Genomic DNA, 44,794 nt, shown 5'->3' on the forward strand with positions numbered 1-44,794 from the left:
AGTCTTCTTGAGCTTTACAATGAACATCACCCCCAAAGGGGATAATCTTGGAGGAGCCGGATGCGATGACCCGCACGTCCGGATCTGTGAGAGGCCCATGCAATTGTGCATGGGCCTACTCGATTTTTGGAGCATGGAGGAATGCGGTGTTTTCGCGGACGTAATGTTTTCATCCAACCGGTTAGGGGAGGCATAATCGTCTGTCCGGTGGGAGACCGGGCGGATCTGCGCCGAGATCCGGCGACGGAGAGACGGACAATGTCAAAATCGTTCAACGCCGGCAGGCAAGCTTAGACGGCGCAAGGAACGGGCGAACGGGCCGCTTTCGCATATCGGACACTATTCTGCAACGACCGGACGCGGATATTTTTATAAGATAGAGTCGTAAGTTGCGTGCTAACGACAAGGGGGATAACCAAATGAAAACGTATCGTCGAGTGGGTAGTGTTGCGGCGCTTCTGGCCGTTATTTTGGCGGGCTGTGCCGCCAAGGAATCAACGTCGGGCGGAGAGGCGGGGAAGGAACAGCCGAAACCTCCGGAACCGGTTACGTTGACGTTGTATATGCAATCGGCGTTTCCGATTCAGGATCTGATCGTGGATGCGGTCCAGAAAAAGTACCCGCATATTACACTCAAGCCGCTGCTGCGGCAAAAGGGCCAGCTTCCGGCCGACCTCGTGGCTGCGGGGGATTTTCCGGACCTGATCTACAACAGTACGCCCTGGTACGCTGAGTATATCAATCTGAACGTGCTGCAAGATCTGAATTCGCTGGTCAGCTCGAACGGATTTGATCTGAACAAGCTGGACCCGCTGGCGATCGAGGCGATCAAGCTGTGGGGGACGAAAGGCGAGCTGTACGCGATCCCGATCTACCGCAATTTTGCCGTCATGTATTACAACAAAGATTTGTTCGACAAATTCGGGGTAGCGTATCCGCAGGACGGCATGACCTGGAGTCAGGCGACGGAGCTGGCGCGAAAGCTGACCCGGACCGATGGCGGGGTGGAGTACAAAGGGCTGGATGCCAGCGACATCACGTCCGCCGTATCGCAACTGACCACGCCTTTCGTCCAGTCGTCGGGAAAAGCGAATCTGGAGGCGCGCGGGTTTGAGACAGCGCTTAACAATCTGCAGACGATCTATAGCATCCCGGGCAATAAGCGCGGCAACAACATGCAGGATTTCTACAAAGGAACGGTTGCAATGTCGACGTTCTGGAACGTGCTTGCGAATTTTGAGGAGCAGCACTTGAAAGGCGCGGCCCTGAATTGGGATATGGTCTCGATGCCGACCTACGACGAGGCGCCGGGCAAATCGTATCAGGTCGATTCGCACAATATGAGCATTTCGTCGCTGAGCAAGCATAAGGAAGCGGCGTTCCAGGTAATCGCTTACCTCACGTCCACCGAGATTCAGCAGGATATTGTCCGGGGCGGCTATGTGTCCGCTTTGGTCGATCCGGCCATGGAGAAAAACTTCGGTGCCAACCTGCAGTCGTTGAAGGGCAAAAACGTGCAGGCGATCTTTAAGCTGAAGTCGGCCCCGCTGTATCATGTATCGGTGTACGACTCACTCGTCCGCGCCGAGCTGACCAAAGCGATGAACGAGGTGCTCGGCGGCTCGAAGGACGTCAACACGGCACTGCGGGATGCGAACGACAGGGCAAACAAAGTGCTGGACGCCGAGCGGAAAAAGTAAGACGGGATAGTTGGTTTGCGGCTGGGGCTGGGAGGAAGGCGTGCTGTTCGCGGTGAAAATCCGTGAACCCGATGCGGTAGCTCCGCTTCGGCGGCGCGCCTCCGTCCCCGGCTTGTGATGACTGGTACTGAAAACGGGATCGCTCGGATGCGTTCCTGTTTTCAGTACCGGTTTTAGTTTCAGGTCCAGTGCCGAGGCCCAGTGGTGGCAAAGCCGGAGCCAGAGAGCCGGAGCCAGAGCTAATTGTCTTCGGTAAGCATTCGATCGCCGGTAGTTGTTTCAGCGCGTCACCTTTCCGTAACCTGTATAGTTTGATAGAATGATAGAATCTGGTTTGTGGTACGGAAGGGGGACGTGCGATTGGCGTTTATTATTCTATATCTGGTAATCATTAATGTCGTCGGTTTTTTTATGTTTGGTTACGACAAGTCGATGGCGGTCCGGAAGCGCCGGCGTGTGCCGGAGAAGCGTTTATTTCTCGTTGCGGCAATTGGCGGGGCGGCTGGAGCGCTGATCGGGATGCGGGCGTTCCGGCACAAGACGAAGCATTTGTCGTTTACGATCGGAGTCCCCGCCCTAATCGCGGTGAATGTGGTCTGTGTAAGTTTAATTATTAAAATGTTCGGCTAACCCCAACGCAAAGCAGCGAAGACCAAGCAGACAACCGGCGCATGCTGTGTATGGATGTAGCAGCTAGCCGTTTTGCGCCGATTAATTGAATACCTGAAGGGGATAAGAGCTACCAGGACCTCTTATTTCCTCCTAATCTAACCACTTTATCGAAATAAGGGCTTTTGGAAGCTCTTATTTTTTCGTTTTGAGTCCAAAACCAAGATTCCCGCTTCAATAAGAGCTGCGGATCGCTCTTATTTCACTGAAAATGTACCTATCCGCCGAAATAAGAGTCTCAAACCGCTCCTAATTCTCCGCCACCTCGCCCAAAGCGCCAACCTGACCCGGTCCCCGTACGCAAACGCGGTCCAACCCGCCACCATACCGTGCCCACCCCATCGCCCAACGCGCCAACCTGCCCGTCCCCGGACGCAAATGCTTCCACCCCGCCACTATACCACGCCCGCCACCGTACGGCCGGCTTGGCTGGCCGCTGAAGACCGATTCGATGAACCGTACGAGCGTGACCGCTGAGGTTACTTCGGTTTTTTCAAGAGAGCCCGGGCGGTTGGTCCGGGCGTCCATCTAACATTTGCCAAATGTGTCATTCGGATTGCATTGAGAATGGTTTTCAGATAAGATCGATTTGTTGTATGGGCCGCCGAAGGGCGGCTGCTTATTCGGGCATTTATACCATCCATTCATTGGGTAACAGAAGAACCGGGTAACCTGAAACTATAGTAAGGAAGTGAGCGGATGAGTGCTGCGGGCGAGTATCGGGACGTATTCCTCCGTTACGTCAAGACGGAAGAACTGACCCTGGAGGGCGGACTATGGATCGAGCTGCCGGAGAGAAGGTATCCGAAGTTCGCTATGATTATGAAAGAAACCGTTACAGTTACGCTCGATCTGGAAGACGGACGGCGTACGGGACCTATACATGCGGGTGAGCTCGTCTACATTCCGCCTTATTGCCGGTGCACGATTCATAATGACGAGAGCCGTGCGGCCCGCGTGGCGATGATCCGGTTTCAGGTGGAGCGCCGGGGGCGAGCGGTGCCGGAAGGCTTGCAGCCTTATCCGCTGGCGGGGAAAGGCGACAGTTTGTCCGGGTTTCGCGTCCCGCAATCGGTAACCTGGATTCCGGACTTTACGAGCGGCGATCCGAACGCCGAGGTGGAGCCGGCCGTCTATTACCGGCTGCAATCGCATCTGTACGCCATCGCATCCGCCTTCGCCGCCTATGCGGGGGATGCCGAGAAACCGGGCGGCGCCGATGACGAACTGATCGATTACGTGGAGCGGACCAAGCAGCATATGCTGGATCGTTACTCCGAGCCTGCGGATATGGAGCAGCTTGCCCGGTTGTCCGGGGCCAGCTCCAGCCGGTTTTACGAGCTGTTCCGCAGGCAGACCGGGTTAAGTCCGCATAAATTTATTACGACCGTTCGCTTGAACGAATCGCTGCGGCTGCTGGCCAATTCCCGAATTCCGGTTATGGATGTGGCGCATTCCGTCGGATATGCGGACGAGCTTTATTTCAGCAGACTGTTCAAGAAGCATATGGGCATGTCCCCGACCGAATACGCGGCTTGCGCCCAGAAGCGGATCGTCATCCCGCCGGTTTTCGCCGGCGATATATCGGTGCTCGGCATTATGCCCGAGCTCGTGCTCGACCGCGGATGGTCCGAAGCGCCGGACACCGGTCCTTACATCGAGCAGATCCGAGCCAGCCACCCGGAGCTGATTCTGACTTCGCCGATCACGGAGGAGCTTCGCACCACGCTGTCTTCGATCGCACCCGTCATATCCCTCGCCTGGAAAGAAAATTCATGGAGAGACCGCCTGCTGCAAATAAGCGAAGTGCTCGACATTTCGACCGTGGCGAAGAGATGGCTTGCTTTTTATGACATCAAAGTGGAGAATGCGAGATTTCACGTCCGCCGCACGTTCGGGGAGACGCCTTATTTGCTGGCCAGCACGTTCGGGGTCCGGTTTCGCGTATACGGCAAACGAACGAGCAAAATCAAAGATTTGTTCTACGATGATTTGCAAGTGGCCGCTCCCGGCGCTGCCGGCGACATCGGGATGCTGGAGCCGGCGACCTTTGATGAAATCGCGAATATCGATGCCGACAACTTGCTGTTTCTCGCCCCGGAGTCGTGGCCGGCCGACCGGTGCGCCCAGTTGGAGGAGCGCTGGAGGAAGCTGAAGGGCAACCGTACGGATACCCGCTGCCTGATCGTCCGATGCAAGTCGCCCCTTATGTATAACGCCGCCACCTATGAAAGCATTATCGACCGGCTCGTGGGACAGTTCCTCCAATAATCGGACACAAATAGAAAAGTCCATGCGCAAATATAGAAAACTCCATTAAACTAACCGGGTTTTCGTGTAAAATAGGTGAAGTTGATAATGATTATCAATGTTAACTGCAGCGTTCCGAATCTCACGTTGCCTGATCCACACCCGGAAGTTTATCCGCGGTCCGGTCTATGGCGTGCAAGGCGTTCGGATCGGTGCACTTGTTGAATGGCGGCATCGCCGCTTCTATTTTTGAGAGCTATTGAGAATGATTATCTTTTCTAATGAAGGAAGTTAACGGGGCGTTATGAAAAAAAGATACTTGATTGCTGCTTTGGTGGTGCTCTCGATCGTCTCCCTGTTTATCGGGGTCAAAAACATTTCACCGCTCGATCTGTTCGATCTGAGCGACGATCAGGTTCATGTCCTGTGGATCAGCCGGTTTCCCCGCTTGATCAGCATCCTGATCGCCGGCGTGAGCATGAGCGTCGTCGGACTGATCATGCAGCAGCTGACGAGGAACAAGTTCGTATCTCCGACGACTGCAGGGACGATGGACTCGGCCAGGCTCGGGGTGCTGGTGTCGATGATTTTGTTCGGCGCCGCCGCGCCGCTCGTCAAGATGCTGGTCGCGTTCGTATTCGCGCTGGCGGGCACGCTGATGTTTATGAAAATTTTGGACAAAGTGAAATTCAAGGACGCGATCTTCATTCCGCTCGTCGGCTTGATGTTCGGGAACATTATCGGTTCCATTACAACGTTTTTCGCTTACAAGCACGACCTGATCCAGAACATCTCGTCATGGCTGCAAGGCAATTTCTCGCTCATTATGAAAGGCCGGTACGAAATGCTGTACGTCAGCCTGCCGCTGCTCGTCATCTCGTACTTGTACGCCAACCGGTTTACGATCGCCGGCATGGGCGAAGATTTCTCCCGCAACCTTGGGCTGAAGTACAAACAGGTTGTCAACATCGGACTGATCATCGTCGCGCTCGTATCGTCGGCGAACATTCTGACGGTAGGGATTATCCCGTTTCTCGGGCTGGTCGTGCCGAATATCGTAACGATGTACAATGGGGATCATTTGAAAAAAAATCTTCCTCACACCGCTTTGCTCGGAGCCGTCTTCGTTCTGGCATGCGACATCTTGGGCCGCGTTATTATATTTCCGTATGAAATCCCGATCGGGCTGACCGTCGGCGTCATCGGAAGCGGTATTTTTCTTTACTTGCTGTTGAGGAGAAAGGCATATGAGTCCTAAAGGTAAGCTCGGTATACTGGCGCTGGTCTCCGTCGCGCTGATCGTCGTCTTTCTCGTGATCCAGTCCGGAGGCAACTGGAGCTACATACTGCCGCGAAGAGGGATCAAGATCGCCGCTATCGTGCTGACGGCTGCGGCCATCGCTTTCTCGACGATCGTGTTCCAGACGATAACGAACAACCGGATCTTAACGCCGAGCATTATCGGCCAAGATTCGCTGTATTTGCTCATTCAGGTGTTCATCATTTTCGTATACGGCTCGACGAGCTTGTCGATCACGAACAAAAACATCAATTTCGTCATCTCGGTCGCTTTCATGGTCGGATTCGCCTTCCTGCTGTACTGGTTTTTGTTCAAGAAGGAAGGGCGGAACATTTACTACCTGCTGCTGGTGGGCATCATTATGGGTTCGTTTTTCGGCAGCATCACGACGTTCATGGAAGTGCTGATCGACCCGAATGAATTCATGATCGTTCAAGACAAAATGTTCGCCAGCTTCAACCGGATCAATACCGACTTGTTAACGATCTCGATTATCGCGATCGGATTGGTCGGCCTGTACTGCTGTAGAATGGCCAAATATTTGGACGTCCTGTCGCTCGGACGGGAGCATGCGGTCAATCTCGGAGTTCCGTATAACGCCATTGTGAAAAAGCTGCTGATCGTCGTAGCGGTCCTGATCTCGATCTCCACGGCGCTGGTCGGCCCGATCACATTCCTTGGCCTGCTCGTGGCGAACGTAGCTTACCAGATGCTGAAGACGTATGAGCACAAATATTTGATACCCGGATCGATCCTGATCAGCATCATCGCGCTGGTCGGCGGACAGCTCGTGGTGGAACGGGTGTTCACCTTCTCTACTACGATCAGCGTTATCATCAATTTCATCGGCGGAGTGTACTTCCTGTATTTGCTCCTAAAGGAGAGTAAATCGTGATAGAGGTCAGAAACGTTACCAAAACATATGGGGGCAAAGCGGTAGTCGAACGCGTCTCCGTGAACATCGAGAAAGGCAAAATCACTTCATTTATCGGTCCGAACGGAGCAGGCAAAAGCACTCTGCTCTCGATGGTCAGCCGATTGGCCGACAAGGACGAAGGGGAGGTGCTGATCGAAGGAGTCGAGCTCGGCAAGTGGAAGAGCAACGATTTGGCCAAAAAAATCTCGATCCTCAAACAGGCGAACCATATCAACGTCCTCTTGACCGTCAAGGATCTCGTCGGCTTCGGCAGATTTCCGTACTCGCAAGGCAGGCTGACGAAGGAAGACCGCGCTTACGTGGACGAAGCGATCGATTATATGGAGCTCGGGCCGATGCAGAACAAATTCCTCGATCAGCTGAGCGGAGGGCAAAAGCAGCGGGCGTTCATCGCGATGGTTATCGCCCAAAACACCGAATACGTGCTGCTCGACGAGCCGCTCAACAATCTGGATATGAAGCATTCCGTGCAAATTATGCAGGTGCTGAAGCGGATGGTCAGCGATCTGGACAAAACGATCGTGCTCGTCCTGCACGACATCAATTTCGCCTCGTGTTATTCGGATTACATTGTCGCACTCAAAAACGGCAAGGTGGTCAAGGAAGGGCCGACCGACGATATTATCAGCACGCCGGTTCTGCAGGATATATACGATCTGCATATCCCGATTCATCAGGTCGACGGCAACAAAATATGCGTCTACTTTAAATGAAGACATATGCGTACCATCCTAACGGTTATGTAGTAGAAACATGTTCCACATATAATAAACGATGAAAAGGTGGTTCCAAATGAAAAAGAATTTTATGATTTTGGCAACATTGTTGATTTTGGCCCTCGTAACGGCCGCATGCGGCGGTTCGGGCGACAAGACGAACGGCGCCGCGCCGTCCGCACCGTCGTCCACACCGGCTCCGGAGCAGACGGAGCTGACGATCAAGCACAAGCTGGGCGAATCGAAAGTGAAGAAAAACCCGCAAAAAATCGTTGTATTCGATTTCGGCATTCTCGATACGCTCGACAAGCTCGGCGTTGAAGTGACCGGTGTACCGCAAGCGAACATTCCGCCGTACCTGGCCAAATACAAAGATGCCAAGTACAAAAACGTGGGCAGCCTGGTAGAGCCTGACTTCGAGAAAATCAGCGCGATCAAACCGGATCTGATCATCATTTCCGGCAGACAGCAAACCGCCTACGAAGAGCTCAGCAAAATCGGCACGACGATTTTCCTTGGCGTAGACACAGCGAAATATATGGAGTCCTACACGGAAAACTCCAAAATCGTCGGACAAATTTTCGGCAAAGAACAGCAAGTGGAAGCCGAACTGAAAGCAGTCAGCGATTCGATCCAGAAGCTGAACCAAAAAGTGAAAGCGAACGGCAAAAACGCCTTGATCGTACTCGCCAACGAAGGCTCGATCAGCGCTTACGGCGCGGGTTCCCGCTTCGGTATCCTGCATGACGTCATCGGTTTCGAACCTGTGGACAAAAACATTGAAGTATCGACGCACGGCAAGCCTGTCTCGTTCGAATATATCGCAGAGAAAAACCCGGACTATCTGTTCGTCATCGACCGCGGAGCGGCTGTCGGCGGAGAACCGGCGGCGAAGAAAACGATCGAAAACGAGCTCGTCAAAAAGACCAAAGCGTTCCAAAACGGCAATATCGTGTACCTCGACCCGAATTACTGGTATTTGTCGGGCGGCGGGTTGATCTCGGTCGCCGAGATGGTGAAGGAAGTCGAAAAAGGCGTGAAGTAACCGGCATAATGGCGCAAGGAAGCGTATGAACGAACAGAGCTGTCCCGTTAGGTCTCATTTAAATGACCTGGGGTGACGGCTCTGTTTTTTGGCTGAACCGATAGGTAGTTAGGTAATGATTTGATACCTCTTTGCCGGATATGGATGTATAATAACGGTAGCGCTAATAGGTGAGGAGAGATCGGGTTGCAGTTTTTGAACGTATATGTCAAAAAGTATTGGAAGCTGTTTTGCGTAGCGGTCTTCTTTCTCACGATTGAAGCGCTGTGCGATCTCATGCTGCCTACGCTGATGGCGAGCATTATCGATGTCGGGGTAGCCGAGAGCCGGATGGATTACATCATGCGGATCGGAGGTCTGATGCTGCTTATTACGGCTGTCGGAGCGTTGTCCGCCAGTGCGCGCAATATCATCGCCAGCCGCGTCTCGCAGAAGTTCGGCACCGAGCTGAGGGCCGACTTGTTCCGCAAGATCCAGAGCTTGTCGTTTACAAGCATCGATCAATTTGAAAGGGCTTCCTTGGTTACCCGGCTGACGAACGACGTGACGCAAGTGCAAAACTTCGTGAACGGACTTATGCGTATTTTCGTAAAAGCCCCCTTGCTCTGCATCGGCAGTTTGATTATGGCCGTCCGGCTGAATCCGCACTTGTCGACCGTACTTGCCGTCGTCGTCCCTGTCGTCGCCCTGCTCGTCGTGTTGAACATGAAGATCGGCTTTCCGCGGTTTATGAAGGTGCAGAAGGCGCTGGACCGGGTAAACGGCGTCATTCGCGAATATTTGTCCGGCGTGCGGGTCGTGAAGGCGTTCAACCGGTTCGACTACGAAACGGACAAATTCGACAAGGCAAACGACGAATACAAAGACCGCTCGGTCCAAGTGATGCGAGCGATGTCCGTGTTTAACCCGGCCATAATGCTGACCGTCAACTTCGGGATCGTCGCCGTCATCTGGATCGGCGGTATCCGGGTCGACAGCGGGCAGATGCAGGTCGGGCACGTGCTGGCCTTTATTAACTATATGACCCAAATTTTAATGTCGCTGCTGATGATCTCGATGGTATTTAACATGTTCGTCCGCGCGCGGGCTTCGGCGGTGCGGATCGGGGAAGTGTTCGCCGAGATGAATACGATGACGTGGAAGGAACAGGCGATCCGGGACGTTCCGGCCGCGAGAGGAAGAGTCGATTTCGAAAACGTGACGTTTTCGTACGACGGCCCGTCGGGCGAGCCGGCGCTCCATCGCATCAGCTTCACCTGCTTGCCGGGGCAAACGGTAGGCATTATCGGATCGACCGGTTCGGGCAAGAGCAGTCTGATCGGACTGATCCCGCGTTTTTATGATGCCGATTCAGGTACGGTCAAAGTGAACGGAACAAACGTGCTGGAGGTCGATCCGAGCGCCCTTCGGGAGAGGATCGCGATCGTCCCGCAGAAATCGGTGCTGTTCTCCGGTACGGTGGCGGACAATATTAGGTGGGGCAAGGACGATGCAACCCGCGAAGAGATCGAGCGTGCGGCCAGGCTCGCCGAAGCGCACGAGTTTATCGCCGCGTTCCCCGAAGGCTACGACACCGTGCTCGGCCAGCGCGGAGTTAATTTGTCGGGCGGGCAGAAGCAGCGCGTCTCGATTGCGCGGGCGCTTATCCGAAGGCCGGATATATTGATTCTGGACGACTGCACCAGCGCGGTAGACGTTGCTACTGAAGCGAAGATCAAGCAATCGTTAAAACAGTACGCAAGCAACGTAACGTGCCTGCTCATCGCACAGCGGATTACGTCGGTCATGGATGCCGACCAGATTATCGTGCTCGACGAGGGTGAGATCGTCGGAATCGGCCGGCACGAGCAGCTGTTGCGGGAATGCAGCGTATACAAGGAAATCTACGAGTCGCAAATCGGGAAGGAGGTGCAGCCGAATGTCCAAGCCGAATGAACGGACGGAAGAACAGCGAAGCCAGGCCGATCTGGCGATGCCGCCGGTGCCCGGCCGGCATCCGGGGGCCGGGGGATTCGGGGCGCGGGGTCGAGGACCGGTCGTAAAGCCAAAAAACTTCAAAGCGACGATGGCGAAACTGTGGAAGTATCTCGGCGGGGAACGGAAGCTGCTGACGGTCATTTTCGTCTTTTTGCTGATCAATGCCGGGATCGGGCTGGCCGGACCTTACTTGATCGGGCTATCGATCGACACGATGACGGTTTCTGGCGGCGCTGTGGATTTCTCCGTGCTGCAAGTCATTCTGCTTGCGATGATCGCCGCATACGTCATGGACGGACTGCTCACCTTGTTCCAAGGCTGGATGATGGCAGGCGTCTCTCAGCGAATCGTGATGAAGCTCCGGGGCGCGATGTTCCGCAAGCTGCAGAAGCTTCCGCTGGCCTTTTTCGATTCGCGGCCGAGCGGCGAAGTGATGAGCCGGATGTCCAACGACATCGACAACGTCAGTAATACGATCTCGCAGTCGACGGTGCAGCTGATGTCCGGTTCGATCGCGATAGTCGGCTCGCTGACGATGATGCTCGTGCTGAGCCCGATCCTCACGCTCGCGAGTCTAATCACGGTGCCGCTTGTGTACATGCTCGCCCGAACGATTACGAAAAAAACGAGCGTATTGTTCAAGGAACAGCAGGCCCAGCTCGGTAAGCTGAACGGACATATCGAAGAAACGGTATCCGGCCTGCAGGTCGTAAAGGCGTTTAATCGCGAACAGCGTTCGGTTGAAGAGTTCGATGAGGTGAACGCCAAGCTGTACGAAGCGGGGTTAAAGGCGCAAATCTGGTCCGGCTTTATGATGCCCCTGCTCAGCGTCATCAGCAATATCGGGTTCGCGGCGGTGGCGATCGTCGGCGGAATTCTGGCCGTACAGGGAGATATTACGGTAGGGATTATCGCCAGCTTCCTCAGCTATTCCCGCCAGTTTGTACGTCCGCTGAACGAGCTGGCGAACTTGTACAACGTGCTGCAGTCCGGGGTAGCGGGGGCGGAACGCGCATTTGAGGTGCTCGAGGAGACGGAGGAGACCGAGGACCGGCCCGATGCGGTCGTCTTGACGAATCCGAAGGGACATGTCGTCTTTGAAAATGTCAGCTTCGGCTACCGGCCCGACGTTCCGATCCTGAAGGAGGTCAGCTTCGACGTTCCCGAGGGCAGCAGCACGGCGCTCGTAGGGCCGACGGGAGCGGGGAAAACGACGGTCGTCAACCTGCTGACGCGGTTTTACGATGTGACGGGCGGCACGATCTACATCGACGGCCGGGATATCCGGACGTATACGAGGGACAGCCTGCGACGCTGCTTCGGCATCGTGCTGCAGGATACGTACTTGTTCTCGGGTACGATCCGGGAGAACATCAAATACGGCAAGCCGGACGCGACCGAGGAGGAGATGACACGGGCGGCGGCCATGGCGAACGCCGACGTGTTCATTCGCAAGCTGCCGAACAAATACGATACGATGCTGACCGAGAACGGCGGCAATTTAAGCCAAGGCCAGCGGCAGCTGCTCGCGATCGCGAGAGTGATGCTGGCGGAGCCGTCGATCCTCATTCTCGACGAGGCGACGAGCAGCATCGACACCCGGACGGAGCTGCATATCCAGGAAGCGCTGCTTCACATGCTGCAAGGACGGACCAGCTTCATCATCGCGCACAGGCTGAACACGATCCGCGACGCGGATACGATCATGGTCGTGGACCACGGCGAGATCGCGGAGAAGGGCAGCCACGACGTGCTGATCCGGGAGCAGGGCGCTTATTCGCGGATGTTCCACAATCAGTTTAAAAATATCGAGGGCGCTGGCTAGGGTGTTGACAGGCGTGACGCGGCGAGAGGGCTGGATTGCCCCCCGGGTGCGGTTGACGTGACTGGGCTATGTAGGAGTAACACCAGATGTAGCTGGGCGTTGCATGACGTGACGTGATGAGAGGTAAGCGGACGTTGTTGCTGGACGTGATGGGGTGGTTGGGCGTAACTTTAGCGCGAAATAGCAGTCTTTCGGGGCTCTTATTTTCCACCAATCGCCCGTCCTGGAGTAAATAAGTGATGTTTGGGGCCGTTATTTCGGGCGATATAAGCGAAAAGGGCTGACTGGCCTCGATATAAGAGTCCCAAACGTCCTTTAATTTGCTCGGATTGCCGATTTTTCAAGAAATAGCGGTCCCCAAAAGCTCTTATTCGCTCAGCAACCTCCTATCCGCCAGCGAGCTCTTATTCCACTCAGCAACCTCCTGTCTGCCGAGCAAGCGCTTATCCGCTTAGCACCGCCTGACTATCCGCCCAGTTCCGCCCTCTTTCCGATTGACTACGGACAAGCCTCGCCTTTCGTGCGGGCGCGCAACACCTATTAACTTCCAGCAGGTGAAGAAACGATGAGAATATCGAAGCGCGGCTGGGTATCCCGGCTGCTGAAGCAGTCGGCCCGGGAGAGAGACAGCGCGGCGCAGGAACTGCGGCTCTACAAAGTGGCGCTGGAAAACGCATACGAAGGGCTCGTCATCTGTGATCGTGAGGGCCGGATTTTATCGCTTAACGACACGTATGCGACGCTGCTCGGAGTGCGGGCGGCCGACGTGATCGGCAAGCCGGTGGCGGACGTCATTGAGAATACCCGGATGCATATCGTGGCCAAGACCGGCAAGGCGGAAATCGCCGACCTGCAGCTCGTGAAGGGGCGGTGGATGATCGCGACGCGGATTCCGATTCGCGACCAGGCCGGGAACGTGATCGCAGTAGCGGGCAAAGTCGTGTTCCAGGATCTTGATAATTTGTTTCAGATGAACACCCGGTTCAAGGAAATCCGCAAACAGCTCCATCATCCGGCGGATAAAGAGAAAAGCGCCGCTTCGGCGAAATACGGCATGTCGCACATTATCGGAGACGGCGAACCGATGCGTTCCGTGAAAGCGATGGCGGTCAAGGCGGCGAAGACGAATGGGGCGGTGCTGATTACCGGCGAGAGCGGAACCGGGAAAGAACTGTTCGCTCATGCGATTCACCGGGAAAGCTCCCGTTACTTCGGCCCGTTCATTACGGTCAATTGCGCTGCCGTACCGGAGCCGCTATTCGAGTCGGAGCTGTTCGGCTATAAGGAAGGCGCGTTTACCGGCGCTGTCAAGTCGGGCAAAAAGGGGAAGTTTGCACTGGCCCATAAAGGCACCCTGTTTCTGGACGAGATCGGGGATATGCCGCTCCAGCTGCAGGCCAAGCTGCTTCGCGTCTTGCAGGAGAAGGAGATTGAGCCGGTAGGAGCGGCTTACCCCGAACCGGTGGACGTCCGAATCGTAGCCGCGACGAATCAAAATCTGGCTCGTCTGGTCGAACAAGGCAAATTCAGGCGGGACTTGTATTACCGGCTCCACGTGATCGAGCTGCGTCTTCCCCCGCTGCGCGAGCGAAAGGAAGACATCCCGGTTTTGGCCGAATTCATCCTGAAGAAGCTGGCGCGGGACAACGGACTCCATACGGTGCAGGCCGACTCCGCAGCGATAAGAAGACTGCAGAGCTGCGATTGGCCGGGCAACGTCCGGGAGCTGAGCAACGTGCTGGAACGGGCGCTGCTGTTCATGGAAGGCTCGGTCATCCGGGAAGAGGATCTCGGCCTGCCTCCGCTCGCGCACGGTGCTGAGGGTGCTGCGGCAAGCGGGACTTCCGAATCGGACGAAGGCGGGATACGGGCGGCGGCGCTACAGGAGAAGGACGGCGATCCGGGGAGGAGCGTATCTGCGCAAGAAGTGATGTCGGGCACGGTGCCGGACAACACGGAAGCTTCCCCGGCTTACACGGAACAAGAACCGATGAAGGCACAAGTGCGCAGGCTGGAGAAGGAGCTGATCGCCGGGGCGCTCCGGCTCGAGAACGGCGACAGCCAGGCGGCGGCCCGAAGGCTCGGTATGGGCAAGTCGAGCTTTTATAAGAAGCGCGGCGAGTACGGACTGTAACAGATGGGCGGCCATCCGGCGAATTCGGCTGGAAACGCGTCTCACGCGCCAAAAGGCGGAGGCGCCGTCCGGACTGACGGAGGTCGCGCTCGGAGCGGGCCGGCTGCTGTGGACCGGCTTGCCGGTAGAGCTGAACGACCGGAGCGAAGCGGTGAACGCTCTGTACGGGCACGTGCTTGCAGATTGCGGCATCGCCCCGGAATTGGAGTGGGAGGTTGGCGGCGGGCTGCCCGGCGTATACGGCCGCAAGCTGGAGTTCCGCGACGGCTCGCTGTACGTATTCGTATCGGAGTGCGGCCGCAGCGCCGCAATCCGGGTGAAGGACCCGGTGTCGGGCCGCACCTATTCTTTCCGGCTCGAGAGCGAACGTTCCGTACTGTTCGCGGCGAACCGCGCGGGCGACCTGCTGGCCGTGTACCGGCCGGAGGAAGTTGATGTAAAGGTCGGCTGAACCCGGTTAGCACGCAAGTAAGTTGATTTTGTGTGGAGGCCATTCGCATGAAAAAGCGACAATCAATCTAATCTTGGATTGGTTGTCGTTTTTTGCTGACGCGCCTCGGCGCGGCAACTATAAATAGGCAATCCGGGCTATAGCGGAACATTTATTTCCGTTATTTTGTTCCAATAGCCGTTTATGCGTAATAATCGGAAGAAATCCTTCCGTTATTTACGTGAATATGGTGCAACAACTTCTCAATTGCAGAAATAACGGAAGTAATGTTTCCGCTAGCGCTCCAGATTGAGTCCGTTCCTTGATATAACGGAAGCTGATCTTCCGCTGCGTTTCCAGTGTCCCGGACTACCCTGCAAAGGAGCAGAACAGTTGCCTAAACGGCACCTGCCTGCTCTTTTTCTTCCGTCTTATTTCGCGAGCTGATGTACGTTTTTTTTCGATAATCAGCTTGTGACCGACCCGGAGTCTTAACGGATCAGCCCCGTTGTGCGTCCGGGAGAAACAATGTCTGTGCCCGTCTTCGAAGGAAGTTAAGCCCTCCCTAATGTACCCGAATTGAACAAATCCCCGTTCCCGAGCCCTGACGTATTTTCGCCACGGTCATTAACCTTTCTTACAAGATCAGAAAGATACCATTACCAGCATGAAATCCGTTTCCGACTTGGCTTGGATACACGGCTACGTTGAAGGTAAAACGGGTTTGCTGTGATGTCCGATGATTTGTCTCGTTTGGACGGCTACCGTAGATTCTACAATAAATAATCGGCAAGTCTTGAAAAATGCGCTCCAGCTTCACAATCTCATTTCCGACAATCCGGAAAACCGTTCCGATAATCTGGAAGCACTTTTGTTACTTGCGGTCACTCCCCCTTTAACTTGTAAGTTGCTCCGGGTGCGGAGAACGATTTTTATATTGGCACGATATTTGCATACCTATATTAACTGAACACGTGAGAAGGAAGGTGGAGTTTTTGAAACGAGTATGCGAATCGTTCCGCGAAGCAATCGCGGACATCCCGGACGGCGCCACGATTATGGTCGGCGGGTTCGGTCTCGTCGGCATTCCGGAAAATTTGATAACGGCTTTGTCCGAATCGGGCATTTCCGGTCTGACTGTCATTTCCAACAATTGCGGCGTGGACGACTGGGGGCTTGGGCTGCTGCTGCGCAACCGGCAAATCCGCAAAATGATCGGTTCTTACGTCGGAGAGAACAAGGAGTTTGAACGCCAGCTGTTATCGGGCGAATTGGAGGTCGAGCTGCTGCCGCAAGGAACGCTGGCCGAGCGGATTCGCGCCGGAGGAGCGGGCATTCCGGCTTTTTACACCCCGGCGGGGGTTGGGACACCGATTGCCGAAGGCCGGGAAGTGAGACGGTTCGGGGATAAGGACTACGTGCTGGAAACCGCGCTGACCGCCGATTTTAGTCTGATTCGTGCGATGCGGGGCGACCGGATGGGGAATTTGATCTACAACAAGACGGCACGCAATTTCAATCCGGTGATGGCGGCAGCCGGAGCGGTCACGATTGCTGAAGTCGAGGAGCTGCACGAAGCGGGAGCCTTCGATCCGGACCGCATCCATACGCCCGGCGTTTATGTGCAGCGGCTTGTGACGGGCGCCCAGCAGAAGCGAATCGAAAGACGGACGACAAGGAGCGGATGATCGATGAAGGCACAAGCTTTTGGCAAAGAAAACGTTCGGGAGCGGATCGCCCGCCGGGCGGCGCGAGAAATCCGCGACGGGTATTACGTCAATCTGGGAATCGGGATGCCGACGCTGGTCGCGAATTATTTGGAAGCGAACCGTGAGGTGCTGCTGCAGTCGGAGAACGGACTGCTCGGCATCGGCCCGTATCCGCAGGAGACGGAGCTTGACCCGGACCTGATCAATGCGGGCAAAGAAACGGTTACCGCCGTGACGGGAGCCGCTTTCTTCGACAGCTCGGAGTCGTTCGCGATGATTCGCGGCGGTCATATCGATCTCGCCATACTCGGCGGCATGCAGGTATCGGGCCAAGGAGACCTTGCCAACTGGACCATTCCCGGACAGATGGTAAAAGGAATGGGCGGCGCAATGGATCTGGTGCACGGAGCCAAACGGGTCGTCGTCATCATGGAGCAGGTAGCCAAGGACGGCAAGCCGAAAATTGTCCGGGCATGCAGTCTGCCGCTGACCGGGCAAAACGTGGTGCACCGGATCATCACCGAACGCGCGGTGCTGGACGTGACGCCGGAAGGCTTGCGTCTGATCGAGCTTGCGGCGGGTTATACGGAAGACGACGTCCGTTCCGCGATGGAGCCGGAGTTGGTGGTAGACGGCGACGTTGTGACGGATTCTTATTGACCGCCGGACGAATATGCGGAGAAAATGGTCTACAGAGAAGGAGCGGTATACACGATGGAACAAACGATAGCCGTCCTCGGCGCGGGTACGATGGGACACGGAATCGCCCAGCTGTTGGCGCAATCCGGCAGTCGTGTCTATTTGTACGATCCGTCGGAGGAGGCGCTGGAACGCGCCATGCAGAAAATACGATCCAATGTGGCTGTCATTCGTTCGGAACGATGGGGCGTATGTCCGTCTGAAGACCGGGTACTGGACCGGATCGTATGCACGCCGGACCCGGTGGCGGCGGTGGCCGGCGCTTCGATCGTAATCGAGGCGGCGCCGGAGAAGCTGGAGCTGAAGCGGGAGCTGTACCGGTTGATAGAACGCGGAATCCGGGCCGATGCGATAGTCGCTTCGAACACGTCGTCTTATGTGCCGGAGCAGTTGGTGGAAGGAATGACGTTTGCGCATCGTTTTGTCGTGGCGCACTTTTTCAATCCGGCGCATCTCGTGCCGCTGGTTGAGATCGTGCTTCACCCGCAGACGAGCCGGCAAACGGCGGAGCCGCTGATCCGGCTGCTGGAAGCGTGCGGCAAGTCGCCGGTTGTGCTGAGTACGAACGTCGCAGGTTTTATCGCCAATCGTCTGCAGGCGGCATTGCTGCGGGAAGCGGTTCACCTGCTGGAGAGCGGCGTGGCCAGCGCCCGCGAGATCGATCTGGCGGTGACGGAAGGCCCGGGCTTGCGCTGGGCATTAAGCGGTCCGTTGGCAACGGCCGATTATGGCGGTCTGGACGTATGGGAGCGCGTATCGGACCGGTTATTTCCGGAGCTGGATACGCGCACGGAAGCTCCCGAGTCGATCCGGCGTCTCGTACGCGGGCAGCGGCTTGGGGTGAAATCGGGCGGCGGATTTTTTGAATATCCGGACGATGATGCGAGCGGCGCGGCTGATGGGCCTCCGAATGGAGAAAACGATGCTGTGGAGCAGCGCGACCGCAAGCTGATTCGGCTGATGATGGTTAAGAACGATACCCGGACAGGAGGCGGCGCCCAATGAAAGAAGCGTATATTCTAGATGGAGCCAGAACCTCTTTTGGCGGCTTCGGCAAAAGTTTCAAGGAGACGTCCGCGACACAGCTCGGAATCGCGTCCGCGACTGAGGCGCTGAGGAGGGCCGGTGTCGAGCCGGCTGAAGTCGAGCAGGCGATATATGGCAATGTGATCCATTCCAGCGTATCGGCCGCTTATGTAGCCAGGCATGTAGCGCTGCATGCGGGCGTTCCCGAGACGGCGCCGGCGATGCTCGTCAACCGGCTATGCGCATCCGGCATGCAGGCGGTCGTCAGCGCCGCGCAGAGCATCCGGCTTGGCGAGGCGAATCTCGTGCTCGCAGGCGGCATCGAGAACATGTCGCAGTCGCCTCACGCCGACTTTGCGAGCCGGTTCGGCTCCAAGCTGGGACCGGTCGTGCTGGAGGATATGCTGCAGCAGACGCTTCACGATGCGTACATCGGCTGCGGCATGGGCGTCACGGCTGAAAATTTGGCGGAGCGGTACGGGATTAGCCGGGAGCAGCAGGACGAGTACGCGGTCGTCAGTCATCAGCGTGCGGCGTCAGCGGAGCAGAGCGGCATATTGGCCGAGGAAATCGTCGGCATCGAGGTGCGCGACGGCAAGTCGGTCCGGATCGCGGACAGCGACGAACTGATTCGCGCCGATACGAACGCGGCATCGCTCGGCAAGCTGAAGCCGGCGTTCCGGCAAGGCGGTACGGTTACGCCGGGCAACGCGAGCGGCATTAACGACGGCGCCGTATCGCTGGTTATTGCGGGCGAGGACGGCTTGCGCGGCCGTCAGCCGCTTGCGCGCATCGTCTCGTGGGGGATCGCCGGAGTCGATCCGTCGATTATGGGCATCGGCCCGGTTCCGGCTTCGCGGATTGCGCTCGGGCGGGCCGGACTTGCCATGGCCGACATGGGGCTCATCGAGATCAACGAGGCGTTCGCGGTCCAGTATTTGGCGGTAGAACGGGAGCTGCAGCTCGACCGTGCGGTCACGAACGTGAATGGCGGCGCCATCGCGCTCGGCCATCCGGTCGGCGCGAGCGGAGCGCGGGTGCTGCTGACGCTGGCATACGGGCTTCGCCGGACCGGGCGCCGGTACGGGCTGGCCTCGCTGTGCATCGGCGGCGGGCAAGGAATGGCGGTCGTGCTGGAAAATGCGGGTATATAACCGGGAGAAATCTCCGGGGGCGGCAAATCTGTTGGTGCTATAGCAAGAAGTGGCCTAGGGGAGGAGCCCCCATCAGGGTGTTGCTTATACGAAGGGCTGTCGCCAAAAGTGTCGCTATGACAGGGTGACTTCCCAATTTTCAAACGAAAGGACCTCAAATTCCGCTGTAGCGCGGAGACTGAGGTCCTTTTTCTCGAGGAAACCAGTCAAAGTAGGGCGGCAAAAAATCGCAAACCGGACTGGTTTCTTCACTGGAACTTTATTGCATTCGACATGATGAATTCCAAAAATTGTTCAAAACTATTTGCTACTTTATCCACTTCTTCGAATTCAGGCTCAGATCCGCGTACGACAGCGCCTTGGTCCTCCGTTACATCAATCGCATAGAAGGAATATCCATCCTCGACCGACATCACTATGGGCAAGTAACGATCCCACCACGCCGTTATTTCTGATTTCCAAATCTCATCATCCATGGCCGCTTCCAGGCTGAGCATTTCACATTCGTTCCATTGGAATGCAGCATCCGAGCTGCTATTGAATTCATCCTCACAAATAAACCAAGTCTGCTCATTGGGGGAGACGCATTGTTGGATCGCGCTTAAAAAATCCAAATATTCATTCGGAATTTCTTTATATCTAGCTGTAACGCTACCGTCCAAATTTAATCGGAAATTAGATTTTCGGGTGAGATCCCAACCCTTTTCATCGGCCCAAATCATAAATTCGTCAATTTTATTATTCATAGCTCACCTACTGAACCATTTGTCAGTTCTATTCGTATAACTACTATAAAGTTCGTTATATTCAACCTGAATTTCGAAAGTACTACTCTCTGAAAATATGAAAAGTGCCCCGAACCTTTGGTAGAATGGTGTTTGACTAGAACACATCACCCAAAGAGAGGAGCACCTTGTAGGTGAAGTCTACCACATCCATTAACAAAATCAAGAGCGAATTTTCATTGCAAAACGCAACCATTTTCGGAGGCGTTAAAATCTTTCTGGCTTATTTTGAAAAAATCAAACTCACACAAGCCATGAGCGGTCTCTCTGGCGGAAAAGCGCACAACGCGATTTTTCCGGTACATCGGATTCTGATCTATCTCTTGATCGGTTGGATGCTCGGCTGCCAGCGTATTTTTCATTTTCGTACCTTGCAGCACGACGCCTTGCTGCTCCAGTTTCTGGGTGGACGCTGCCCGCATCACAGTCTGCTGTACAAAGAATTGATTCGGCTTGGACGATCGTGCCCCCAGCTTCCGGCCGAACTGCGGACGTTGAATCAAGCGATCATCCAACCTTGTTTACCACGTGATCTCATTTTGGATCTGGACTCTACCGTGGAAACGGTATACGGCGATCAGGGCGGCGCCGAAAAAGGAACGAACTCGCACAAGCCGGGGCGGAAGAGTTATCACCCGTTGTTAGCTTTTGAAGGGCAAACCCGCTTGAACTTGAATGCGGTTCTCCGATCTGGCAATACGCATTCCTCCACCAAGTCAGTCGACTTTCTGGAACAGACTTTCGGCCTGCTTGGCGACCGTAAGGTCAAGTACGCCCGATTTGACAAAGGCTTCGGCGGTGAAGCCTTCTACACCCTACTCGAAAGCAAGGGCATCGGCTATGTCGGCAAGTTGAAGTGGACCCGACGATTGGCCCGGGAAGTGCAAGCCTGTCGGTACTGGAAGCGGTACGTCGACGAGGATTGGATCATCGAGGGCATCACCTTGATCTACAAAGCGACCTCCTGGGAAAAGGCACGCCGTGTCGTCGTGATCCGCAAGGCGCAAGTGTTCGAGTGGGACGGTCAAGGCCGCATCGTGTTCGATTCAGACTGGCAGCACGAAGCGATGGTGACCCCCTTAGACTGGGAGCCCCTTGATGTGTGGCGCTTCTACAACCAGCGCTGCTGTATGGAGAACTACATCAAAGAAGCCAAGAACGGCTTTTCCATCGACCGCATTGCCACAGGCGATTTTCAAGCGAATGAATTGGATTTGCTCGTTAAACTACTGGCCTACAACCTGTTTGAACGATTCAAGCGCGATTGCTGTGAACCGGTGCATCAAACCTATACGATTGCCCGATTCCGTAAAGAGTTTTTTCATTGTGCGGCTGTCCTGATCTGGCACAGTCGTTCCACGATGCTCAAACTGGTCCGAAACTTCGCCGGACGCTACGCATGGAAGCGAATCGAGGGTCGGATCGCCCAGTTGGAATGAAAATTTCCAAAACTTAACATGGAAAGACAGATCGCATCTTTATTGGGAGGGGGAAGAACTGTCTGTTTTTCCACTCGAAGGACTCTAATCTACTGGAAAATCCCCTTCTTTTTACAGTTCAGAATCTTCCTCTCTCGTTCTCCAACATTGATTCCACGGGCTTTCGAAATTCAGGTTCAATTATCAATATCATCATGGAACAAGAGGACGCAAGTCAAGAAGCCGCATCCATGGCGTAAGCCAGCCCGTTCGCAGCTTCCTGAGAAGCAATTCTCAATGGCCGCTTCGCCTCTTCTGTTACTTGGAAAACGTTGTGCTATAATAGCAGGGAAAGGGGCGGGACGAATGATCGAATTGACAAATGTGACGAAAAGCTACAATGGAAAAGTTAAAGCGGTGGACAATCTGGATCTGATTGTCCGGGGCGGAGAAATATTCGGATTTCTCGGGCCGAACGGCGCAGGCAAAACAACGACGATTAAGATGATTACGGGGATCGCCAAACCGGACAAAGGCAGCATTACGATCAACGGCCACGAGATTTCCCAGTCGCCGATCGAAGCGAAAAAGCAGTTCGGCTATGTGCCGGACAGTCCGGACTTGTTTCTGCGGCTGAAAGGGCTCGAGTATTTGAACTTCATGGCCGATATGTACGATGTGCCGAAGGAAGCCCGCAAGGAACGGATCGATGCGCTCGCCCGCCGATTCGACATGTCGCAGGCTATATCCGACCCGATTCAGAGTTACTCTCACGGGATGAGGCAAAAAATCGTCATCATGGGCGTGCTTATCCACGATCCGGCGGTGTGGATTTTGGACGAGCCGCTAACCGGTCTCGACCCGAAGTCGTCCTACACGCTGAAGGAAATGATGCGTGAGCATGCGGATGCGGGCAAAACCGTTTTTTTCTCCACGCACGTGCTCGAAGTGGCCGAGAAGCTGTGCGACCGGGTGGCGATTATCAATAAGGGCGAAGTGTTGTTTTGCGGGACGTTCAAGGACATGCAGGAGCGGTTCCAATCGGATCTGTCCCTGGAGAGATTGTTCCTGGAGTTGACGGAAAATGAATAAGACGCTGGCGTTAACCCGCATTCTGATCAAAAACGGCTCCGGACAGTTTTCCAAATCCGGTAAGCGCGGCAAGCTGCCGACGCATATTCTTTTGCCGATTTTGCTCGCTGTCGCCTTGCTTCCGTTTGCCTCCATATTGGGCGGCTTCGTCGCCTTTTTGTATGACGGATTGAAGCCGATCGGACAAGAGGGCGCCGTGTTGGGGCTCGGATTGTCCATCACGAGTTTCGTCGTGTTTATGTTCGGTATTTTCTACATCATCACCGTCTTTTACTTCGCGCAGGATGTCGAGCATTTGCTGCCGCTGCCTTTGAAGCCGTCGCAGATCGTCTCGGCCAAATTTTTGACGGTGCTGCTATACGAATATTTAACCCAGCTCGTCCTGCTGGCGCCTCTGCTGATCGTCTTCGGGGTCAAGGCTGGCGCCGGTGTTTTGTATTACGTGTATGCCGTCGTTACGTTCCTGGCGCTGCCGGTCCTGCCGCTCGTGGTCGCTTCGGTAGTGTCGATGGCGATCATGAGTTTTTCGGGCGTGGCCCGCAACAAGGACCGCTTTCGGCTGATCGGCGGTACGGTCGCCGTTTTGTTCTCGCTCGGCTTGAATTTGTTTATTCAGCGGTCCGTGCGGAGCACGATGACGCCGGAGGAAGTCCAGAACATGCTGCTTGGCGGAGGCAATACGTTCCTCGATCTGGTGACCCAGTCGGTCCCGACCGTCAAGCTCGCGGCGAACGCGCTGCTGAAAGAATCAGAGCTCGCAGGGCTGGCGTATATCGTTTTGTTTGCAGGGGTGTCGGCGCTTCTGTATGCGGCTTTTGCAGCGCTCGCCCAAAAATTTTATTTCAAGGGCGTCATGGGCATGTCCGAATCTTCCGCACGGCGTATTCAGCTAAGCGGCCAGCAGCTGGACAAGATGACCGTGCAGCAATCGGCCGTCCGGTCGATGCTGATGAAGGAGATACGCATTTTGCTGCGCACGCCGCCTTATTTCCTCAATTGCGTATTTATGACGCTGATGTGGCCGATCATTATGCTGATTCCGCTGCTCTCCCAGCCTGAACTGGCAGGGATGCTCGGTCAAGCGTCGCAGTATCTCGACCAGGGCGGGATCGGTTCGATGGTGCTGGCCGGAGGCGTCGGCGTGTTCCTGTTCATCTCCGGAGCGAATGCGACGGCATCGACTTCGATATCGAGAGAAGGGGCCGGGTTTTTCGTATTGAAATACCTTCCGGTGCCCGTACATCATATTCTGACCGCCAAAGTGATGAGCGGATGGCTCGTTACGATGATCGGTACGATATTGATTCTTGGCGCTGCGTATTTCCTGATCCATCTGCCGATTGCGCTCATTTTACTGTTACTGATGCTGGCGGTGCCGGCCACACTGTTCACCTGCCTGACTGGCGTATGGGTCGACCTGTTCCGCCCGGTGCTGAACTGGGATAACGAGCAGAAGGCAGTCAAGCAAAACATGAACAGCGTGTTCAACCTGCTCATTTGCGTAGCGTTTGCCGGCCTGTTGTTTTTCCTCGTGTCCCGTCTCGGTTTAAGCTTGACGACGACGGCGATCGTGCTGATGCTGATTTTGGTTGCGGCCGATTTGCTGTTGTACAGATTGCTTCAGACAAAAGGGCAAATCTGGTTTACGAAAATTGAAAACTGACGGACTCGAAATCAAAGTGAACAAATCCTTCGGAAACCTGCGCGGGTGCGGCAGGTCCGGAGGATTTTTATATTTATCAGACGGCGTTTATCCTTGGCTCGTTCGCTGCATTCGGATCTTTCCGAAAGGAGAAGAGAGATGAAAATCTGCCATTGCGCTTATTGGTTGCATCGAATATAATTGCATAGACAACTAATTGATTTCGATTTCGGATAAGAAGGTGAACGAATCCAAGATGGAACAGGAACATGCTACAACAACAACGGTCAACCTGCTGGAGCGGTCGGTCGGTTTTATGATGGGCGTCACATACCGCAAGCTGTCCAACTTGCTGCAGCACCGGTTGAAGGAATACGACATTACTCCGGAGCAGTGGTCGGTATTGTATCAGGTGGATCGGGCGGAAGGGCTGATTCAGAAAGAAATTGCGGAGCGCACCTGCAAAGATAAACCGACGACGACGCGGATTCTCGATCATCTGGAGAGCAAAGGGCTCATCTATAAGCAAACGGGCAAAAACGACCGGCGTTCGTTTCTCGTCTACGCCACCGACAAAGGATCGTCGCTGATCGGGCGGACGGCTCCGGTCGAGCAGCAGCTGATCGAGGAAATCAAGATGTGCGTAACAGAGGAAGAGTACGCGCTGCTGATGGAGCTTATAATACGCATCAATCACCGCGCTGCCGAACTGACAGACCAAGAGTAGGAGAAGATTCGAATGCAACCAGAACAATCAGCGAGACTATGGACGAAGCCGTTCGTCGCTTTGACGATCTGCTCGTTTTTATTGTTTTTGAATTTGCAGATGCTGCTGTCTTCGTTCCCCGCCTATGTCAAAAATGAATACGAGGCCGGAGACCTGACCGTCAGCTTGACGACAAGCGTGTTCGCTTTATCGGCGATTGTAACCCGATTTGCGACGGCGGCTCTGATGCGTTACGTGCACCGCAACGTCATTTTGTATGCCGGGCTGGCTATAGCCGCCGTGACGACCGGTATTTATATATATGCCGGTTCGGTAGGGGGGCTGCTGCTTATGCGCGCCGGTTACGGCGTAGGCTTCGGAATGGCGAGCACGATCATTCCGACGCTCGTCTCCCAGATCATCCCGTCCCGGAGAATGGGCGAGGGGATCGGTTATTTCGGATTGTCAACCAGTCTGGCGATGTCCGTCGGGCCGATGATCGGGTTAAATGTGATGAACTTGTCCGGCTTCGGCACGCTTTCCATAATGGGGTCGGCTGCCATTATTTTGATTTTTCCGCTTTTGCTGCTGACTCGTGCGGCGCCGGCCGATTCCAGGCGCAATACGGACTCTGCACCAGCGTCCGTGGCCCGCTTTCAGGGCAATCAGACGAACCAGCCGGGCGAGAAACCGAGATGGAATACGAAGTTATTATTTCCCGCTTTGCTTAATGTTATTTTGGCCGTCACTTACAGCGGTTTGCTCAGCTTTATCGCTTTGTACGGAGAATCGGTGAAGCTGGAGCAGATCGGACTGTTTTTCTTATTTAACGCGATTACGATCATTTTGATCCGCCCGATCTCCGGCAGAATCTTCGACCGGAAAGGTCATGGAGCGGTTCTCGTCCCGGCCGCGGTTAGTGTCATTGCCAGCTTGCTTCTGCTGTCGTACGCGCACACCATTCCGATGCTGTTTGTGTCCGCCTTGCTGTACGGGCTCGGCTTCGGAGCGATTCAGCCGACCATTCAGGCGTGGATGCTGCGGGTAACGCCGCGGGAGCGGCACGGGGCGGCCAACAGCATGTATTACAACTCGACCGATCTGGGCGTCGCGGCAGGGGCGATGATACTCGGGGCGATCTCGTCCGTATCGAATTATGCGGTCATGTACCGGTACTCCGCCGGCTTTATGGTATTATTCCTGGTCGTATACGCTCTTGCCGGTATGGCGGCCGCCCGGTTCGGGGCACCTCGGGCGAAAAGGGGCGCGGATATTATTTACGAGCATAAATCTTGACGGCTGCAGCGTCTGCTATGAGAATACCGCATCGAATAAGAATATGTTTGGTCCAATCGTGCCTATTTACTGGAACCGCACGAACACCAAGCTTCGGCTTTCTGCTTATTCTTGTTAAGCCAAACGAGTTGCTTCTACCCCTTTCCCATTGAAGGGGCTTCTTTAATTTCCGCGTAAAATTATGGAATTACTCATCTAGTAAGGCGATTTTCGCTTCGATCCACTTCCTGACATGCGGGTTCGCAAAATCGTTCGCCAGCTTAAGTAGGAGCTGCTGCAACACGAACTCGATTCGGGGAAGACGCTCGTTCAGATTTCGGAAGGACGTGGCTTCACCCTCGGCTCGATGTCCTGGCTGTTGAAAAAATATGAGCGGAGCGGCAATAAACGGACGAAACGATTGTGTACAAACCGGCTACCAGAACGCCTATTACCCGAGTCGGGTATTTTCCAATGCGATGAAGAGGAGTTCCTCCCAATACCGCAACCTCCACAGCGTATAATACGGGCTTTTCTAATACAATTATTTGACTCTTATAATATTTATAATTTATCATTCTGACTTACATAAATATGGATTGACATCCGTTTTTCGGTCATTTATGATGAAATTGTTCTTTGTTATTGTTTTGTTTTTAATCTTGACTCACATATTAACTACACTTTTTAGAGTCAAAAGGCGGTTTCAGGGGTTACTCATGCAGACAGGGAGGCGGGACGTATAAGTTCATGATAAACTAAGCGGTAGTTGAAATGACCGACATTGGAGCGTTGAATTATGGGGATACGACCGACCAAGGAACAATTTAACCGGCAACTGGAGCAAATTGCCGGTACGCTGCGCAACGAAATGATCGAAGGCCGCTATGCCCTAGGCGAATATTTGCCGACGGAGCGTACGCTGATGGAACGATTCCGCATGAGCAACAACGCGGTGCGCACGGCATTGGAAACGCTCGTCCGCGAAGGCTGGATCGAGAAGGTGCCGAGAATCGGGAACCGGGTGGCGGCCGGACGTCCTCCGGTGAAGCTGGTGCTGGCCCGCAACAACGTTGCGCAGCGCAATCTCGAGCTTTCCGGGCTGCTGGACAACTTCCACCGGCAATTTCCGTGGATTTCGGTGGAGACCCATAAGATTGATGGGCAAGGGAATACGGGGGACGCGGATTTGGTGATGGTGGATAATTATCAGTTTCAGAGCATGGTCGAGGACGGAGCCATTAAGAAGCTGGAGCCGCTTACCGGGCGCGAGGACACGTATCCGGGACTTGCCAGGCAGTTTGTGGTTGAGGGAAGCTTGTACATGAGGCCGGTCGTGTTCTCGCCGATCGTGCTTTGCTACAACAAAGCGCATTTCCGCGAATGCGGGCTGATGGAGCCGGACGGAAGCTGGACATGGGACAACTTGCTCGACTGTGCAGAGAAATTGTCGGATGGCAAAGGCAGATACGGATTCAGCTTTCACGCGCAGGATATGAATCGATGGCCTCTTTTTATGCTGCAAAGCGGTGAACGGTTCGAATGGAACGCAGGACAGTTGAACGATTTGCGCGGCACCCGGCTGCTGGAGAGCATGAAGGTGTACAAACGGATCATTCATAACCGGAAGGCGTTCCCGCTGTTTCTGTCCGAGAGCAATGGCGATATTATGCAAATGTTCGAGGAAGGCAAGCTGTCGATGATTTTGAACACCTACATGGGGCTGAACTTGTGGAAACATGCGAATCTGGAGTACGATGTGGCGCCGGTTCCGTTCATTTACGAGCCGCGGACGCTTATTATCGTTCTCGGCATCGGCATAAGCGCCAAGTCCGCACACAAGGAAGAAGCGCGGCTTCTGGCCGATTATTTCGTTTCGGCCGGTGCGCAGAATTACATTTACGAGCATACGCTCAGCATTCCGAGCACGCAATTGCCCACTTATTCGCCGGCCGCCTCGACGTCTGTCGGCATCAACCGCCCGGAGCGTTACGCGTTATTTCGCGAGATGATGTTTTCCTACCGCACCCATAGCGATTTGGGCATCCCGGTTATGTCTTTGCCCAAAATATTTCAACCATTGAAAGCGTATTTGGCCGATATGATTGACGAAAACGAATTGTGCGACCGGATTCGCAGCGCGTTGTCCGACGAAACGCGGGCGGGCGCGAGCGAAGCGGGCGACTGAACTTGTGGAGGGATCGATGATGGCTGCTTGCCTCCGTACTGGCGGCAGCCTCGCTGACGGCTTATGCCGGCGGCAAAATGAAAGCGGTAACAAAGCGGATGAAGCAACGGATCGGACGCCCGGCTGATCGAGCGGCTGTCGGGTCCGAAGCAGGAGCAGTAGGCAGGGCGGAAGTTTACAATGAGAATTTCAAATTTTCAAATTAGGGGGTTGACCCATGAAAAACATGAATAGGTGGTTGAAGCTGGGTATGATCGGTATGGGAACGGCGGCCATGCTGAGCGCTTGCGGTGGAGGAGCCGGAAGTAAATCGGAAGCGGGAGAAGCGACGGCCGGAGGAACGGAGCCGGTTGCGCCGGCGAAGCCGAGCGGTCCGGTCGAGATCAATCTCGTGACACCCGATGCGACGATTACGCCGGAATTTCTCGAACGGCTGGCCAAGAAGTTTCCGGACTACAAGATTAACCGCTATAACCAGGCTACGAAAGGATCGACGATTACCGATCTGCTAACCAACGGGACGCCGATCGATATTATCGGTCGCGCCGCGACCGTCTTCGAGAACGATGTAGTCGTTCACAAGCTGCAGTACAATATGGAGCCGCTGCTCAAGCAGGCCGGCGTTCAGACGACGGATTTCGAACCGCAATTGGTTAACTACGTCCGCAGCATTTCCGACGGCGGCATGTATGGCATCCCGGGCGGAAGCGCTATCAACCATGTGCTCTTTTACAACAAAACGTTGTTCGACCAATTCGGCGTAGCCTATCCGAAGGACGGGATGAGCTGGGAGGAGACGATGCAGCTCGCGGCCAAAATGACCCGCAACGAGGGCGGGAAACAATACTACGGATTCGCCGGAAATACCGGCATTATGACGGCAACGAATCAGTTATCGATCCCGTTGGTTAACACGAAAACGCAAAAGCCGACGATCAATACCGATGAGCGCTGGCGCTCGTACTTCCAGATTATTTACGGCAACTCTGTTCTGAATGATGCGCTCAAGTCGAACAACAAGGCGTTCAGCGGCGGGGCGAAAAATCTGACCGAAGGCGACACGGCGATGCTTTTGTTCAATGCCAATATCGGCATTATCGACAAGGCGCTGCAGGAGGAAAAAGTCAATTGGGATATGGTAGCGTTGCCGAGCTTTAAGGAAGCGCCGAAAACCGGCAGTCCGATGAACTCGACGCTTTGGGGATTGACGAACCAGACCCGGAATCGGGAAGCGGCGATAGATGTGATCAAGTATATGGTCTCGGATGAAGTTCTCGGCGACCTCGCCAAGCTTGGTTATCTCGTGCCGAAGCAGACGGATGCGATCAAGCGCGTATTCGCAACCGAAGCGAAACCGGCAGGGAAAAACTGGAATGCGGTCAATTATAATAAATTTGCGGCTTTCCCGGAAATGACGGTCAGCGATGCGGCCATTGCAGCGCTGTATTCCAAGCAGATCGAAGTCATCGTCAAGGGCCAGACGGACATGAACACCGCGTTCCGCACCATTGAAGAGGAAGCAACCAAAATCATCGAGGAAAACGCGAGGAAATAAAGAGGAAGTTTTATTTTGCAGAAGTAGCAAATACAGAAGTCCGGGGAACACGTCGAAACTTGTTCCCCGACATATAGAGGAGATGGAGAGATGCATATTTTACGTGCAGTTGTCGTCGGAGCGGGGACGATCGCGGGCCTTCATTTGCGGACGCTTGCGGCAAGCGAACGAACCGAGCTTGTCGGCGTCGCGGATATTTCCGGGGAGCGGGCCCGCTTGGCGGCCGAAGCTTACGCGATCAAGCCTTACACGGACTACAGGGCGATGGTGCGGGCGGAGAAACCCGACATTGTCGTTATTACGCTGCCGCATGTTTTGCACAAAGAAGCGGCAATTTGGTGCGCGGAGCAAGGGTGCCACGTGCTGCTGGAGAAGCCGATGGCGATGAATGCGCGCGAATGCGCGGATATCAACGCTGCGGCTGCCCGCTGCGGCATTGTGCTGGCCGTGGGACATATGCAGCATTATTTTGCGGAAAATGTGAAAGCGAAGCAACTGATTCAGTCTGGCAAGCTGGGGAGGCTCGTGACGATCATCGATCGGCGCTACGGGTATTATTTCGACGAGAAGCGTCCGGCCTGGTTTCTGGATAAGGAAACTTCCGGCGGAGGGATCGTCATCAATATCGGCAGTCATTCGATCGATAAAATCCAGTGGTTGACGGACTGCCAAATAACGAGCGTAAAAGCGGAGCTGACGTTTTACGGCGAACGGGGCAATGTCGAAGGAAGCGCAAGCTTGCTTATGCGCACTTCGCATGGAGCGACGGCTTCCGTCTCGCTCTTCGGCTATCGCGGCGTGCCGCCGGCCAATGAGACGGAGCTGTTGTTTACGGACGGAGCGCTGAAAATCGCGGCGAGAAAAGGGCTTTGGATCAGCGGTGCAAACGGCTACGAACTTGTCGACACAGGCGCAAAGGGCGAACCGTTCGCCCCGCAGTGGGACGATTTGCTGAACGCCATCGGGCAAGGCTCGGAGCTGTCGATAACGGGAACGTATGCCCAAACCGTCTCCGCCGTCGTCGATGCCGCATATCGCTCCCACGAAACCGGCAGAGCGGAGGAAGTTGCCGTCATCTGATGTTGGCTAGCCGCAGACGCTCGAAGATAAACGTGTTCGAGGAGGAATGGCAATTGCGCAGATGGATGGTCTGGACCGTGGTGTTGATGATGATCGTGCCGTACGGTTTGCTGGGCCCGGGAAATCGGACATCGGCCGCCGGGCAAACGATTGTTGAGGAAGGTGAAGCTCCGATCGAGGCGTATACGAACAAGTGGAACGTAATTCCCGCATGGACCGCCGCTCCCGTCATCGACGGGGAATTGGATGAGGCGGCATGGAGCGGCGCCGCGCCGCTGGACGATTTCCGCACGGCCTATTACAACGAGCCGGCGACCGGCGGCATCGCCTATAAAGTGGCTTACGACGAGACGAATTTGTACATCGGAGGAACGTTTGACGAGGAAGAAAGGGACGTACTGGAACGGATCGAAATCGTGATCAGTCCGCAGACGGCAGGCGGGCTGCATTATGTGGCGTCCATCCCGGTCACTCCTTCGGGAAGGACGTTCACGACGGGCTGGAACCAGACGCTCGACGGTGTAGACCCGCAAAGGGTGAAAATCAGCGCCTTCTCCCATGAAACGTCGTTGGCGGGCGGTGTCTTTACGGTCGAAGCGGCCATTCCGTTGTCCGCCTTCGGGTCCGCCGTCGTCTCGCCGGGCGCAGAATGGCGGATGAATATCATCCACTTGCATCATCTGAATACGAAGCCGCTCTCCTCGTGGGTACCGATCCGCACGTCGAGCTTCTGGGATACGTCGGGGGCTGTAAAGGTGCCGGCCAATGTCGTGGACGAAGGGCGGCTCGGCTCCGTCTTTTTCGAACGAACGACGCAGGGCGTTGCTTGGACGCTGCTCGAACCGGAGCTCCACTATACCGGTTTTGCGACGAAGCGGTTGTCCTTTGACGGGACCAGTCTGGAACCGGATGATACTGTCTTTGAGCTGAAATGGATAGATCCGCTCGGCAACGTGACGACGCTTGACGACGTGCAGGCCGCTTGGGAAGGAAGCCTCAGCGTACTGACGTTCTCGCATCCCGGGCCGCTTCGTGACGGCATGTACCAGCTGCAAATACTGGCCTGCGAAGACGATCCGGCCGATTGTCGGTTCGCCTTACTGACCTTCGACAGGGACAGCCTGATCGACGCGGGCATCCAAGACGCGGAGCAGGCGTCTCCCGCCGGCGATGTCGTTCCGGTGACGCCGGCCCCCGCCTCGGCGGCCGTCGAGAACATACTCGAATTGATCCCGGACCGGGTCGGCTTCCGCTTCGCCGGCTTGCCGGAAATGCCGGAGCTGAATCCGGACGGGTTATATACGCTGTCCGCCGACGGCAAAAGCATGGTTGCGCCTAAAACCGGCACGGCGTATCCGAACGCGCAGTATCCGGAAACCGGCACGGTGACCGCCGTCAACCGGAAAGGGGAAACGCTGGAATATCCGTATTACGAAGACGCCGAAGGCAAGCGATACTTTTTATCCGCGCATTTGTGGTATTTGCAAAAAGCGTATACGCTCAATCAGACGAATGCGATCGCCAAGACCGACCCGCTCGGTGCGGCACGCCTGCTGTACCGGTTTGCGCAAGTGTACGAAGGCTACGTGCCGACGACCGATTATAATTGGTATAACTATCCGATCAACATCACCTCCGGCCCGCCATTCAACTATTGGGGCGGCATGTGGAACCGCTGGTCGGTATCCGACCTGAACAGTCTGCGCCCGCTCCTGCAAGCTTACATGGAAGTGAAGAAGACGGACGCCCTGCAAGTGCTGAGCCAGGAAGTCGGGGAAGACGTCGAGAAGAAGCTGGTCGAGCAAGTAGTGATGCCGTCCGTCGATTATGCGCTCAGCTATCCGACGACGCTCGGCAATATGGACTATACCCAATGGCTCGGCCTGATCGACGCCGGCAAGGCGATTGGGCAGCCTGACTACATTCATAACGTGGTGGAATGGATGAGGGAATACGTCGACAGGCGGTATAGGTCCGACGGCTTCTGGTACGAAGTGGCGCCCTCCTACCACGTGCAGTCGACCGACGGTCTGAATTTGGCGATCGGGCAGCTGCAGGGGTACAGCGACCCGACCGGGTACGTTTCACCGCGTTCGGGACTGCATTTCGACAATTTGGATATGTATAACGATTTTCCGATCATCGGCAAGGCGAAGGAAATCCCGAACCTGCTTTCCTTCCCGAACGGCCAACTGCTGCCCGTCCAGGATTCGTGGGCGTCGGACAAAGCAAAGGCGCCGCGGTCGGACGTCGGCTCTATGCTGCTGCCCGATGCCGGCATCGGCCGCCTGTCCGGCGGAACGGGCGCGGACCGGACACAGCTTTACCTGGAGTTTACGCCGAAGACCGGGCATACGCACTACGATCCGTTGAACTTGAATTTGTACGCGCAGGGCCAGGAATTGCTGCCCGATCTCGGGTACACGTATACGAAATACCGCTATTTCACCCTGTCCACGCTCGGCCATAACACCGTCGTCGTCAACGGCAAAAACATGACCACGGCCGGCGCGGGCAAAGACGGCGGGGCGATTGAGGCCTTCGCCTCCGTCGGCGCGTTCCAGGCAATGCGGGCAAGCGAAGAAAACGCTTACGCGGAGACGGAAATGTACAGCCGGGAGCCGTGGTTCGTTCCGTTCGCCGGCGGGAATGGCGGCGAAGGCTACGTGCTCGATCTGTTCCGCGTAAAGGGCGGCAGCCGCCATGAATATACGTTGCAGGGCGACGCGAACCTTGACGCCGAATTCGAGACGGACTTGCCGCTTGAATCGTACGGCCCGTACCTGCTGCCGCCAGGAACGGAAGTGCACGAAGCGGAATCTTTCAACGAGAGCGGCACGGCGGCAGGGAATTATCCCGCCTACATTTATGTGAACGATGTGCAGAAGGCCGAACTGTCGGGCGACAAGTACGAAGTGACGCTGGAGACGTCCGACAACGGGGCGGACAAAGCGAAGCTGAAAATTACCGGTTTGCTGGAGGAAGGGAACAACGAGCTGTATTTGGGTCGTTCTCCTTCCATTCGCTCCACACGGTTGTTCGGGAAAAGCAAGGACACGAACGACGAAGCGGTCCAATACGACATGCCGAAGCTGGTGTTGAGACGGGAAGCAGCCAACTTGAACAGCACGTTCGTGACGGCGTTGGAGCCGTATACGGGCGCTGCCGGGTCGAAGATCGATTCGATCAAACGGCTGGAGCCAAGCCAGTCGCCGGAAGGCGCAGTGGCAGTGAAGGTGACGTACGGCGATGTCACGGACTATTTGCTCAGCTCGCCGGAGCATCCGGACCAGCCGCTCGTCGTCGGAGACATCACGATGCGCGGAGAGATGGGCTTTATCCGGGTGGAGGACGGCGTCGTACAGAACATGTACCTTGTCGGCGGAACCGAACTGAAGAAGGGAAGTAAGGAGATCAGCGCGCAAGGCTCCGTCACCGGGACGATTACCGGCACGAAACGCAAGGCGAACGGCGATCCGTACGACGCGATCGTGACGAGCACGCCTATCGATCCGGAGATTGCCGCCTTCCTGAAAGGGAATTACGTCATCGTAACGCATCCGGACGGATCGACGAACGGTTACAAAATCGGGGACATCCGCAGCGTGGCGGGACAAACGGCGATCGTCCTGGCCGAATACGATCCCGGATTCGAGCTGAAAGCGGACGGGACGTCGCAGATGATGTTTTATCCGGCGAAAAGCTGGACCGGCGCGCATACGTTCAAAATCGCCAACGTGGAAGCGCTGGACCGCAATCCGCTGCAAGCCGTCACTCTGGAAGCGCCGCAGCGGGATTTACCGAAAGGCGAGACGGTTCCGCTGGCCGTGTACGGGGTGAACCGGGACGGCAGTCCCGCGGTATTGTCCGCGGGAGAAACGGTTTTTACGAGCAGCGATCCCGCCGTCCTGGTGGTCGACGCAAGCGGAAACGTCACGGCGGTCGGTGACGGGACCGCCACGGTGAGCGTCGAGGTGACGTTGAACGGAGTGACGAAGACGGCAAGCGTCGTCATGTCGTCGCAATCCCGGTCGCTGCAAACGTACAATATCGTCGATCTGAACATCGCGGAGCAGACGGTGCCGACGCTGTACGTTACCGATACGAATACGGTGCAGCTTGAGGCGAATGCGGCCGGACAAGGCATTTCGTTCGACTTCGAGGTGGCGGAGGACGCCGCGTACGCCATCGGGATCAAACCGTTCAAGGCGGGCAGCTACGGGAAGTACAAGATCAGCGTCGACGGCACGGAACTCATGATCTACGACTTCTACAGCAGCATCGGCGGAGCGAGCACCGCGTTCGAGACGATCGGAACGATGCCGTTAACGGCGGGCACCCACCGGATCGCGCTGGTGGGTGACGGGAAAAACGCAAGCTCCAGCAACTACAAATTCGGGCTGATCCAGTTGGAAATGAAGGAGTCGCTGCCCGACGCTCCGGCTTTACAGGCGGCGGCGGGGCCGATCTATCCCGGGCAGGCGTTCGCCATGACGTTCGCCGATTCCGCCGCATGGCGGAGTGAGATATCCGGCGTGACGGTTGACGGCGTCCCGCTGGCGAGCGGCCAATATACCGTCTCGCCGGGCAGCATTGCCTTCGCTGCGGATGCGCTGCCGGCCGGAGAAGGCGCGGCCTGGATCGTCGTGCAGGCGACGGGGTACCGGCACGCGGCCGCGGAGCAGCGGATCGCATCCGCCGCCGCGCTGAGCGGGCTTGCGGTCGGCCCGGGCACGCTGAGCCCGCCGTTTGCGCCGGAGATGCGCGACTACGCCGTGCTGGTCGACGAAGACGTGTCCGCGCTGACGGTCACGGCACAGACGTACCGGCCCGACGCCCTCATCACGGTTGGCGGGCAGACGTACGGCAGCGCGGCAACGATCCCGCTCGCCCTCCAGCCCGGCGCCAACCCGCTGTCGCTCGCCGTTGCTGCTTCGGACGGCAGTTCCGCCATCTATACGGTGACGGCTTACCGGGATGTCCGCGAATTCGAGCCGATCGGCACTGTAGCGGGGGCCGTGTACGGTGCGGGCGGCGCTCCTGTGGCCGGAGCGGTCTTGCGGTTCGTCGGGCAAGCGGAAGTCGCTGCGACGACGGACGAAGACGGCCGCTTCGCGATTGCAGAAGTGCCGAACGGGAGCTGGCAGCTTGCGGTGACGAAGCTGGATTATCTTGATGGGCTGTCTAACGTATTCGAAGTGACGACGAGGCAGACAACGTCTGTCGACGTGACGCTGCAACGGTCGCCGGTGCCGGTTTTGTCCGGCGTGACATACGGGGCGGCGGCGATCGGTGACCCGGTGTCGGCGACGATGTCGCGTGACGGGGTACTGTATCTTGTCCCGACCGGTACGGCGGCGACGCAGACGGCGATTGAAGCGGCGTCCGTCGTCACGGTCGGCGGAGCGGTGTACGGCACGCGGGCGACGGCTGTGGCGGGAGTCGCGGCCGCGCTGGACACGACCGATTTCGCCTCCGGCCTGTACGTGGCATACGCGATCGACGGCGCCGGCAACGTGTCCGCGGGGTCGGAGCGGATTGCAATCATCCCGCGCAGCCTGGCGGCGATCGACAATACGAGTCCGTTCGTGATGTATTCCGGCTCCGGGACGACGACGACGAGCGCCAGCCTCCTGTATGGCGGAAGCGAATGGATCGGCACGGAGAAAGGCGCGACCGCGCGGGCGCCGTTTTACGGGACGCGGGGGCAAGTGCTCGCCACGAGGGCTTCGAACGGCGGCTTGGCGGACATTTACGTGGACGGCGTTTACCGGACGACTTACGACTTCGTCAAGCGCGGCACCGCGCAATACCAGTCGGTCGTGTTCGACACGGGGCTTTTGCCGCTTGGCGCGCATACGGTGGACATCGTGTCCAAAGGAGAAATCGGGGCAAACTCGCAGAACAACTGGATTCGGTTCGACGCGCTTCTGGTCAACGGATACGAGTCGATCGGCACCGTAACGGGGACTGTGTACGGTGAGGAGGGCGCTCCGTTGACCGGAGCGGTCGTGCGGCTTGTCGGGCAAGCGGAAGTCGCAGCGGCGACAACGGATGGAGACGGCCGCTACACGATCGCGAACGCGCCGGGCGGAAGCTGGCAGCTTGCCGCGACGAAGCTGGATTACGTGGACGGTTTGTCTGACGTATTCGCCGTGGAGAACGGACAGACAACGTCCGTCGACGTGACGCTGCAACGGTCGCCGGTGCCGGTTTTGTCCGGCGTGACGTACGGGGCGGCGGCGATCGGCGACCCGGTGTCGGCGACGATGTCGCGCGACGGGGTGCTGCATCTCGTCCCGGCCGGTACGGCGGCGACGCGGACCGCGATTGAAGCGGCGTCCGTCGTCACGGTCGGCGGGGCGGTGTACGGCGCTCGGGCGACGGCTGCGTCGGGAGTCGCGGCCGTGCTGGACACGACCGATTTCGCCTCCGGCCTGTACGTGGTTTACGCGACCGACGGCGCCGGCAACGTGTCCGCGGCTTCGGAGCGAATTGCAATCATCCCGCGCAGCCTGGCGGCGATCGACAATACGAGTCCGTTCGTGATGTATTCCGGCTCTGGAACGACGACGACTAGTGCCAGCCTGTACGGCGGAAGCGAATGGATCGGCACGGCGAAAGGCGCGACCGCGCGGGTGCCGTTTTATGGGACGAAGGCAAAGGTGCTCGGAACGTTGGCACCGAACGGCGGCTTGGGCGACATTTATGTGGATGGCATTTACCGGACGACGTATGATTTTATGAGGCGAGGCACTGCACAAATCCAGTACGTCGTGTTCGATACGGGCGTTTTGCCGCTTGGTGCGCATACGATCGAAATACGGGCGACAGGGGAGAAAAATCCGAACTCGCAGAACATTTGGGTCCGGTTTGACGCGCTGCTGGCCAGCGGATTTTAACCTTCCTCGCATCGCCGAGGGAGGCGACGAACAAAAAATAGAAGAAACGTTGGCGGCGCGCAAATAAAGCCGCAAAACGAAACCACAACCTCCGGCCGTCTGTTTATAACGGCATGGGGGTTGTGGTTTTTCGTAGAAATAGTTTACGGCTATACCGTAAATTTCGATGCCAACCAGGGAATTTCGTCGGACAACATTTGTTTATTGAGGTTCCTGGCACAGTAGTCGTTCAATTAGAAGCTGCAAAAGCGTTGCATTTGAAATTAGACAATCCAAAAGTGGTTCAATCTGTGGCGGGGCAAGTTTACATCCAAGCCGATCTGTATCCGCAAATCAGAAGTCGGACCGGGATGGCTTATGACCATGAAAGCGAGGATTTTATCCGAAATTCAACTCAAACGGTGATATACACACCTTCTGCCTGCTATTTGATGGGGGATCCAAACGAGCAAATATACAAGCACTTTTCAGAAAGTGGCCAGTTGCCGGCCGGTACGTATACGGTGGGAGCAAAGGCGTTGTTTGATTTGCTTGATGATGCAAAAAAGATACTCGGAAAGTACAATATACCGCTAAAGGAAATCGAAATAACGGTGAAATAATCGGATAGAAGAGACGTTAACGGGGAGGCTTATTGTTGTTCGATAAATATATGTTCCGCAGCAACATAGCCCATCTATAAACAGTCAAGCCGCGTCCCTACTTGGGGATAGCGGCTTGTTGCGGTTCCGGTCGCGCCGGATAACGGGATGTGATCGCATCGATTTCAGCGCGCAGCGTGTCCTCGCCGATCAGCCCGGTCCAGTAGGTTTTAAGTATCTCGTGCAGCTCGCGGAACGCTGGAGCCGACAGCTCCAAATCCCGGTACGTCCGAAAAGCGGGGATAATGTCCCGGAACAGGTGAAACCGGGATGGCCGGTTGAGCGTTCGCTCTCCTTCGTCCGGAGCTTCGGCGACCGCTTTCAAGGCAGGGATGCTGAGCGTATGTTCCCGGATAAGCTGCTGTGCCCGGGGTGATGTCAAATAATCGGCGAGAAGCTGGGCTTCCTCCGGATACTTGGTAAGCGTATTAACCGCAATCCCCGTGCTTGACAGCAGCGTCCGGGGGTCGTGCATATACGGCAGGGAAGAAATATCGTATTCGAGCGGCGAGGAGGAGAAACGGTTCAACGCCTCGTAGCCGGTAATAATCATGGACGTTTTGCCTTGCAGAAACAAAGTGCCTACATCGTTCTCCGAGCTGAACAGAAGGTTCGGGAAAAAAGTGTGGTTCCCCATCATTTCTTTACTGAGCCGAATCCCGTCGAGCCAAGCCCCGGAGCGGGTACCCGCGGCCGAAGAGCCGGTCCCCTGCAGCAAAAATAGCGGCCAGCGTTCATGATGAAGCGGCTGAAAATGAAAACCGTAACGCTGGCCCGGTATGGACAGTCGTCCGGCCTCAACCATGGCGTGCTCCCAGGTCCACCCCGAATCCGGCTCCTGTACGCCGGTCTCGCGAAAATGCCGCAAGTTATAGGCGAGAACGAGCGGAGAAAACTGGATCGGCAGTGCATACAACACGGAGCGTTCGGTAAACACTTTGTTCAGAAAAGGATAAACGTCCCCGCTCGGCTGCTGCGGCTTCAAAATGTCCTCATATCCTTCGCCGGCGACTTCCTCGAAATGGCGGTCCTTGATCGTGATCAGGTCGACCAGGCCGTTATCCATCATAGGACGCATCGTCTTGACGAATGTCGGATACGAGTTGACGGCTACGGCTTCGACGTGAATCTCCGGATGCAGCTGTTCGAAATCGGCGAGAAGCCTGGATAATCCGAGCTCCAACTCGTCCTTCAAATAACAGCCGAGCATAAGCGTAATCTCCGGTTTCCCGGCCGGTTCCCGGCCGGAGGCGATGACCAGGCTGCCCACTCGCGGAATTTTCTCGATCAGCCCTTCCTCCGCCAGCTCCTCCAGCCCTTTGCGCACCGTTTTGTTGCTGAGCCCGAATTGTTTGGCCAAGTTTTTTTCGGGAGGCAGGTAGGTTCCCGTCTTATAGATGCCGGTATGAATACCGTCGCGCAGCTGATCGACCATATCGTTCAGCCGGGACTGAAACGTTCTTCTGCCGGACTCTGATGAACTCATGCACCATTCCAACTTTCGCTTGATGTCGTAAAAGATTGACGTAATCCGCCTAAAGCAAGCCGGCCATGGCCGCATACCGCACACGGCAGGAGGCTGCGGCCGGTTGCTTCCCTATGTCGTCAGCGGTTATTCTTACTTGTATCATACCGAAAAAGAAAACGGTTGTATAGGGAGTGGGGCTGCTTTAACGCGGATTAAATTCCGAATGATTCCCTCGAGAAAAAATGAATTGACAGCATATCCGGTTCGGTTTTATGATAAAAGTACATCAAGGGGAATCACAGTATTCATCTATCATGAAAGTTGACGGTGAGGAGGTTGCGCAGCCGGTATTTATTATTTTAAGTGTGATTTGGAACCAAGGGGAATCAAATGGCATCGCTTTAACAAAATCAAATCAAGCGATCGGTCCATGCAAGCAAGCAGCCTGACTATCAGAGAAACGAAGGAGAGATTGCGATGAAGCGGGGAACTGGGAAAACGGTGGCGGTAAGTTTGTTGACGGCGCTACTTGTAAGCGCTTGTGGCGGCAATGCGGATAAGGGAGCCGGGAATCCGGAGCCGGTGAATGACAAAGGGGCTGCGGAAGTAAAGGAAACCAGCTATCCGCCGGCAAAACTGGTCATTTATTCGACGAGCGGCTGGACGGAGGAAGTTTTTAACGAGCGGTTTGGTAACGCTATCAAAGCGAAATTCCCACAGCATACATTTGAGTATATCCAATGGAAAAACGGGACCCGTTATCCCGATCTGGTAGCCTCCAAGCAGGAAATCGACATCGTCTGGGAATCGATCGCCAAATTTGCAAGCGGTCCGCTGGCGTTTAATATGCAGATGGATATGACGGAGCTGATGAAGACGCATAAAGTCGATACGAGCCGAATCGAGCCTACGCTGATGGACCTGATGAGAGAAATGTCCGGCGGCAAAATGTACGCGCTGCCCGTGCAAAACAATACGACCGTGCTTTACTACAACAAAGACATCTTCGACAAATTCGGCGTTTCTTATCCGAAAAACGGCATGACCTGGGACGAAATCTTCGAGCTGAATAAACGTCTGACGCGGACCGACGGCAATGTGCAATATGTAGGGCTTGCGATGCAGCATTACTTCCCGACCAATTCGTTGTCGCTCGGCTATGTCGATCTGAAGACGGAGAAGCCGACGATCTCAAGCGAGAAGTGGAGGTCCTTGTACGAAGTGTACGGGAAGCTGGCGGAGCCGCAAGGCTACAAGGATAAAATCAGAGCCGGCAAGAAGATACCGGAAGTGATCTCCTTCGTCAAGGATAAAGACGTCGCCATGCTGGCGGCGCTGGCCAACACCCATATGACCCAGGACATGTCCTCGATGAACTGGGACGTCGTCAGCATGCCGGTGTTCAAGGAAGCTCCGCAAACCGGCCCGCAAGGGTACCCGACCTACTTCGGCGTATCCGCGATCAGCAAAAACAAAGATCAGTCGATGGAAGTGATCAAATATTTGATCTCCGATGAGTTCCAGTTAAGCGTGTCCAAAACAGGAACGCTGCCGGTAGTAAACACGAAGGAAATCAAGGACGCGTTCGCCAAGGATACGAATTTCAGCAGCAAAAATGTGAAGGTCGCTTTTTACGAGAAGTTTGCTCCGATCGCGCCGAAGACGATTTACGATCCCGGTGTCGAATCTGCCTATAACAAAAACATTATCAGCTATGCGCTGGGCGAGATGGACCTGAATACGCTGCTGCGCCAAGCCGAGGAAGCCGCAACGAAATCGATCGCAGACCAGAAAAAATAAAGAAACGGTGCGTGCGGTCTGAACAAAACGAACGATTGACCCGGAAGGAGGAGCGGGAGTGACCTTGACTGATGCAACAAAAAAGTCCGAGCGGATGGCCGGTATCGAGGATTATACGAGGTTGCTGGAAAGATGGGTTCGGGGGGCAAAGCCGTATCTGTACGTCTGCCCGGATCGCCCGGAACTGGCCTGTTACGGTACGGGAGAAAACGGCTGGGGCGTCCAGACGAATCAAAAGGCTTTTGCCGCGTTCGCCGTGCTGGCGGAAGCCCCGCAGTTTGATGAGCGGCGGGCCGGCATCAGTCGGCTTGAGGTCAGAGAGACCGCTCTGAGCCTGCTGCGTTACAGTCTTCATACGCATCTGGCCGGAACATACACTTGTACGGACGGTACCGCGTGGGGCAATACGTGGATCAGCGTTCTGGGAATGGAGCGGATGATGCACGGGGTCGAAGCGGTCGAGGGGGATATGACCGACGAGGAGCGTCTGCTGCTGAGACGGGTCATGCTGTCGGAGTGCGACTGGCTGCTCGACCATTACGAGATCGTCGCCGGCTTGACGGCGAAGGAAGGACGCAACAAGCCGGAGAGCAACTTGTGGAACGGCGCGTTCCTGCACCGGACGGCGATCCGTTATCCGGACGCTCCGAGAGCCGGGGAGTACCGCGAGAAGGGTACCGACTTCCTGATTAATTCCGTGTCCGTTCCGGCAGATGAAAGCAGCGAAGAAATCGTCGACGGCCGGAAAGTGTCGGAGCGATATGTCGGGGCGAATTTCTTTCCTTCGATGGCGCTGAATCATCACGGCTATTTGAACGTCGGTTATATGGTCATCTGCTTGTCGAATATGGCGATGCTTCATTTCGACTGCCTCGGCAAAGGGATACGGGCGCCGGAGTCGCTGTACCGGCACGCTCGGGAGCTGTGGGATGCGGTGAAGACGTGCACGTTCCCCGACGGTCGGCTGCTGCGGATCGGCGGCGATACGCGAATTCGCTACACGTATTGCCAGGACTACGTGATTCCGGTCTGGCATATGATCGCGAACTTGTTCGGGGATGCGGAGTGTGCGAAGCTGGAGGACGGCTGGCTGCGCCAAATCGTCAAGGAGATGGACGCCTCGGGGGACGGCACGTTCCTGTCGTTCCGCTGCGGCGCTCTGCTCCGCGAATCGCCGCTTTACTTTACCCGGCTCGAATCGGACCGGGCGGCGGCGTTGTCGATGGGGCTTGCCTGGCGGGAGCTTGCTTACCGCAGTGCCTCGCAGGGCGCGTCGGCCGCGGAAGCCGTGCCAGCTGTGCAACCCATGCAACCCATGCCAGCCGGCGTCAACACGCCGTTCCGCGAACCGGAAGAAGTTCCGGGGACGGCCGGGTCCGCGAGTCCGGACTCATGGCATGACGCCTACCACGGCGCGTATTTGCATAGGGGCAAGCAGCGGATCGCTTCATGGGTATGGGAATCGGCGGAGAAGCCGCAAGGGCTGATCGTGCCTGCCGGCTCCAGCGACATGGCCGAATGGTGCGAGAACTTGTCCGGACAGCTGCAGGGGTACGGCCTGTTTACGGAGCAAAAGCTGGATGGGCATACGGGGCACCTGTTTCCGGGCGGATTCGTTACGTCAGGCAGTACGATCCTATTCACCCGGGGGCTCCTCGCGGAAGGACAGCAGGATCAGGAGCTTGCCCGCAGCCGGCTCGTATGCGCGGCGCTGCCCGACGATACGCATATGCTCGTGCTGCAATATGCCGCCGCATCGGGGCAGCGGACGATGCTAAGGTCGGTCAAAGGGTTGAACCTGCTTATTCCGAACGATCTGTTTAACGGCGGACGCCGCGACTATTACCATGAGCATGGGGGGCGTTCCGTAACCGGCCTTGTTAACGGTGAGGAGATCGTCTCGACCGGGTCCCGCTGGCTTAATGTCGACGACAAGCTGGGAGTCGTAGCGGCCTACGGGACGGACGGGATCTCGATCCACAGCCCGGGCCGAAGAAATGTCGGGCTGAAGACCAATCTACGGACGGCGGGGCTAGAGAAGACGTTATATGCCGACACCGTCTGCGGTCCTTGCCGGACAGAAGCTATATCCGTACCGGCGGGCGAACCGCTGCTCGATACGGGGTATCTTCTGCAAGCCGGCCTTCCTAGGCAGAAGACTGCCGCCTATGCCGGGGACGACCGTCTCTTATCCGTGATCCGGCATGAAGCCGGAGTGATCCGGGCGGTAAGCGTCCGGGGAGCGGACGGTCATCTTTACGTACTCGCGGCGAATTTCGGAACGGAAGACGGCAAGCTTCCTATTCCGCTGCCGGGAGCGGCGGCCGATCTTGTTACCGGGGAGGAGCTGAGCGCAGATCTTGACGGCACGCTCGTGGTGGAGCTGGCAGGGGGAACCGCACGGCTGCTGAGGATGTTCCAGTCGGAGGGTCCGGCCGGTTCGTTTCTCGATGGCATGGAGGAGCCGATAAGAGCGGTTTGCAGCTCCTAATATCCGCGAGAAGGGGGAAGACCCGGCCAACGGGCAGAAATAAGAGGCACAAACGGGACTTTCCTAGTTAGTGTTCCAAAACGCCGAAATCCCTTGTGGCAGTAAGAGAGTTTTGTATTACCAACATTTATCCTCGTTTATTTCTTTCTGAACCCAAATATTTTGTTAAAAAAACCTTGT

Annotated in this window: 29 protein-coding genes; 27 read left to right on the top strand and 2 right to left on the bottom strand. The window is 56.0% G+C overall.

Going from position 1 to position 44,794, the window contains the following annotated elements:
• Positions 1-419: 419 nt before the first annotated feature.
• From AC3Y2E_RS30750 to AC3Y2E_RS30820, 15 genes are all read left to right on the top strand, one after another.
• Positions 420-1,700, top strand: a complete 1,281-nt coding sequence (locus AC3Y2E_RS30750; protein ID WP_379217124.1) for an ABC transporter substrate-binding protein — start codon at positions 420-422, stop codon at positions 1,698-1,700.
• A gap of 360 nt (positions 1,701-2,060) precedes the next feature.
• Positions 2,061-2,330, top strand: coding sequence for a DUF1294 domain-containing protein (locus AC3Y2E_RS30755; RefSeq protein WP_332074587.1), 270 nt, complete (start codon positions 2,061-2,063; stop codon positions 2,328-2,330).
• 738 nt (positions 2,331-3,068) lie between these two features.
• Entirely contained in the window at positions 3,069-4,640 is a 1,572-nt protein-coding gene (locus AC3Y2E_RS30760) for a helix-turn-helix domain-containing protein (RefSeq protein WP_379217125.1), read from the top strand.
• Between the two features lie 283 nt (positions 4,641-4,923).
• Entirely contained in the window at positions 4,924-5,877 is a 954-nt protein-coding gene (locus AC3Y2E_RS30765; RefSeq protein ID WP_379217126.1) for an ABC transporter permease, read from the top strand.
• On the top strand, positions 5,867-6,814 hold the full coding sequence (locus AC3Y2E_RS30770; RefSeq protein WP_379217127.1) for an iron chelate uptake ABC transporter family permease subunit: 948 nt from the start codon (positions 5,867-5,869) through the stop codon (positions 6,812-6,814). Before AC3Y2E_RS30765 ends, AC3Y2E_RS30770 begins: the two co-directional genes overlap by 11 nt.
• The gene (locus AC3Y2E_RS30775) at positions 6,811-7,569 is read left to right on the top strand and encodes an iron ABC transporter ATP-binding protein (RefSeq protein WP_379217128.1); all 759 of its coding nucleotides are present in this window, start codon (positions 6,811-6,813) and stop codon (positions 7,567-7,569) included. Before AC3Y2E_RS30770 ends, AC3Y2E_RS30775 begins: the two co-directional genes overlap by 4 nt.
• Before the next feature lie 79 nt (positions 7,570-7,648).
• Positions 7,649-8,617 carry a siderophore ABC transporter substrate-binding protein gene (locus AC3Y2E_RS30780; RefSeq protein WP_379217129.1) on the top strand — a complete coding sequence of 323 codons (969 nt, stop codon included), beginning with the start codon at positions 7,649-7,651 and terminating at the stop codon, positions 8,615-8,617.
• A gap of 186 nt (positions 8,618-8,803) precedes the next feature.
• Positions 8,804-10,552: an ABC transporter ATP-binding protein gene (locus tag AC3Y2E_RS30785; protein ID WP_379217130.1), complete on the top strand. Its 1,749-nt coding sequence runs from the start codon at positions 8,804-8,806 to the stop codon at positions 10,550-10,552.
• Complete coding sequence (locus tag AC3Y2E_RS30790; RefSeq protein WP_379217131.1) at positions 10,536-12,419, top strand: ABC transporter ATP-binding protein; 1,884 nt, start codon at positions 10,536-10,538, stop codon at positions 12,417-12,419. Before AC3Y2E_RS30785 ends, AC3Y2E_RS30790 begins: the two co-directional genes overlap by 17 nt.
• A gap of 565 nt (positions 12,420-12,984) precedes the next feature.
• A complete protein-coding gene (locus AC3Y2E_RS30795; protein ID WP_379217132.1) occupies positions 12,985-14,553 on the top strand; it encodes a sigma-54 interaction domain-containing protein in 1,569 nt (522 codons plus the stop codon).
• Positions 14,554-14,671: 118 nt separating this feature from the next.
• Entirely contained in the window at positions 14,672-15,004 is a 333-nt protein-coding gene (locus AC3Y2E_RS30800; protein ID WP_379217133.1) for a hypothetical protein, read from the top strand.
• Positions 15,005-15,978: 974 nt separating this feature from the next.
• Positions 15,979-16,671: a CoA transferase subunit A gene (locus AC3Y2E_RS30805; RefSeq protein ID WP_379217134.1), complete on the top strand. Its 693-nt coding sequence runs from the start codon at positions 15,979-15,981 to the stop codon at positions 16,669-16,671.
• Between the two features lie 3 nt (positions 16,672-16,674).
• The gene (locus AC3Y2E_RS30810) at positions 16,675-17,352 is read left to right on the top strand and encodes a 3-oxoacid CoA-transferase subunit B (RefSeq protein WP_379217135.1); all 678 of its coding nucleotides are present in this window, start codon (positions 16,675-16,677) and stop codon (positions 17,350-17,352) included.
• A gap of 54 nt (positions 17,353-17,406) precedes the next feature.
• The gene (locus tag AC3Y2E_RS30815) at positions 17,407-18,396 is read left to right on the top strand and encodes a 3-hydroxyacyl-CoA dehydrogenase family protein (RefSeq protein WP_379217136.1); all 990 of its coding nucleotides are present in this window, start codon (positions 17,407-17,409) and stop codon (positions 18,394-18,396) included.
• Positions 18,393-19,571 carry a thiolase family protein gene (locus AC3Y2E_RS30820; protein ID WP_379217137.1) on the top strand — a complete coding sequence of 393 codons (1,179 nt, stop codon included), beginning with the start codon at positions 18,393-18,395 and terminating at the stop codon, positions 19,569-19,571. The genes AC3Y2E_RS30815 and AC3Y2E_RS30820 overlap by 4 nt, the downstream gene beginning before the upstream one ends.
• A gap of 248 nt (positions 19,572-19,819) precedes the next feature.
• Here AC3Y2E_RS30820 and AC3Y2E_RS30825 read toward each other — a convergent pair whose 3' ends face one another.
• Positions 19,820-20,317, bottom strand: a complete 498-nt coding sequence (locus AC3Y2E_RS30825; protein ID WP_379217138.1) for an SMI1/KNR4 family protein — start codon at positions 20,315-20,317, stop codon at positions 19,820-19,822.
• A 173-nt stretch (positions 20,318-20,490) separates the two neighbouring features.
• Between AC3Y2E_RS30825 and AC3Y2E_RS30830 the strand changes: the two genes are divergently transcribed.
• The 10 genes from AC3Y2E_RS30830 to AC3Y2E_RS30875 all read left to right on the top strand — a co-directional run bounded on the left by AC3Y2E_RS30830 (position 20,491) and on the right by AC3Y2E_RS30875 (position 38,816).
• Entirely contained in the window at positions 20,491-21,795 is a 1,305-nt protein-coding gene (locus tag AC3Y2E_RS30830) for an IS1380 family transposase (protein ID WP_379217139.1), read from the top strand.
• A 345-nt stretch (positions 21,796-22,140) separates the two neighbouring features.
• Positions 22,141-22,866, top strand: a complete 726-nt coding sequence (locus tag AC3Y2E_RS30835; RefSeq protein ID WP_379217140.1) for an ABC transporter ATP-binding protein — start codon at positions 22,141-22,143, stop codon at positions 22,864-22,866.
• Positions 22,859-24,529 carry a putative ABC transporter permease subunit gene (locus AC3Y2E_RS30840; RefSeq protein WP_379217141.1) on the top strand — a complete coding sequence of 557 codons (1,671 nt, stop codon included), beginning with the start codon at positions 22,859-22,861 and terminating at the stop codon, positions 24,527-24,529. The genes AC3Y2E_RS30835 and AC3Y2E_RS30840 overlap by 8 nt, the downstream gene beginning before the upstream one ends.
• Before the next feature lie 235 nt (positions 24,530-24,764).
• Complete coding sequence (locus tag AC3Y2E_RS30845; protein WP_379217142.1) at positions 24,765-25,235, top strand: MarR family winged helix-turn-helix transcriptional regulator; 471 nt, start codon at positions 24,765-24,767, stop codon at positions 25,233-25,235.
• Positions 25,236-25,247: 12 nt separating this feature from the next.
• Complete coding sequence (locus AC3Y2E_RS30850; protein WP_379217143.1) at positions 25,248-26,510, top strand: MFS transporter; 1,263 nt, start codon at positions 25,248-25,250, stop codon at positions 26,508-26,510.
• A gap of 778 nt (positions 26,511-27,288) precedes the next feature.
• Entirely contained in the window at positions 27,289-28,677 is a 1,389-nt protein-coding gene (locus AC3Y2E_RS30855) for an extracellular solute-binding protein (RefSeq protein WP_332074561.1), read from the top strand.
• Between the two features lie 217 nt (positions 28,678-28,894).
• Positions 28,895-30,232: an ABC transporter substrate-binding protein gene (locus AC3Y2E_RS30860; RefSeq protein WP_379217144.1), complete on the top strand. Its 1,338-nt coding sequence runs from the start codon at positions 28,895-28,897 to the stop codon at positions 30,230-30,232.
• 90 nt (positions 30,233-30,322) lie between these two features.
• The gene (locus tag AC3Y2E_RS30865) at positions 30,323-31,312 is read left to right on the top strand and encodes a Gfo/Idh/MocA family protein (protein WP_379217145.1); all 990 of its coding nucleotides are present in this window, start codon (positions 30,323-30,325) and stop codon (positions 31,310-31,312) included.
• 53 nt (positions 31,313-31,365) lie between these two features.
• Positions 31,366-38,214: a carboxypeptidase regulatory-like domain-containing protein gene (locus AC3Y2E_RS30870; protein ID WP_379217146.1), complete on the top strand. Its 6,849-nt coding sequence runs from the start codon at positions 31,366-31,368 to the stop codon at positions 38,212-38,214.
• Positions 38,215-38,411: 197 nt separating this feature from the next.
• Positions 38,412-38,816 carry a hypothetical protein gene (locus AC3Y2E_RS30875; RefSeq protein ID WP_379217147.1) on the top strand — a complete coding sequence of 135 codons (405 nt, stop codon included), beginning with the start codon at positions 38,412-38,414 and terminating at the stop codon, positions 38,814-38,816.
• 97 nt (positions 38,817-38,913) lie between these two features.
• Here the strand turns inward: AC3Y2E_RS30875 and AC3Y2E_RS30880 are convergent, their stop codons facing one another.
• Positions 38,914-40,341 carry an extracellular solute-binding protein gene (locus tag AC3Y2E_RS30880; RefSeq protein ID WP_379217148.1) on the bottom strand — a complete coding sequence of 476 codons (1,428 nt, stop codon included), beginning with the start codon at positions 40,339-40,341 and terminating at the stop codon, positions 38,914-38,916.
• A 459-nt stretch (positions 40,342-40,800) separates the two neighbouring features.
• Here AC3Y2E_RS30880 and AC3Y2E_RS30885 point away from each other — a divergent pair, with 459 nt between their 5' ends.
• Positions 40,801-42,123 (top strand): ABC transporter substrate-binding protein, encoded by a 1,323-nt coding sequence (locus tag AC3Y2E_RS30885; protein ID WP_379217149.1) that lies wholly within the window; start codon positions 40,801-40,803, stop codon positions 42,121-42,123.
• A gap of 58 nt (positions 42,124-42,181) precedes the next feature.
• The gene (locus tag AC3Y2E_RS30890) at positions 42,182-44,614 is read left to right on the top strand and encodes a hypothetical protein (RefSeq protein WP_379217150.1); all 2,433 of its coding nucleotides are present in this window, start codon (positions 42,182-42,184) and stop codon (positions 44,612-44,614) included.
• Positions 44,615-44,794: the final 180 nt, after the last annotated feature.

This window comes from Paenibacillus sp. MAH-35, assembly GCF_058135425.1.

Bases quoted from the DNA above. Each gene is read 5' to 3' on its own strand.
- AC3Y2E_RS30750 (WP_379217124.1), top strand. From the start codon at position 420: ATGAAAACGTATCGTCGAGTGGGTAGTGTTGCGGCGCTTCTGGCCGTT.
- AC3Y2E_RS30760 (WP_379217125.1), top strand. From the start codon at position 3,069: ATGAGTGCTGCGGGCGAGTATCGGGACGTATTCCTCCGTTACGTCAAG.
- AC3Y2E_RS30765 (WP_379217126.1), top strand. From the start codon at position 4,924: ATGAAAAAAAGATACTTGATTGCTGCTTTGGTGGTGCTCTCGATCGTC.
- AC3Y2E_RS30770 (WP_379217127.1), top strand. From the start codon at position 5,867: ATGAGTCCTAAAGGTAAGCTCGGTATACTGGCGCTGGTCTCCGTCGCG.
- AC3Y2E_RS30780 (WP_379217129.1), top strand. From the start codon at position 7,649: ATGAAAAAGAATTTTATGATTTTGGCAACATTGTTGATTTTGGCCCTC.
- AC3Y2E_RS30790 (WP_379217131.1), top strand. From the start codon at position 10,536: ATGTCCAAGCCGAATGAACGGACGGAAGAACAGCGAAGCCAGGCCGAT.
- AC3Y2E_RS30795 (WP_379217132.1), top strand. From the start codon at position 12,985: ATGAGAATATCGAAGCGCGGCTGGGTATCCCGGCTGCTGAAGCAGTCG.
- AC3Y2E_RS30810 (WP_379217135.1), top strand. From the start codon at position 16,675: ATGAAGGCACAAGCTTTTGGCAAAGAAAACGTTCGGGAGCGGATCGCC.
- AC3Y2E_RS30815 (WP_379217136.1), top strand. From the start codon at position 17,407: ATGGAACAAACGATAGCCGTCCTCGGCGCGGGTACGATGGGACACGGA.
- AC3Y2E_RS30820 (WP_379217137.1), top strand. From the start codon at position 18,393: ATGAAAGAAGCGTATATTCTAGATGGAGCCAGAACCTCTTTTGGCGGC.
- AC3Y2E_RS30825 (WP_379217138.1), bottom strand. From the start codon at position 20,317: ATGAATAATAAAATTGACGAATTTATGATTTGGGCCGATGAAAAGGGT.
- AC3Y2E_RS30835 (WP_379217140.1), top strand. From the start codon at position 22,141: ATGATCGAATTGACAAATGTGACGAAAAGCTACAATGGAAAAGTTAAA.
- AC3Y2E_RS30840 (WP_379217141.1), top strand. From the start codon at position 22,859: ATGAATAAGACGCTGGCGTTAACCCGCATTCTGATCAAAAACGGCTCC.
- AC3Y2E_RS30845 (WP_379217142.1), top strand. From the start codon at position 24,765: ATGGAACAGGAACATGCTACAACAACAACGGTCAACCTGCTGGAGCGG.
- AC3Y2E_RS30850 (WP_379217143.1), top strand. From the start codon at position 25,248: ATGCAACCAGAACAATCAGCGAGACTATGGACGAAGCCGTTCGTCGCT.
- AC3Y2E_RS30855 (WP_332074561.1), top strand. From the start codon at position 27,289: ATGGGGATACGACCGACCAAGGAACAATTTAACCGGCAACTGGAGCAA.
- AC3Y2E_RS30860 (WP_379217144.1), top strand. From the start codon at position 28,895: ATGAAAAACATGAATAGGTGGTTGAAGCTGGGTATGATCGGTATGGGA.
- AC3Y2E_RS30865 (WP_379217145.1), top strand. From the start codon at position 30,323: ATGCATATTTTACGTGCAGTTGTCGTCGGAGCGGGGACGATCGCGGGC.
- AC3Y2E_RS30880 (WP_379217148.1), bottom strand. From the start codon at position 40,341: ATGAGTTCATCAGAGTCCGGCAGAAGAACGTTTCAGTCCCGGCTGAAC.
- AC3Y2E_RS30885 (WP_379217149.1), top strand. From the start codon at position 40,801: ATGAAGCGGGGAACTGGGAAAACGGTGGCGGTAAGTTTGTTGACGGCG.